At 60.2% G+C, this 54,148-nt stretch carries 64 protein-coding genes (2 of these 64 running past the window's edge); 30 read left to right on the top strand and 34 right to left on the bottom strand.

Translation table 11 applies throughout. The annotated features are described in order from the left end of the window. The 4 genes from FHT28_RS19910 to FHT28_RS19895 form a co-directional block, all read right to left on the bottom strand. Nucleotides 1-590, bottom strand: the 5' end (the start) of a protein-coding gene (locus FHT28_RS19910; protein WP_168597113.1) for a HAMP domain-containing sensor histidine kinase. The gene continues 805 nt to the left of window position 1, outside the view; 590 of the gene's 1,395 nt are visible here — the first part of the coding sequence; the start codon lies at nt 588-590; the stop codon falls past the left edge of the window. Next, nucleotides 580-1,251: a response regulator transcription factor gene (locus tag FHT28_RS19905; RefSeq protein WP_037193750.1), complete on the bottom strand. Its 672-nt coding sequence runs from the start codon at nt 1,249-1,251 to the stop codon at nt 580-582. Before FHT28_RS19905 ends, FHT28_RS19910 begins: the two co-directional genes overlap by 11 nt. Before the next feature lie 137 nt (nt 1,252-1,388). Next, the gene (locus FHT28_RS19900; protein WP_034507944.1) at nt 1,389-1,637 is read right to left on the bottom strand and encodes a hypothetical protein; all 249 of its coding nucleotides are present in this window, start codon (nt 1,635-1,637) and stop codon (nt 1,389-1,391) included. A 540-nt stretch (nt 1,638-2,177) separates the two neighbouring features. Continuing rightward, on the bottom strand, nt 2,178-2,486 hold the full coding sequence (locus FHT28_RS19895; protein ID WP_047559738.1) for a Dabb family protein: 309 nt from the start codon (nt 2,484-2,486) through the stop codon (nt 2,178-2,180). Nucleotides 2,487-2,632: 146 nt separating this feature from the next. On the opposite strand from FHT28_RS19895, the gene FHT28_RS19890 reads away from it, so the two are divergent. Beyond that, a complete protein-coding gene (locus FHT28_RS19890; protein ID WP_168597130.1) occupies nt 2,633-2,962 on the top strand; it encodes an MmcQ/YjbR family DNA-binding protein in 330 nt (109 codons plus the stop codon). Here the strand turns inward: FHT28_RS19890 and FHT28_RS19885 are convergent. After that, nucleotides 2,940-3,425 (bottom strand): YcgN family cysteine cluster protein, encoded by a 486-nt coding sequence (locus FHT28_RS19885; protein WP_037193748.1) that lies wholly within the window; start codon nt 3,423-3,425, stop codon nt 2,940-2,942. The genes FHT28_RS19890 and FHT28_RS19885 overlap by 23 nt on opposite strands. A 165-nt stretch (nt 3,426-3,590) precedes the next feature. Between FHT28_RS19885 and FHT28_RS19880 the strand changes: the two genes are divergently transcribed. The 3 genes from FHT28_RS19880 to FHT28_RS19870 all read left to right on the top strand — a co-directional run bounded on the left by FHT28_RS19880 (nt 3,591) and on the right by FHT28_RS19870 (nt 7,183). Then, nucleotides 3,591-5,786 carry a transglycosylase domain-containing protein gene (locus FHT28_RS19880; RefSeq protein WP_168597112.1) on the top strand — a complete coding sequence of 732 codons (2,196 nt, stop codon included), beginning with the start codon at nt 3,591-3,593 and terminating at the stop codon, nt 5,784-5,786. 268 nt (nt 5,787-6,054) lie between these two features. Next, nucleotides 6,055-6,642 (top strand): DUF1214 domain-containing protein, encoded by a 588-nt coding sequence (locus FHT28_RS19875; RefSeq protein ID WP_168597111.1) that lies wholly within the window; start codon nt 6,055-6,057, stop codon nt 6,640-6,642. Continuing rightward, nucleotides 6,635-7,183: a membrane protein gene (locus tag FHT28_RS19870; RefSeq protein ID WP_037193745.1), complete on the top strand. Its 549-nt coding sequence runs from the start codon at nt 6,635-6,637 to the stop codon at nt 7,181-7,183. The genes FHT28_RS19875 and FHT28_RS19870 overlap by 8 nt, the downstream gene beginning before the upstream one ends. 128 nt (nt 7,184-7,311) lie before the next feature. On the opposite strand, the gene FHT28_RS19865 is transcribed toward FHT28_RS19870, so the two are convergent. Continuing rightward, nucleotides 7,312-7,479 carry a hypothetical protein gene (locus tag FHT28_RS19865; protein WP_167669520.1) on the bottom strand — a complete coding sequence of 56 codons (168 nt, stop codon included), beginning with the start codon at nt 7,477-7,479 and terminating at the stop codon, nt 7,312-7,314. Between the two features lie 522 nt (nt 7,480-8,001). Between FHT28_RS19865 and FHT28_RS19860 the strand changes: the two genes are divergently transcribed. Beyond that, nucleotides 8,002-8,208 (top strand): hypothetical protein, encoded by a 207-nt coding sequence (locus FHT28_RS19860; protein ID WP_037193743.1) that lies wholly within the window; start codon nt 8,002-8,004, stop codon nt 8,206-8,208. Between the two features lie 450 nt (nt 8,209-8,658). Then, nucleotides 8,659-9,666: a DUF2336 domain-containing protein gene (locus FHT28_RS19855; protein WP_348645000.1), complete on the top strand. Its 1,008-nt coding sequence runs from the start codon at nt 8,659-8,661 to the stop codon at nt 9,664-9,666. A 6-nt stretch (nt 9,667-9,672) separates the two neighbouring features. Here the strand turns inward: FHT28_RS19855 and FHT28_RS19850 are convergent, their stop codons facing one another. From FHT28_RS19850 to FHT28_RS19840, 3 genes are read right to left on the bottom strand one after another with little or no spacing between them, the layout of a single operon-like run. Then, a complete protein-coding gene (locus FHT28_RS19850) occupies nt 9,673-10,032 on the bottom strand; it encodes a DUF1491 family protein (RefSeq protein ID WP_113119277.1) in 360 nt (119 codons plus the stop codon). Between the two features lie 48 nt (nt 10,033-10,080). Beyond that, complete coding sequence (locus FHT28_RS19845) at nt 10,081-11,112, bottom strand: peptidoglycan-binding protein (protein ID WP_047559725.1); 1,032 nt, start codon at nt 11,110-11,112, stop codon at nt 10,081-10,083. Further along, the gene (locus FHT28_RS19840) at nt 11,084-12,619 is read right to left on the bottom strand and encodes an ATP-binding protein (protein WP_173410555.1); all 1,536 of its coding nucleotides are present in this window, start codon (nt 12,617-12,619) and stop codon (nt 11,084-11,086) included. Before FHT28_RS19840 ends, FHT28_RS19845 begins: the two co-directional genes overlap by 29 nt. Before the next feature lie 446 nt (nt 12,620-13,065). Between FHT28_RS19840 and FHT28_RS19835 the strand changes: the two genes are divergently transcribed. Further along, a complete protein-coding gene (locus FHT28_RS19835) occupies nt 13,066-13,554 on the top strand; it encodes a DUF5330 domain-containing protein (protein ID WP_244655119.1) in 489 nt (162 codons plus the stop codon). A gap of 128 nt (nt 13,555-13,682) precedes the next feature. Next, the gene (locus FHT28_RS19830; protein WP_037194376.1) at nt 13,683-14,105 is read left to right on the top strand and encodes a SufE family protein; all 423 of its coding nucleotides are present in this window, start codon (nt 13,683-13,685) and stop codon (nt 14,103-14,105) included. 175 nt (nt 14,106-14,280) lie between these two features. On the opposite strand, the gene FHT28_RS19825 is transcribed toward FHT28_RS19830, so the two are convergent. The 8 genes from FHT28_RS19825 to FHT28_RS19790 form a co-directional block, all read right to left on the bottom strand. After that, complete coding sequence (locus tag FHT28_RS19825; protein WP_034507962.1) at nt 14,281-14,712, bottom strand: MucR family transcriptional regulator; 432 nt, start codon at nt 14,710-14,712, stop codon at nt 14,281-14,283. Between the two features lie 528 nt (nt 14,713-15,240). Further along, on the bottom strand, nt 15,241-15,603 hold the full coding sequence (mnhG, locus tag FHT28_RS19820; RefSeq protein ID WP_037193739.1) for a monovalent cation/H(+) antiporter subunit G: 363 nt from the start codon (nt 15,601-15,603) through the stop codon (nt 15,241-15,243). Further along, nucleotides 15,603-15,980, bottom strand: coding sequence for a cation:proton antiporter (locus FHT28_RS19815; RefSeq protein WP_168597110.1), 378 nt, complete (start codon nt 15,978-15,980; stop codon nt 15,603-15,605). The genes mnhG and FHT28_RS19815 overlap by 1 nt, the downstream gene beginning before the upstream one ends. Beyond that, nucleotides 15,977-16,450, bottom strand: a complete 474-nt coding sequence (locus FHT28_RS19810) for a Na+/H+ antiporter subunit E (protein WP_037193737.1) — start codon at nt 16,448-16,450, stop codon at nt 15,977-15,979. The genes FHT28_RS19815 and FHT28_RS19810 overlap by 4 nt, the downstream gene beginning before the upstream one ends. Then, nucleotides 16,447-18,012, bottom strand: coding sequence for a Na+/H+ antiporter subunit D (locus FHT28_RS19805; RefSeq protein ID WP_168597109.1), 1,566 nt, complete (start codon nt 18,010-18,012; stop codon nt 16,447-16,449). The genes FHT28_RS19810 and FHT28_RS19805 overlap by 4 nt, the downstream gene beginning before the upstream one ends. A 3-nt stretch (nt 18,013-18,015) precedes the next feature. Continuing rightward, complete coding sequence (locus FHT28_RS19800) at nt 18,016-18,393, bottom strand: Na+/H+ antiporter subunit C (protein WP_037193735.1); 378 nt, start codon at nt 18,391-18,393, stop codon at nt 18,016-18,018. Next, nucleotides 18,393-18,812, bottom strand: coding sequence for a Na+/H+ antiporter subunit B (locus FHT28_RS19795; protein ID WP_092572868.1), 420 nt, complete (start codon nt 18,810-18,812; stop codon nt 18,393-18,395). The genes FHT28_RS19800 and FHT28_RS19795 overlap by 1 nt, the downstream gene beginning before the upstream one ends. Then, entirely contained in the window at nt 18,809-21,184 is a 2,376-nt protein-coding gene (locus tag FHT28_RS19790) for a putative monovalent cation/H+ antiporter subunit A (RefSeq protein WP_168597108.1), read from the bottom strand. Before FHT28_RS19790 ends, FHT28_RS19795 begins: the two co-directional genes overlap by 4 nt. Nucleotides 21,185-21,563: 379 nt before the next feature. Between FHT28_RS19790 and FHT28_RS19785 the strand changes: the two genes are divergently transcribed. Next, a complete protein-coding gene (locus FHT28_RS19785; RefSeq protein WP_037193730.1) occupies nt 21,564-22,079 on the top strand; it encodes a hypothetical protein in 516 nt (171 codons plus the stop codon). On the opposite strand, the gene FHT28_RS19780 is transcribed toward FHT28_RS19785, so the two are convergent. Continuing rightward, entirely contained in the window at nt 22,054-22,722 is a 669-nt protein-coding gene (locus FHT28_RS19780) for a hemolysin III family protein (RefSeq protein WP_037193728.1), read from the bottom strand. The genes FHT28_RS19785 and FHT28_RS19780 overlap by 26 nt on opposite strands. 310 nt (nt 22,723-23,032) lie before the next feature. Between FHT28_RS19780 and FHT28_RS19775 the strand changes: the two genes are divergently transcribed. After that, entirely contained in the window at nt 23,033-23,899 is an 867-nt protein-coding gene (locus FHT28_RS19775; protein ID WP_168597107.1) for a VOC family protein, read from the top strand. Nucleotides 23,900-23,999: 100 nt separating this feature from the next. Beyond that, complete coding sequence (locus FHT28_RS19770) at nt 24,000-25,154, top strand: AI-2E family transporter (protein WP_168597106.1); 1,155 nt, start codon at nt 24,000-24,002, stop codon at nt 25,152-25,154. Nucleotides 25,155-25,175: 21 nt separating this feature from the next. Here the strand turns inward: FHT28_RS19770 and FHT28_RS19765 are convergent, their stop codons facing one another. After that, nucleotides 25,176-25,970 carry a polysaccharide deacetylase family protein gene (locus FHT28_RS19765; RefSeq protein ID WP_047638906.1) on the bottom strand — a complete coding sequence of 265 codons (795 nt, stop codon included), beginning with the start codon at nt 25,968-25,970 and terminating at the stop codon, nt 25,176-25,178. A 272-nt stretch (nt 25,971-26,242) separates the two neighbouring features. On the opposite strand from FHT28_RS19765, the gene FHT28_RS19760 reads away from it, so the two are divergent. Further along, the gene (locus FHT28_RS19760; RefSeq protein ID WP_168597105.1) at nt 26,243-27,154 is read left to right on the top strand and encodes a DnaJ C-terminal domain-containing protein; all 912 of its coding nucleotides are present in this window, start codon (nt 26,243-26,245) and stop codon (nt 27,152-27,154) included. 3 nt (nt 27,155-27,157) lie between these two features. Then, nucleotides 27,158-27,490 carry a chaperone modulator CbpM gene (locus FHT28_RS19755; RefSeq protein ID WP_037193718.1) on the top strand — a complete coding sequence of 111 codons (333 nt, stop codon included), beginning with the start codon at nt 27,158-27,160 and terminating at the stop codon, nt 27,488-27,490. 58 nt (nt 27,491-27,548) lie between these two features. Here FHT28_RS19755 and FHT28_RS19750 read toward each other — a convergent pair whose 3' ends face one another. Further along, nucleotides 27,549-27,938, bottom strand: coding sequence for a DUF930 domain-containing protein (locus FHT28_RS19750; protein ID WP_047638829.1), 390 nt, complete (start codon nt 27,936-27,938; stop codon nt 27,549-27,551). A gap of 287 nt (nt 27,939-28,225) precedes the next feature. On the opposite strand from FHT28_RS19750, the gene FHT28_RS19745 reads away from it, so the two are divergent. The 4 genes from FHT28_RS19745 to FHT28_RS19730 all read left to right on the top strand — a co-directional run bounded on the left by FHT28_RS19745 (nt 28,226) and on the right by FHT28_RS19730 (nt 33,031). Beyond that, on the top strand, nt 28,226-30,319 hold the full coding sequence (locus tag FHT28_RS19745; protein ID WP_047638830.1) for a S9 family peptidase: 2,094 nt from the start codon (nt 28,226-28,228) through the stop codon (nt 30,317-30,319). A gap of 20 nt (nt 30,320-30,339) precedes the next feature. Further along, nucleotides 30,340-30,861: a DUF1697 domain-containing protein gene (locus FHT28_RS19740; RefSeq protein ID WP_168597104.1), complete on the top strand. Its 522-nt coding sequence runs from the start codon at nt 30,340-30,342 to the stop codon at nt 30,859-30,861. 68 nt (nt 30,862-30,929) lie between these two features. Further along, complete coding sequence (locus FHT28_RS19735; RefSeq protein ID WP_168597103.1) at nt 30,930-32,435, top strand: protein adenylyltransferase SelO; 1,506 nt, start codon at nt 30,930-30,932, stop codon at nt 32,433-32,435. Between the two features lie 71 nt (nt 32,436-32,506). After that, nucleotides 32,507-33,031, top strand: a complete 525-nt coding sequence (locus FHT28_RS19730) for a hypothetical protein (protein ID WP_168597102.1) — start codon at nt 32,507-32,509, stop codon at nt 33,029-33,031. Nucleotides 33,032-33,115: 84 nt separating this feature from the next. Here the strand turns inward: FHT28_RS19730 and bla are convergent, their stop codons facing one another. From bla to dmeR, 3 genes are all read right to left on the bottom strand, one after another. Continuing rightward, nucleotides 33,116-34,114: a class A beta-lactamase gene (gene bla, locus FHT28_RS19725; RefSeq protein WP_168597101.1), complete on the bottom strand. Its 999-nt coding sequence runs from the start codon at nt 34,112-34,114 to the stop codon at nt 33,116-33,118. Between the two features lie 84 nt (nt 34,115-34,198). Next, nucleotides 34,199-35,143: a CDF family Co(II)/Ni(II) efflux transporter DmeF gene (dmeF, locus tag FHT28_RS19720; RefSeq protein ID WP_168597100.1), complete on the bottom strand. Its 945-nt coding sequence runs from the start codon at nt 35,141-35,143 to the stop codon at nt 34,199-34,201. 34 nt (nt 35,144-35,177) lie between these two features. Beyond that, nucleotides 35,178-35,450 (bottom strand): Ni(II)/Co(II)-sensing transcriptional repressor DmeR, encoded by a 273-nt coding sequence (gene dmeR / locus FHT28_RS19715; protein ID WP_168597099.1) that lies wholly within the window; start codon nt 35,448-35,450, stop codon nt 35,178-35,180. Nucleotides 35,451-35,580: 130 nt separating this feature from the next. On the opposite strand from dmeR, the gene FHT28_RS19710 reads away from it, so the two are divergent. Further along, a complete protein-coding gene (locus FHT28_RS19710; RefSeq protein ID WP_168597098.1) occupies nt 35,581-35,994 on the top strand; it encodes a helix-turn-helix domain-containing protein in 414 nt (137 codons plus the stop codon). 200 nt (nt 35,995-36,194) lie between these two features. Next, a complete protein-coding gene (locus tag FHT28_RS19705; RefSeq protein ID WP_037193702.1) occupies nt 36,195-36,683 on the top strand; it encodes a GNAT family N-acetyltransferase in 489 nt (162 codons plus the stop codon). A gap of 40 nt (nt 36,684-36,723) precedes the next feature. On the opposite strand, the gene FHT28_RS19700 is transcribed toward FHT28_RS19705, so the two are convergent. Beyond that, a complete protein-coding gene (locus tag FHT28_RS19700; RefSeq protein ID WP_348644999.1) occupies nt 36,724-37,350 on the bottom strand; it encodes a C39 family peptidase in 627 nt (208 codons plus the stop codon). Nucleotides 37,351-37,460: 110 nt separating this feature from the next. On the opposite strand from FHT28_RS19700, the gene FHT28_RS19695 reads away from it, so the two are divergent. After that, nucleotides 37,461-38,240 (top strand): class I SAM-dependent methyltransferase, encoded by a 780-nt coding sequence (locus tag FHT28_RS19695; protein WP_168597097.1) that lies wholly within the window; start codon nt 37,461-37,463, stop codon nt 38,238-38,240. A gap of 13 nt (nt 38,241-38,253) precedes the next feature. Here FHT28_RS19695 and FHT28_RS19690 read toward each other — a convergent pair whose 3' ends face one another. From FHT28_RS19690 to FHT28_RS19680, 3 genes are all read right to left on the bottom strand, one after another. Further along, nucleotides 38,254-39,168: a cytochrome c gene (locus FHT28_RS19690; protein ID WP_168597096.1), complete on the bottom strand. Its 915-nt coding sequence runs from the start codon at nt 39,166-39,168 to the stop codon at nt 38,254-38,256. A 102-nt stretch (nt 39,169-39,270) separates the two neighbouring features. Further along, complete coding sequence (locus FHT28_RS19685; RefSeq protein WP_037193697.1) at nt 39,271-39,714, bottom strand: cytochrome c; 444 nt, start codon at nt 39,712-39,714, stop codon at nt 39,271-39,273. Between the two features lie 166 nt (nt 39,715-39,880). Then, the gene (locus tag FHT28_RS19680; protein WP_168597095.1) at nt 39,881-40,516 is read right to left on the bottom strand and encodes a LysE family translocator; all 636 of its coding nucleotides are present in this window, start codon (nt 40,514-40,516) and stop codon (nt 39,881-39,883) included. Nucleotides 40,517-40,644: 128 nt separating this feature from the next. Between FHT28_RS19680 and FHT28_RS19675 the strand changes: the two genes are divergently transcribed. Then, nucleotides 40,645-41,346: a YafY family protein gene (locus FHT28_RS19675; protein ID WP_047559687.1), complete on the top strand. Its 702-nt coding sequence runs from the start codon at nt 40,645-40,647 to the stop codon at nt 41,344-41,346. A gap of 113 nt (nt 41,347-41,459) precedes the next feature. On the opposite strand, the gene FHT28_RS19670 is transcribed toward FHT28_RS19675, so the two are convergent. Next, nucleotides 41,460-42,242, bottom strand: a complete 783-nt coding sequence (locus FHT28_RS19670) for an SDR family oxidoreductase (protein WP_037193691.1) — start codon at nt 42,240-42,242, stop codon at nt 41,460-41,462. A gap of 164 nt (nt 42,243-42,406) precedes the next feature. On the opposite strand from FHT28_RS19670, the gene FHT28_RS19665 reads away from it, so the two are divergent. After that, a complete protein-coding gene (locus tag FHT28_RS19665; protein WP_168597094.1) occupies nt 42,407-43,303 on the top strand; it encodes an AraC family transcriptional regulator in 897 nt (298 codons plus the stop codon). Between the two features lie 3 nt (nt 43,304-43,306). Here the strand turns inward: FHT28_RS19665 and FHT28_RS19660 are convergent, their stop codons facing one another. Both FHT28_RS19660 and FHT28_RS19655 read right to left on the bottom strand, forming a co-directional pair. After that, on the bottom strand, nt 43,307-44,149 hold the full coding sequence (locus tag FHT28_RS19660) for a metallophosphoesterase (RefSeq protein ID WP_168597093.1): 843 nt from the start codon (nt 44,147-44,149) through the stop codon (nt 43,307-43,309). Between the two features lie 120 nt (nt 44,150-44,269). Then, nucleotides 44,270-44,872, bottom strand: a complete 603-nt coding sequence (locus tag FHT28_RS19655) for a superoxide dismutase (protein ID WP_034508020.1) — start codon at nt 44,870-44,872, stop codon at nt 44,270-44,272. Between the two features lie 387 nt (nt 44,873-45,259). Between FHT28_RS19655 and FHT28_RS19650 the strand changes: the two genes are divergently transcribed. The 3 genes from FHT28_RS19650 to FHT28_RS19640 all read left to right on the top strand — a co-directional run bounded on the left by FHT28_RS19650 (nt 45,260) and on the right by FHT28_RS19640 (nt 46,671). After that, entirely contained in the window at nt 45,260-45,466 is a 207-nt protein-coding gene (locus FHT28_RS19650; protein WP_037193682.1) for a cold shock domain-containing protein, read from the top strand. Between the two features lie 196 nt (nt 45,467-45,662). Then, nucleotides 45,663-45,878, top strand: a complete 216-nt coding sequence (locus FHT28_RS19645) for a hypothetical protein (RefSeq protein ID WP_113119229.1) — start codon at nt 45,663-45,665, stop codon at nt 45,876-45,878. A gap of 142 nt (nt 45,879-46,020) precedes the next feature. Beyond that, nucleotides 46,021-46,671 carry an aspartate/glutamate racemase family protein gene (locus FHT28_RS19640; protein WP_168597092.1) on the top strand — a complete coding sequence of 217 codons (651 nt, stop codon included), beginning with the start codon at nt 46,021-46,023 and terminating at the stop codon, nt 46,669-46,671. 60 nt (nt 46,672-46,731) lie between these two features. Here the strand turns inward: FHT28_RS19640 and FHT28_RS19635 are convergent, their stop codons facing one another. Continuing rightward, nucleotides 46,732-47,076 (bottom strand): nuclear transport factor 2 family protein, encoded by a 345-nt coding sequence (locus FHT28_RS19635; RefSeq protein WP_113119230.1) that lies wholly within the window; start codon nt 47,074-47,076, stop codon nt 46,732-46,734. 184 nt (nt 47,077-47,260) lie between these two features. On the opposite strand from FHT28_RS19635, the gene FHT28_RS19630 reads away from it, so the two are divergent. The 3 genes from FHT28_RS19630 to FHT28_RS19620 all read left to right on the top strand — a co-directional run bounded on the left by FHT28_RS19630 (nt 47,261) and on the right by FHT28_RS19620 (nt 50,094). Then, a complete protein-coding gene (locus FHT28_RS19630) occupies nt 47,261-48,076 on the top strand; it encodes a helix-turn-helix domain-containing protein (protein ID WP_168597127.1) in 816 nt (271 codons plus the stop codon). 108 nt (nt 48,077-48,184) lie between these two features. Beyond that, nucleotides 48,185-48,868, top strand: coding sequence for a YbhB/YbcL family Raf kinase inhibitor-like protein (locus tag FHT28_RS19625; RefSeq protein ID WP_168597091.1), 684 nt, complete (start codon nt 48,185-48,187; stop codon nt 48,866-48,868). Beyond that, nucleotides 48,865-50,094, top strand: coding sequence for an MFS transporter (locus FHT28_RS19620; protein ID WP_037193674.1), 1,230 nt, complete (start codon nt 48,865-48,867; stop codon nt 50,092-50,094). The genes FHT28_RS19625 and FHT28_RS19620 overlap by 4 nt, the downstream gene beginning before the upstream one ends. A 5-nt stretch (nt 50,095-50,099) precedes the next feature. Here the strand turns inward: FHT28_RS19620 and FHT28_RS19615 are convergent, their stop codons facing one another. The 3 genes from FHT28_RS19615 to FHT28_RS19610 all read right to left on the bottom strand — a co-directional run bounded on the left by FHT28_RS19615 (nt 50,100) and on the right by FHT28_RS19610 (nt 51,658). Beyond that, nucleotides 50,100-50,351: a DUF1488 domain-containing protein gene (locus tag FHT28_RS19615; protein WP_037193671.1), complete on the bottom strand. Its 252-nt coding sequence runs from the start codon at nt 50,349-50,351 to the stop codon at nt 50,100-50,102. A 69-nt stretch (nt 50,352-50,420) separates the two neighbouring features. Further along, nucleotides 50,421-50,543 carry a hypothetical protein gene (locus FHT28_RS36685; RefSeq protein WP_271024474.1) on the bottom strand — a complete coding sequence of 41 codons (123 nt, stop codon included), beginning with the start codon at nt 50,541-50,543 and terminating at the stop codon, nt 50,421-50,423. Between the two features lie 227 nt (nt 50,544-50,770). Then, nucleotides 50,771-51,658, bottom strand: a complete 888-nt coding sequence (locus tag FHT28_RS19610) for a branched-chain amino acid aminotransferase (RefSeq protein ID WP_037193669.1) — start codon at nt 51,656-51,658, stop codon at nt 50,771-50,773. 207 nt (nt 51,659-51,865) lie between these two features. On the opposite strand from FHT28_RS19610, the gene FHT28_RS19605 reads away from it, so the two are divergent. Together FHT28_RS19605 and FHT28_RS19600 are read left to right on the top strand one after the other, a co-directional pair. Next, a complete protein-coding gene (locus FHT28_RS19605) occupies nt 51,866-52,906 on the top strand; it encodes a zinc-dependent alcohol dehydrogenase family protein (RefSeq protein WP_168597090.1) in 1,041 nt (346 codons plus the stop codon). A 335-nt stretch (nt 52,907-53,241) separates the two neighbouring features. Beyond that, nucleotides 53,242-54,148, top strand: partial view of a TerC family protein gene (locus FHT28_RS19600; protein ID WP_168597089.1) — the 5' portion only. 653 nt of this gene lie beyond the right edge of the window; 907 of the gene's 1,560 nt are visible here — the first part of the coding sequence; its start codon is at nt 53,242-53,244; its stop codon lies beyond the right edge, outside the window.

The following is a 54,148-nucleotide window of genomic DNA, read 5'->3' as shown; positions in this document are numbered from 1 at the left end:
GGCTTCAAACCGTAGAGAATGGCGAGCGCGTTGACGATGAGGCTGCCGACGCCGAAGCCGACGAGCGCAAAATAGAGGCTGTGGGAGAAATTGCGGACATCGTCCTCGACGACAGCGACATTGCCGGTGACGCGAAACCGAGCTGCATGGTCCGTATCGAACTGGATTTCGGTTTCAGCCACCTGCACGCGGTTTCCGAAGGCATCCGTAACGATGTAATAGCGCTGGTATTGCTTGTCGAAGGGTGCCTCCAGCACCGACAGCACCGGCAGGTTCGATGCGCCGAGGGACGGCGAGACCAGCGGTGTCGCGGTATAGGTACCGAGCGGTTCGACTATCCAGTACCAACCGGTCTTCGGCTGGGCGAAGCGCAGGTCGCCAAGCTCCGGCTTGCCAGATAACTCACCCTGATCGCTGATCGTGACCGAATTGATCACACTGGAAAGCTGTGCGCGCAACAGGTCCTCAAAACCGCGCTCGGCGCTCTTACGATAGATATTGGAGATAACCAGGCCGATCACCACCAGCGCCACGGCGGACCAGAGTGTGGTCAACAGCAGGACGCGAGCGGTGAGCGACTTAATTCGCATTGGTCGGAGCTTGGATTCGGTAACCAAGGCCACGGACCGTCTCGATCAAATCGACGCCCATCTTCTTGCGCAGACGGCCGACGAAAACCTCGATCGTATTGGAATCGCGATCGAAGTCCTGATCGTACATATGCTCGACCAGCTCAGTGCGCGAGACGACTTCGCCCTTGTGATGCATGAGATAGGCGAGCAGCCGATATTCATGAGAGGTGAGCTTGAGCGGCTTGCCGTCGACCGTCGCCTTCGAGCTCTTGGTGTCGAGCCGAACCGGACCGCAGATGATTTCCGAGGAGGCATGGCCTGCGGCGCGGCGGATCAATGCGCGGATACGGGCGAGCACCTCTTCGACATGGAATGGCTTGGCGACATAATCGTCGGCGCCGGCATCGATGCCGGCCACCTTGTCGCTCCAGCGGTCGCGAGCGGTCAGGATCAGCACAGGCGTGGCCCGCCCGGCGCCGCGCCATTTCTCCAGCACGGTGATGCCATCCATCTCCGGCAAACCAATGTCGAGAATGATGGCGTCGTAGGGTTCTGTATCGCCCAGGAAATGGCCTTCCTCGCCGTCAAAGGCCGTATCGACCACGTAGCCTGCCTCTTTCAAGGCCTCGGCGAGCTGGCGATTCAGATTGATATCGTCTTCGACTATGAGAATGCGCATGTTGGACCCAATTTCCCCGGTTCGAGAAACAGTACTGTAAATCGAGCTACAGTGGAATCATGGAAACGATAAGATTTTGCGTGAGATTCAAGGCTTTAGAACGTCCGCTGTGCGTTATGACCCAAGATGCTCATGCTTCACATCGGCACCTTCATCGTCACCTTGCGCGGACGCTGCCCGTTGCCCTGTACGAGAACGGTGATGACACAGCTATCGCCGGACGGCTGCGCGGAAAGGAGCTGCCCACCCGTCTTTTCAACGACAGCGGCCGCAGCCTCGCTGCAATCGCTGTTGGCGCGGGCCACCAGGGTCGACGTCGGCGCCGGCAAAACAGCCGAGCCGGCCAAGACGACCGCCGCTGCTGCTATGCTTAAAAATGAGGCCATGCTTCAGACTTCCCACAGGGACATTAACTTGAGCAAATATGTACCCAAACACGTCTGAATGGCAAATGAATGGGCTGTAATTTTCCGCTCGCAGGACGTGCAGCAAGCTAAAAATTGAATTTAACTATTTGAATCTATTATATGCGAAGTTCCAAAGCGGCGGCGGCGGCAGTTTATCGAATGCTATCGATGCCAATCTCCTATCCATGCTCATGTATCCGGTTGGCGGCAACATGCATAAATCCAAGACTCAGGCATTTTTAATCATTCTTGATTATCATTGCCTCATAAGCGCGTCATGATCGATCGCGCATGCTTGGCCAACCCAATCGGCCCTCAAGTGTTTTCCGAACGTAAAACACCAAGTTTTCCTTGAATCTTTTGAATCGGTTGAGGGCGCTTCTTCTGTAGAAGAGTCAGGAACCTTAGACGTTGATTCAAGGACCTCTCGCAATGAATCCACTCGTCGACAATCCGATTCCGTTCGAGCGCTCAATCGCTTGAAATGACTGGCGATGGAAGCTCCCGCCAAGGCTTCGTTCAGAACGGTTCGCGGATCGCGACCGTCGTCTCGTAATCGGCGGCAATCCGCATTTCCCGCAGCGGGCGAACGCGATCGATGGAGCGCTGATAATTCGGATGCGCCTTGTAGGCGGCGAGCGCGGCCTCGTCATCGAATTCGCCATAGACGACGATATCGACTTCGGTGCCGAGCTGGTCGGTCTTTACATTCGTGCCGATCTCCAGCAGGCGCGCATGCGGGATGGCGGTCAGGATCGACAGGCCGGAGCGGACGTCCTCAAGATTGGCGCGATCGGGAACGGTGAAGAAGACGATATGACGGATCACGCGACGGCTCCCTGTGCGTGTGCGAAGGCACCGCGCGATATCATGCGCGCGGAATCAATTCAATGAATCGGCCGCTCACCCATGAAACCGTTTCGTCGCAGGCAACCATTTTCCGCATCGCAGCCCGGCATGATATTGTCGTCCTCATGAAAGACGAGGATCTCATTGCCCTTGCTCTCGGGCTGCCGGAGACGGCAGAAAGCTCACATTTCGGAATCCGTGACTTTCGGGTGCGGAGCAAGATCTTCATGACTCTCCCGGGCCCCGATTTCTGCGTGGTCAAGCTGACGCCCGATCAGCAGCAGATGGCGCTGGCCACCTTGCCGCAGCATGTCGCGGCCGTGCCGGGTGGCTGGGGGCTCAAGGGATCGACACGGCTTTTCCATCACGGCGCGGATCGTGAGGCGGTAAAGGCGCTCGTGCGTCGGGCATGGCGAAACGTGGCGCCGAAATCTATGGCTTTACCGGAGGTTTAGGCTCCATGTGGTCTTCCACGGTCAACGGCCAGTCGACGACATAGTCCTCGAAATCGTCGAGCGCGACGTCGTTCTCGCTGATCGTGCGTCCCCGCGCGGAGACGCCGGCGATATGGACCGTTTCCGGATCGCCAGATATCAACGGGTGCCACCAATAGAGGTCACGGCCTTCGTCGACGAGACGATAGGCGCAGGTGGGCGGCAGCCATGCCAGCTCCGGTACCTTTTCCGGCGTCAACTGCACGCAATCGGGCACGAAATCCCAGCGGTTCGGATAGCTGGTGCATTGACAGCTTTCGCCATCCATCAGCTTGCAGCGGACCGACGTGAAATAGACGTCGCCGCTATCCCAATCCTCCAGCTTGTTGAGACAACAGAGGCCGCAGCCGTCGCAAAGGCTTTCCCATTCCGGCGTGCTCATCTCCGCCAGCGCCTTGCTTTTCCAGAAAGGTATCTCGTCCATCCTCATCATCCTCGCCGCCCAGGCAGGAAATTCGGGCCGCGGCATGCGTGTCTCTTGTTCTTTTCTCTAAATCAACCAATTATTCAATTCGCCACTCTATGAGATAATGGGCTTTGCGTGCGCCACAAGGAGACACGCAGCAGTATTGTGGTCGGGAAGTAGCGCGTGGAAGACCCATCCAATCCAGAAGACGGGCCGAAGACAGAGCCCGGGACGCAAGAGGAGAGCGGGGCCGGAAAGCCGCCGCGCCGGAAACGCTATTTCTTTCTGCGTATCGATTCATGGATCGACTCCACCTTGTGGAATGCCGGTTTTCGCCTTGGCGAAGCCTGGGAAGATATCACGATTTTCTTCCGCCGTTTCCGCATGCGCGGCTGGAAACGCATCGTTTTCGAACTGCTCGGCGAAGGCCTGACGCTCGGCGCGGCCGGCTCCGTCGTCATGCTGATGCTCGCCATGCCGGCTTTCGAGGCGACACAGGGCGACTGGCGCAACCGCGGCAACTTTGCCGTCACTTTCCTCGACCGCTACGGCAACGTCATCGGCCATCGCGGCATCATTCACGAGAATTCCGTTCCCGTAGACCAGCTGCCGGATTATTTCATCAAGGCGGTGCTTGCGACGGAGGACCGGCGTTTCTTCGACCATTTCGGCATCGACGTGATCGGCCTGTTCCGCGCAGTGACGGTCAATGCGCAGGCCGGCGGCGTCGTGCAGGGCGGCTCGACGCTGACGCAGCAGCTTGCCAAGAACATCTTCCTCAACAACGAACGCTCCATCGATCGCAAGATCAAGGAGGCCTTTCTGGCGATCTGGCTGGAAGCCAATCTGTCCAAGAAGGAGATCCTGAGCCTCTATCTCGACCGCACCTATATGGGCGGCGGCACTTTCGGCGCGGCCGCTGCGGCGCAATTCTATTTCGGCAAGAGCATCACCGACGTCAATCTGGCGGAGGCCGCGATGCTCGCTGGCCTGTTCAAGGCACCGGCGAAATATGCGCCGCACGTCAATCTGCCGGCCGCGCGCGCCCGTGCCAACGATGTGCTTTCCAACCTTGTGCAGAGCGGATTGATGACCGAGGGCCAGGTGATCGCCGCGCGGCGCAATCCCGCCTCCGTCGTCGACCGCGCCCAGATCGACTCTCCGGACTACTTCCTCGACTGGTCCTTCGATGAAGTGCAGCGGCTCGCCACGCGTTTTCCGGAACGCTCGCTGATCGTCCGCACGACTATCGACATGGGGCTGCAGAAGGCGGCGGAGGATTCGATCCAGTCCAGCCTGATGGAATATGGCGAGCGCTACCATGCCAAGCAGGGCGCCAGCGTTCTCATCGAAAGCGGCGGCGCGGTCCGCGCCATGGTCGGCGGCAGCGACTACGGCGAAAGCCAGTTCAACCGCGCGACCAAGGCGCTGCGCCAGCCAGGCTCCTCGTTCAAGATCTACACCTACTCCGTGGCGATGGAGAACGGCATGACGCCGACATCCACCATCGTCGACGCACCGATCACCTGGGGCAACTGGAGCCCGCACAACTACGAGAACCGCTATGAAGGCAAGGTGACGCTGACGCAGGCGATCACGCAGTCGATCAACACGGTTCCGGTGCGTCTGGCCAAGGAGAAGTTCGGCATTCAGCCCATTCGCGACATGGCCAAGGCCTTGGGCGTGGAGACGCCGATCCGCAACGACAAGACCATTCCGATCGGCACATCGGAAGTGACCGTGCTCGACCAGGCCACGGCCTATGCGGTTTTCCCGGCCGATGGCATGCAGTCGCGGCGTCACGGCATCGAACAGATCACCGGCTATGACGGCAAGGTGATCTATGATTTCAGTCGCGACGAGCCGTCCGCCAAGCGCGTCCTCAGCGAAAAAGCCACCTCCTACATGAACCAGATGCTGACACAGGTTCCGGTGATCGGCACCGGCCGCAAGGCAGCGCTGGACAACGGCATCGTCATCGGCGGCAAGACCGGCACAACTCAAGCCTATCGCGACGCCTGGTTCATCGGCTTTACCGGCAACTATACCTGCGCCGTCTGGTTCGGCAACGACGACTATACCTCGACCAACAACATGACGGGCGGCACGCTGCCGGCCATGACCTTCAAGAAGATCATGGACTATGCGAACCAGGGGGTCGTGCTGAAACCAATTCCAGGCATCAGCAATCCATTCCCGGTGCAGAAGCCGCAGACGGTGGCGGCCAAGAAGCCGGCGGACACGACGGATGGCGGCCTGCCGCCGCTCGTGCGACCGCGCTCGCTGTCGGTGGATTCCACGAAGATCCTTCGCGATATCGGTGAAAGGCTGAAGACGGCTCCAGCGCTCGAAGCGCAGAAGTTGGCTGCTGCGGAGTAGCGGTCGTTCGGGGCAAGAGGAGCGAGATCCGCGATTGGCCGCCGCTCCTTTCGGCTTTCCACCGAAAAGATACAGGAAAACATCTGAACTCGACATCCCAGCTGCGGGAGCAAGCAACCCCGGCAGATGCTCGCATTCACGAGGCTCCTTCGCGCGTTTTTGCCCATCGGTGATATCGAACCAACGCCGCCCGGCGACGCCCGCCCTTCCCCCTACCTTCAGAATCAGGGATAAATCGACACTGATTTGTCACGAGGACGATCCCAGGGTGTTCCGAGTTCCCCTTCTTGTTGCGCTTTCACTGCTGATCGCCTTTGGCGGCGGGATCGTGTTCACGCTTTTTGCGCTGGATGTGACCTCCGGTTTCGGTGCGATCAAGCTGGGCGTCTGGCAGGCGTTTCCGGAAATGCAAACAGCCGAGGCAGATCCCTATGCCAAGTCGCATCGCGCCCGCGCGGGCCGACTGCTCTACGGCACGGCGGAGGGGTTGGTGTTCACCGCTTCCGACGATAGTGCCGGCGGGCGGCTCACGACAAGTTGCAGCTATCGCATCAGCGGCCAGACGCCGCCGGCGCGGCTCTGGACGCTTTTCATCGCTGGTAATGACGGCGAACCGCTGGCCGGGCCTGCGGGACGACCGTCGATGATCAATTCCTGGATCGTGCTGCGCAATCCGGATTCAAGCTTCGACATTACCATTTCGCCCGACGCCCATGCAGGCAATTGGCTCGCGCTCCCCGCCGCGGGCAATTTTCGCTTGGTATGGACGCTGCTGGATTCGCCTGCGGCCAGCAATTCCGGGCTGATCGATCTGACCATGCCGAAACTCGAGAAGATCGGATGCGGCCATGTTTAGATTCGTTTTCGCTGTTCTGACCGGCCTATTCGGCGCAGCGCTGCTGCATCTCGTCATCATTCTGTCACTGCCGCATTTCTCGGACCGCGACGCCTATACCCGCGTGTCCGACGAAGGCGACGAAAACCATTTCTACATGCTCGACGACAAGGATGACGATGCGGGGCTTTCCAATACCGACCCCTATATCCGGACCGCCGTTTGCGCATTCGACATCGAAGACAAGCCGGTACACCTGACCGCCAAAGGCAAGGTGCCCTTCTGGTCGCTCGCCGTCTACGACGCGGCATCCAACGAGGTTTTCAGCATGAGTGACCGCACATCCGTCGGCGGGACGCTCGATTTGCTGCTGGCATCTCCCATACAGCTCACCGGCATCCGCAAGGCCCTACCGCCGTCCCTCGCGCAATCGATCCTCGTCGAAGTGCCGCGCACCCAGGGCTATGCGGTTCTGCATACGATGGCGCCGCAAGCCAGCTTCGACGATGCGGCCCGTGACTTCCTGTCGGAAGCCGGCTGTGACGAATTCAATGACAACTGAGAAGGGGCCAGAACAAAGTCTGAGCCCATGGCTAGCGGGACAGGCGCTGCGATCTGAAGGCTGCGTACCGCAGCGAAGATGTGTTGTCGCGATGCCGATCCCACCGCGACAGTCCATATGATGGGCAGCTACTTGCTTTTTGCCCGCTTGCCCCCCGCCCCCGGGCGGTCGGTTACGGTGTCCAGATGCTCGTAGCGAACGCCGGTAAATAGCAATAGTTTTGCTTCCACCGGCTCCTTTTGAGCGCGTGGCGGCATTCGCGATCGCCGCTCCGAAAGAGATATGATCTTTGCCATTCTCGTCTCCATTTGCGTCTCGAGACGGATGAACTTGCGACTGATTTCACCCTGCCCGTCCTCAGAGCGGGCTAGCGCTTCTTCCAGTCCCAGCCTCACACTTTGGGCCAAGACGAAAGACATTTACGCCTTCTCACGGTATTTACTGGACACCGTGGCATGGGTACCGGTTGTGGCTCCCATGCTAACTTTATTGACGACCGCATTCTGCAAATCACTGCTTTTGTCCGAATTCAGACATAGCGCGGTTAACAGAATGCTAATCATCATCGCATTTCACCCTAGGCACGAGTCGTCATACTCTCATAACGCTGTGAAGGCGGGATTAGTTTCACCAGCCGATAAAAAATCACTGGAATCGGTTTGGTTATGAAACCCTGCAATATCATATCCTTAAGTGAATCATGGGCGCCGCTGGCGAATAGGCAACCGACCAGCGCGTTGCAAAAAAGCGTCACGCAAATATTATTTGCGCTCACAGAAAATTAACGTATTGTCAAAGCGAAAACTGAGGGCGACGCAATGCATGCGACGGGCAATTCCGTCTTCTTACCTGAGGATGTCATGGTCCTGCGCGGGGCGCTCGATACATGGTGCACAGAGAAGCGGATCGATATCACAAGTGCTGAAGCCCAGCTCGCGGCCTCTGCGGCCATTGGCCTATTTCAGTCCGGCTACAATACCTCCGAAAAGCTGCTCGCCGCGCTGCGTGAGCAGAGAGGAATCTAGGCAACTTCTTCCCAATTAGACTGTGATCGAAGCGAAACGCGCGGCTTCAGACAAGCCTGCAATGCTTTATGGCGACATGCCAAGCCAAACCCCTATAGGTTGAGCCGTCACATCAATGCCTCGCTGCGAATGCGTTTTTGCAGCAGGGTGCTCCCCCTCGGCTGCAGCTTATCCGGCATAAATCCGGCCGATATTCTCGCGCAAGCTTAACGCGCAATTTTTATTGGCATTTTAATAAAGTTTTCATCAACCATTAACCTTGCCGGCCTTAGTCTTCTGTAAAAGCCAGATAAGGACGACCGTGTCCAAACCCGTTTCGACAATCGCCGCCGAAGCCGTTCCCAACGGTAAAAGGGCGACCCGGCCCGACCGGACAGAGGCGCGGTGGGGTACAGGTCCAACAATCCGGCTCCCAGCGTTTTTGTTCTGCGTATCAGTATGGGTGTTGGCGTGCGTGACCGGTTTCGAGACCTCGAAGAACCTGCGACAGTCCGCAAGAAGGACGTGGTTCTAATGGCGACGATCACCAGCTTCGAGGGCATGAACCATCCGTCGAAATCGGAACTTCGCCAGTTTGCGGAACTCTTCACCCCGGTTTTCCAGGCATCGTCCGAAGAGGCAAAGCGGCAGGCCGTTGCCGCCCTTTCCCAATGTCCGACAGTGCCTCAAGCCGTCGCCCTGTTCATCGGTTGCCAGCCGATCGCGATCGCCGCTCCGTTCCTCACCAGCTCGCAGGCGATCGATGACGATACCCTCATCACCATTGCCCGCACGCAAGGGGCAGCGCATGCGCGGGCAATCGTCCGCCGGCCGTCCCTATCTCCCAAGGTCATCGACGCGCTTGTCGGCCTGCACCAGGCCGAGCCCGATCGCGGCATAACGACAGCGGACGCCCCGGCGAGGGAAGCAACGCCGAAGACCGACCCGCTGGAATCAGAACGGCTGTCGCGCGAAGAAGCATTGCGCCAGCAAATCAAGCAGGCCGCTCGTCACCTGGCCCGCGACGATCAGGATCGCCTCGGTTTGCGCAGCCTCAGCGAAACGCAGGAAGCCCTGCTCGTACGTTTCGCGCGAGAACGCGATGCACTGCAGTTTGCCACCACATTGGCCGATGCGCTCTCCTCCAGCCGTTGGCTCACCGAGCGCATCATGATCGATACATCAGGCCAGCAGCTGGCGGTGACGCTGGTCAGCCTGGGCATGGGCCTGGCCGACGCCGTCTATTCGCTTGAGCGCTTCTATCCGCATCTTGCGGAGCGGCATGGCAGCGTCAGCCGCGCATGGCTGGTTCTGGATGGAATCGATACAGAGGAAAGCCAGGCAAGAGTGGATGCGTGGCGCCGCGCCGACAGCTATACTTATCTGCCACGGGACAATCCGGCCCCTCGCCCCGCCGAACCTCTCTTCGGCGCCAAGTCCGGTGCGATCCGGGAGCTGCGCGTGGTAGGCCGGCGATAGCGGCCGTCAATCCAGGGGATTGGGACGTTGGTCGACGAGCGGGACGATATCGGCGATATCGTCGGTCTCCAGTTCGATGATCCATAGATCCGGATCGAATTTCAGCTCGCGATCGAGTGTCTGGCGAATCTCGGCGGCTTCCTTGCGATTAATGCGGATCTCGAACAGGCGGGTGCCGCTCTCCTCATCGTCAAAGAAGCTCTGCGGTGCCGGGGCATAGAGGGTCTCCGACCCGTCACGGAACCGTTGGCGGATGAAGATCGCTCCGGCCTGCTCCTCGCCCTTCCGCTCGACGGCGGCAAAGTCGCCCCGGGCGAACAGACGCCGGGTCAAGGCGGACACAAAAATGTCGCTGCGCAATCTCATGGCCGAGCTATAACGAGAAGCGGCCGGCGAAGCAATTGAACGCACGCGCTAAAGCGCGCCGATATCCTGCAGCTTCTTCAGGACGGCGATGTTCGGCTCGCCGGTTTCCGGCAGGCGATAATGCTTCTGGAACCGGCGGATGGCGGCCTTGGTCTGCTCGCCGGCGACGCCATCGATGCTGACGTTGCTGTAGGCGATGTTGCTCAGACCCTTCTGGATCTGCATCACCATGTTGACCTTGTCGACTGCATCGCTCGGCGTGGCCTTCGCAGCGACTGCGCCGGGCTTCATGTTTTTCTCGGCGTTCTGGATGGCGGCGGCAACCGGGTCGATGGCTTGCGCGGTAGCCGACACATTGACGGGGCGCTCCGCAGGAACGGTCGCAACATTCGTCTTGCCGGCAGGCACAGCGCCGGCATTGGCCGCCTTCAACGCGGCCAGGAGCTCGGGTGTGGGCGCGCCCGTCTGGGCCAGGCCGGACGCCTCCTGGAAAAACAGAATGGCAGCGGTCGTGCGGGATCCGGTAACGCCGTCGGCTGCGCCATCATAAAGACCATGGCGGATGAGTTCGGCCTGCACGTCGGCAACCAGCTTCGATGGCGTGGCGGCCGGCGCTTGTCCGGCGGTCGGGCTCGCCGCCTGGCCCGCCGCGGCAGAAGGCGTGGAACCGGTTGTGGAAGCCTGTCGCTCGATGCGGAATGTCGTGACATTGCCGGCATCGGCCTGCTGCGCATGCAGGAACGACTTGCGGCCGGGGATCTGATAGGGAGCGCCAGGATCGCGGGTACGCAGCAAGGGCGACGGATGCGCGCCTGGCTGATACCAAAGCGCATTGGCGGTTACAAAGCCGAAAACCCCGAGGAAGAGAGCAACACCGCCGGCGATTGCCGGATGCCTGCCGACCGCACCGCCGACCAGACCGGCAAGAGCACCCGCGCCGCGCAGCCCAAGGCCGCCCAACGCGGCGCCGCCGCGCAGGCCGAGGCTGCCCACGGCAACCGCTCCACGAGAAGCGAAGCCGGGCTGCTTGCGCTTGCCCTTACCTCTTCCCTTAGGCGATTTTCGCTTTTGCGGGGCCATTCATCTCTTCCTCGTTTCGCCTTTCATTCGTCTCCATAGTATGTTTCAGGCGCGGCGGAAAATCGACGGGGCGATTGGCATCCACAGACTGTTGTGTCGTCAAGGCGGCCGAACCGTCGAACGGAATAAGGATTGTGATCACCGTGCCCTCGCCTGGTGCGCTGGCGATCGAGAAGCTTCCGCCGTGCAACGCCACCAATCCCTTGACCAGCGACAGGCCGAGGCCGGTGCCGGCGTAGCGGCGCGTATAATCGTTCTGGATCTGCACGAAAGGCTGCCCGAGCGAGGCCAGCCGCTCGCTTGCGATGCCGATCCCGGTATCGCCGACCGAGAGCTTCAGCATCCCGTCCGCCAATGCCGCATCGACGGTGACGGCGCCGCCCGCATCGGTGAACTTGATCGCATTGCCGACGAGATTGATCAGAATCTGCTGGAGAGCACGCTGGTCGGCGACGATCTCGCCGAGGCCGCGCTGAACGCGGCTCGTCAAGGTCAGCCCCTTTTCCTTCGCCTGCAGCGCCAGCATGGCTTCGCATGCGGCAATGGAGTCCTCGATCGGGAAGGACTCAAGCATAAGCTCATAGCGCCCGGCCTCGATCTTGCTCATATCGAGCATGGTATTGACCACGGACAACAAATGCGCGCCGGACTGGCGGATCAGGCCGACATATTCCCGCTGCCGATTGTTCTCCAGCTTGCCGAAATATTCGCCGCCGAGAATATCGGAGAATCCAAGGATCGCATTGAGCGGCGTCCGCAGCTCGTGGCTGACGGCGGCAAGGAAGCTTGACTTGGCGTCATTGGCCGATTGCGCCTCGGCGGTCTTGCGCGCGGCGTCCTCGCGAAGCTGCTTATCCTGCGAGATATCCCGCAGCTGGCCGACGATCGTCGTCAATCGGCCTTCGCCGTCGCGTCGTGCCGTCAGCTCCATGCGGACATGGACGAACTGCTCATCCCCGCCCATGACGGTCGAGCGTTCCAGGCGCAGGTCTACGCCGAATGCATCGCGGCCCTGACGCAGCACATCGACCGCCTGCAGAAAAAGGATCCGGTCCGAAACATGAATCTGTTCGATGAAGCCGCGACCGGCCGGGTCCCGCATCCAGCTCAGGAATTCCGCGCGATCGCGGCCGCCAACCGTAGTCACATTGCCTTGTGGATCGAGCAGTAGGACGAGCCCGAAAGCGGCTTCGAGCATCAAGTCATGATGCTCGACGATGACCGCCTCGGTGGTTTGGGAATCAGGTCTCTGGCGCGACAGCGCGATGCTGCCGACAGCCGAAAACAGGAACGCGGCGCAAACGGTGGCGACGCCCGCGGGCAGTGCCACGGCCGGGCTTGTGACAAATGAAAGCCCGATGGGAACCGCAAAGAGAGCCACGGATGAGGCAAGCGCAAGCCGGCGCAGGATCGCCAGTTCCTGCCCACGGACTTCGCTATTCCCGTTCGTCCGGGAGAGCCAGCTTCCGCCTACCCGGTCTACGAAGGCTCCAGCCCCGACAGTCATGTTACTCAATACGCGCACACTACAACCCGTCAAAACGGTCACTTATTGGACCTCACAATAGGCTCTGGCGACTTAAGGAAAGAATAAAGGAAAGCCCCGCCGGCTGGCCGAAAAAGCTCCAAAATCCCGTTTTGGCGCAGAATGCGGGACCTTTGTTTTTTGTGGTTAACAGCGGGTAAGCAACGGATTTTATTTAGATTTCCGTCGTGCGTTAACTTTTGCGACAGGGCCTGTGGCCGCAAAGCCCTGCATATCAGGCGGATAGGGCGAGACATGCTTAACAGCAATCGCTACAATTTGATCTAAATGCGGTTCGAATTCGGAAAGCTAAAATTTGAATCAAATTAGCCGAAAATGCCGAGGAGTTTTGAAAAGTGATGTTGTCCTCTGCCGGATAGGGTTCGAGCCACATCGGACAGACAAGTCCGAATCGGCGACCGAGCCGGATGACAGAGAAAGTGGGCAAGGAAATGTGGTTTCTCATTAGAACAGGGTTCTGGTTCTCGCTGGTTCTCATGTTCCTGCCGATCTTCGCGAAGCCCGAGGGCGACCCCCGCCCGGCGGGAGAGCCAACCGTGCAGGTCTCCGACGCGCTTTCGGCCGCCACAGGCGTCGTCCAATATGTCGGCGCGATGTGCTCCGAGAAGCCGGATGTCTGTATGAAGGGCGGTGAAACGCTGACGGCCCTCGGTTATCAGGCCCGCGACGGCGCACGCGTCGCCTACGACATGCTCGGGCGCCACTTCAAGGATCAGTCTTCAAATTCTTCCGTCAACACTGCGGCAGCGCGCGTGAGCCCCGAACAGGTCGTCGCCACGACCCAACCGATGCCCGTCAAGCGCGTCATCGGCACCGAAACCGCCGACGTGTTGATCACCGGCACGGTCAAGCTGCCCTCTTCCGTGCCGCTGCCGATGCCGCGTCCGCGAACCTGACGCCTTTTCTTTGGCCCACCTTGCGCGCCGCAGCCTCGACAGGCCAGCGGCGTTCTTTTTATCCGCGGGTTCAAATCGCCCGTCGTTTCGCCTATATCCAAAGTCGATGGACAAATTGGATCGATTTGATGGCAACGCTTGACAAGATCATCGAGGACTTTTCCTTCCTGGACGACTGGGAGGATCGCTACCGCTACGTGATCGAGCTCGGCAAGGCGCTGCCCGATCTACCGGAAGATAAACGGACGCTGGAAAACAAGGTGCAGGGCTGCGCCAGTCAGGTCTGGCTCGTGACGCATGCGTCCGGCGACCCTGAAAATCCGGTCCTGACGTTCGAGGGAGATTCCGACGCACATATCGTGCGCGGGCTGGTGGCGATCGTGCTTGCCATTTATTCCGGCAAACCGGCGTCCGAAATTGCCGCGCTCGATGCGCTCGATGTCTTCGGCAAGATCGACCTCGTCGAGCATCTCTCCTCGCAGCGCGCCAATGGACTGCGCTCCATGATCAAGCGCATCCGCGAAGAAGCCCGCGTGAGAGCCGCAGCATAGGCCCGGCTGGCGTCACGATGATAGACAAAACCCGGCTCGCAAGCCGGGTTTTTCTGCAGACCAGCTAGGGCGGTTACGCGTCTCACGGAATCGCCCAACCGCCCTACGTGATTGTTATTGCGCAATTCCGGACGGAAAACCGCTACGCACTTTTCCTGAAATCGCTCCTGGGCGCTTAACGAGTGCCGCGCTTGCGACGCTGGCCGAGACCCATTTCCTTCGCAAGCCGTGAACGTGCTTCCGCGTAGGCCGGCGCCACCATCGGGTAGTCAGCCGCCAGATCCCATTTCTCGCGATATTCTTCAGGCGAGAGACCATGATGGGTCATCAGGTGACGCTTCAGCGACTTGAAGCTGCCGCCGCATTCCAAACAAGTGATTTGATCATCCTGTACAGATTTGCGAACGGATACGGCCGGCTTCTGCTTTTCAACCACGGTAACGGCAGGAGCCGGAGCCGAGGTGCTGCTCAAGGCGGAATGTACGTCGGAAATCAGATTCGGAAGGTCGCTGACCGGGACGACATGGTTGCTGACATAAGCCGCGACTATATCGGCTGTCAGCTCAACCAGTAACTCGTGCCCATTGCCAAGGGCCGTATCTGTCATTTTGTTCTCCTGTTCATCGGCTTGCCTGCTGGCCGCGCCTCCATCGAGCGCGCAAGGCACAGCATTGCTGTATAAACCGCGCGGAGCCCCGGAAATCATATCGATTCCAGGTCTCGTTGCGCCAGGCAATCCGCACTAACGCATTGCCCGCATTCGTAGCAGCCTCCAGCAAAAAGCGGTGCTTTACGCCACGTTTCTTATCGCGTGAAATCCACCCCTAGACGTCATGCGACGAAAACCGCTTCTATACCGTCTGATGTCAGAATTAGTGATTAGGGAAAATGATCCCCAATCATTAACCGGAAGAAAGCTTTGTTCAGCTTTGCTCCAAAGAAAGATCAAAGCATCGAGAACTTATACCCGGTCGAGACTAACTCAACATCAAAACTCTACTTGAATCTGAATTAGCACTCTTTACCCAAATGTCCAGTTTTTAATCCCATCATTTCTTCTCAAAAATCTCATCTATTAAAAATAGATAACTAAAGAGGCGAACATGTATTGCTTTTCCGACAATCTTTGCGTTTGTTAGCGCCTTGTTTTGGACAGGCGCTTCGGCATTTGTCCCGTCAACAGTTCGTCTCTCACCGAGGGCAAAGTCAACCGATGACCGGCCTTATGTGCCGCGCGTGCAAGAAGATGCGCCGAAATCGGCGCGGTCAGCACGAAGAAGACGAAACCTGCCAAGGCACGGGCCAATATCGATAAGTCCTGCGAATGAATACCGACTGCAAGTAGCAAAAGACCGGAACCAACAGTTCCGGCTTTCGACGCGGCATGCATGCGGCTGTAGAGATCGGGTAGACGAACGATACCGATCGCGGCGATCAGCGAGAATAGTGCGCCGGCCAACAGCAGAGCGGCAACAATGACAGCCCAGAACAATTCCACTACCGCCCTCCCTTCTGCCGACGACTATTCTTGCGGGTTTTCTTGCCCTGCTGCGCGTTGCCACTGTCCCGCGCCACGTGAGGTTGCACCGGCGCTTTGGACTGCGCGTGCGTGAGGATGAAACGGGCAAAGGCAACGGTAGCAAGAAAGCCGACAAGGCCAAGCGAAATGGCGATATCGATATAGAGCGTGAAGCCGGTTTTGATGGCGATGACGGCGATGAAGCCGATGGCAACCGCCACCAGCATGTCGAGCGCCAGAACACGATCCGGCAGTGTCGGGCCGGCGACCACGCGATAGACGGTCAGCAAAAAGGCGATGCTCAGAATGCCGAGCGCCACCATAGCGGCGGCCGAAACGATGGATGCGGTGATCATCGGAAAGCCTCCATGATCCGACGCTCGAAGCCCTCGGCAATGCTCCGCCTGATGGCGTCCGGATCGGAACAGTCGAGCGCGTGCACGTAGAGGATCTTCCGGTCATCGGAAACATCGACGGAAAGGGTGCCGGGCGTCAACGTGATGAGATTGGCAAGCAGCGTGATTTCGAAATCGCGGTCGACTGTCAGCGGGAAGGCGAAAATCCCAGGCTTTACATCCATCTTCGGGCTCATGACGGCCATGGCGACGGCCCAGGCGGATTTGGCAAGCTCGCACAGAAACAACAGCAACAGCGCGAGTATTCGGCGGACACGGCCGAGGTAAAGGACGCCGCCATAGGATGACCGCACGATCCCAAGCGCAACGGCCGCAAGAAGAAAGCCGAACACCAAATTCATGAAGGAGGCGCTGCCGGTGACGGCGACCCAGACGATGGCAAGCAGCAGATTGAAGACGAACAGGATCATTGCACGCCCCCAGCAGCAGGAAAGACAGAGTGCAGATAGGCGGATGGCTCTTCAAGGTCTGCCGCGGCGCGCTGCGTCAGATGCAAAAGGCGCTCCGGGAAAAGGCCGAAACCGACGACCAGCGCGGCAAGAGCGAGAAGCGGCAGACCGGCCTGCCATCTGATCGGCTCAACGGCCACAGCGCCTCCCTCACTCCCCGGGCGCCAGTACGCCAGCAGGAAGACCCGGCCGAAGGCGATCGTCGTGAGGAAACCGACCAGCAGGATCGCGGCGGCCAGCCACCAGGCGCCTGTTGCAAGCGCCGCCTTCACCAGGACGACCTTGGGCCAGAAGCCGGAAAAAGGCGGCAGGCCGCTGACGGCGAAGAACAGCACCAGCGAGAGGCCCGCGAACCAACCGCTCCGCCGATAAAGCCCACCGAGCGAAGTCAGCGAAAAGCCGCCGCCGAGCCGGGCGGCCTGGCCGGCCAGCAGGTAGAGCGCCGTCATCAGCACCATCGAGTGCAGCGCATAGAAGATCGTCCCGCTGAGACCATCGGCGCTACCGAGTGCCACGCCCGCCAGCATCGTGCCGATGCCTGATATGACCATGTAGCCAAGCATGCGGCGAATGTCATTTTCGCCGAGCGCGCCCAGCACGCCTGCAAGCATCGTCGCGATGGCGACGACGGTAATGACCGGGCCAAGCTCGGCGCGCTCGACGGGCAGCAACATGACGAGAACCCTGATGAGAGCATAGACGCCGACCTTGGTGAGCAGGCCGGCGAACAGGGCCGAAACGGTGATGCGCGGCGTGTGATAGGAGGCGGGAAGCCAGAAATTAACGGGGAAGGCAGCCGCTTTCATGCCGAAGGCGAGCAGGAACAGGCCTGCCAGCGTCATCAGCGGCCCGCTGCTGTCGCCAGCCCTCGCCTTCATCGCGATGTCGGCCATGTTGAGCGTGCCGAAGATGGCATAGAGATAGCCGACGGAGACCAGAAACAGCGTGGTGGCGATGAGATTGAGCACGGCATATTTCAACGCGCCGTCGATCTGTTCCCGCTCTGAACCGAGGATCAGCAGGCCGAAAGACGATATCAGCAGCACCTCGAACCAGACATAGAGATTGAAGACGTCGCCGGTCAGGAAAGCACCGCTGACGCCGGCAAGCAGCAGCAGCAGAAATGGGAAAAAACCATAGCGGCGCCCGCTGGTGACAATCTCGCCGAGCGAATAGATGCCGCCCGCGAGCGCGACGATAGCCGCCGTCAGGGCCATGATCGCGCCGAGAAGATCGACGCTGAAGGCGATGCCGAACGGCGGCAGCCATCGGCCCATCACCATCGTCACCGGCCCATCGCTGGCGACCCTGTAAAGCAAGGCGGCATCGACCAGCACCAGCAGCAGCAAGCCGGGAATGGCGATCCAGGCGTGCCATTCCGTCCGGTTACGCAACATCAGAAGTATCGCACCAAGGCTGATGCACAGGGCCACCGGCAGGATCACCAGCCAATGCCCGAGCGGCACTGGCGCAGCCACCAGCGCGGCAGAGAGATCGACAGCGGTGTCGGCTGGTCCTGCCATTCGTCAGTACCCCAAAGGCGGCAGCGGCCGCTCGTCCGGTTCGGCCACCAGCATCTCGCCGGTATTGTCCGTCTTGAGGTCCTGATAGGCCCGGTAGGTCAGGACGAGCAGAAAGGCGAGAAACGAAAATGAGATGACGATCGCCGTCAGGATCAGCGCCTGCGGTAGCGGGTTGGCAGCAGCCAGATCGAGCGTAGTCGCACCTCGCGGGATGATCGGCGGCACCTCGGGAGTTACCCGGCCGGCGGTAAAGAGCAAGAGGTTGACGGCATTGCCCAGGATCGCGATGCCGAGCATGATGCGGATCGAGAATTTCGACAGCATCAGATAGATCGCGACCGTAAAGAACAGGCCGACCAAAGCGGAAAAGACGACCTCCATCAATCCACCTCCCGCTCTTCGAGCGCGAGCGCGATCGAGGTGATGGCGCCGACGACGACCAGATAGACGCCGATATCGAAGAGCATGACGGTGGAAAGCGGCACTTCGACGCCGAACAGATGCGGATAGATCCACAGCCCGGTCATGAACGGCACGCCGGAGAAGACGGACAGGAAACCGGCGACGGTCGCCGCCAGCAGGCCGAAGCCGGCAATCGCCAGCGGATGAAACATGATCGCGCGCCGCACCGCCGTCACGCCGCAAGCAATGCCATAAATCGCCAGGGCGGAGGCCGCGATCAGCCCGCCGATGAAGCCGCCGCCAGGCTCGTTATGGCCGCGCAACAGGACAAAAACGGAAAAGAGCAGCATCAGTGCAGTGAGAAACGGCGCGGCGGTGCGGAAGATCAGCGTGTTCATGAACGCTCAGCCTCCAACTTTTCCTCAAGATCAGGATCGTTGGCCGCAAGCTTGCGCTCGCCACCCGCCCGGATGCGGATCAGCGCCAAGATCGCAAGCCCGGTAATGGCCACAACGGCGATCTCGCCGAGCGTGTCCGTGCCGCGGAAATCGACGATGATCACATTGACGACGTTGTCGCCATGGGCGATCAGCTTCGAATAGTGATTGAAGAAGGCCGTCAATGTCAGGTCGAAGGGTGCCTGCGTCGCCTTCAGCAACAGGAGGCCGAAGCCGACGCCGCAAGCAATCGCAAGCGCGGCATGGGCGACCATTTTCAACGGCGGCCGGCGATCCGAGGAAGACAGACGCAGCCGCGTCATCACCATGGCAAGGATCACGACGGAAAGAGTCTCGACCATGAATTGCGTGAAAGACAGATCCGGCGCGCCGAACAGCAGGAAGATGACGGCCACGGCAAAACCCTGAATGCCGAGCGAAACGATGGCGGTCAGCCGGTCGCGCGCAAGGACGACGGCAGCAAGCCCTATAACGGCGATGAGGAAGATCGTCGCCTCATGCCATTGCAAATTCGGCCATGAGGGGATTGCCGGCAGTTCGCCATGGATGATGAGCGGGATCAACAGCGTGGCTGCAAGGCAAACAAAGGTCACGGTGACATAGATTTCCAGGCGGCCGGGTTGCAGGACGCGCGAGACGAGGTGTGACAATCGCACCAGGCTGGAAATGAAGCCATCAAAGCCGCGGTCCGGCCCCGGGCCCAGAGCCCGCAAGACGACCGACATGAAAAAGCGGGCGCGATCAAGCTTCCAATAGACAAGGATGCCGATCAACACGGTCGCCACCGACAGCGCAAGGGGCAGACCGACATGCGGGACGAGCGACACCGATATCTGCAATCCCTTGCCGCTGACAGCACTGGCCATCGGCGACGAGACATAGGCATGCCATAGACCCGAGAGCAGAGCCGAAGCGAGACCGAGCAAGGCAAGCACTACCGGTCCGAGCCAGAGCAGTGGAGGCGCCTCATGCGGATGCTGCGGCGTCTCGGTCGTCGGCCCGACGAAGGGCCTCAGCGCCACGGCAAAGGCGATGGCAAACATCAGCGCATTGCCGGCAACGGCGACGATCGTCAAAATGATCGCGCCCGGCGAGGCCTGTGCCAGAGCCGCATAGATCTCCTCCTTGGCGAGGAACCCGAAAGCGGGCGGCAGGCCGCCCATCGAGATGGCGGCGATCAGGGCGGCAGCGAAGGTCAGCGGCATGGCGGAGCGCAGGCCGCCCAGGCGCGTGATATCTCTCGTTCCCGTCTCGTGGTCGACGATGCCGGCGATCATGAACAGAGCGCCCTTGAACAGCGAATGCGCCACCAGATAAAGGACGGCGGCTTCGACGGCGTAATCCGAGCCGAAACCGGTGAGCAACACGAGCAGGCCTAGGGAGGAGACCGTCGTATAGGCCAGCTTCAACTTCAAATCGGTCTGCCGTATGGCAAGCAAGGTTCCGACCAGCAGCGTCGCAGCGCCGAAAATCGGGAGGATCGTCTGCCAGGCCATCGTCCCACCCATGGCCGGATTGAGCCGCATCAGCAGATAGACGCCCGCCTTCACCATGGTGGCGGAGTGCAGATAGGCCGATACGGGGGTCGGCGCTTCCATGGCGTTCGGCAGCCAGAAATGAAACGGAAATTGCGCCGATTTGGTGAAGGCGCCGCCGAGCACCAGGATCAGGGCTGCGAGATAGAGCGGGCTCCCGCGCAAGGCATCGCCGGCTTTCAGCAGGTCGGACATCGAGCCAACGCCGGTAATCTGCCAGATGAGCAGCAGGCCCGCGAGCAACAGCAGCCCTCCGCCGCCGGTGACCACCAGTGCCTGCAGCGCCGCCCGGCGCGACGCCTCCCGCTGATGATCGAACCCGATCAGCAGGAAGGAGGTGATCGAGGTCAATTCCCAGAAGACGAACAAGGTGAGGAAACTGTCCGAAACGACAAGGCCGAGCATCGAGCCCATGAACAGGAAGATGAAGGAGAAGAAGCGCCCGAGATCCGCATGCCCCTTCAGATAACCGCCTGAGTAGAGAACGATCAGCGTGCCGATGCCGGTGATGAGCAAAGCAAAGGTCAGCGACAGACCATCGAGCAGCCATGAAAAGCGCAAGCCGAGGCTCGGCACCCAATCGAAACCGCCCCGGACGACCTGCCCTGAGGCAATGTCGGGGAGAAACCTCGTAAAATGGAGAAAGGCCAGCGCAGGAAGCAGCGCCAACGGCCAAGCCGCATGGTGCCCAAACCACCGAACGATGACGGACGCGATCAGCGCACCGAAAAAGGGCAGACTTAGAGCCAGGAATGTCAGGCCCGCGAAACCGGCCATGTCCTCTCCCTGCTGAACACCAATGCGGAATCCGGCATGGCCGGAGCTAGGTTGCAGGGATAGGCGAAAGGCGGGACCGTCTCAAGTCCTGCGGGAATAAAACCGGGATTAAACCACTGAAATCGGCTTTCGGCAGGAACAGCCTACAGGTTGAGGATGCGCACCATGTTTCCGACAACGATCGTTTCACAGCATCGAGGCTCAGAAGTCCGGCACAAACGGCTTCCGTGTCGAATAAGCCGCTAAACGTGCATGGCTCGCAATGAAGCTGTAACGAATTTAGGCTATTTTATTCTTATTCTTAGAATCGCTATGGAATTTCTGCTGAAAAATGCGCTATTCTTGATCGGTTTGCAGATCCAGCCTCCCGGAAACCGCAATGCTCGCGCGCCTGACCGCCCTCCTGCTTCTTTCCCCTGCGTCGGCGTTTGCCGCCGACTGGTGGTCCTATGACAATACGGGCTTCGGCTATGCGATCGAGCTGCCGTCGGAATTTCATCTCTCGGCCCCATCAGACGATGCCAACCGCCTTTCCCTGTCGCCGGCGGATCGATCTGCCATGCTGCAGGTTTTCAGCACGATCATCCCCAACGGCGACTTCTCGACGGAAGCGAATGTGCGCGTGGCGCTCGCCAAGGATCAGGGCTGGAAGATTTCCTACTCCAAATCGAACTCGCGCGGCATCAGCTTCTCCGGCACAAAGCAGGGTCGTATCGTCTATGTGCGCGGCGTAGCCCTCTGCAACGGCGGAGCGGCCTTTTTCCAGATGGATTATTCGAAGGCGGACATGCAGCGCTACGACGCCATGGTCATGCGCCTGGTGCGCAGCCTGCGCCCCACGAAGAAATGCACGCCGACGGCGCAGGTCGTCAAAAGTTTTCCGGTGACAGGCTGAAGCACGTCAACACCGCCGAATAGTGCACGGCGGCGGCGGCAATGACAAAGCCATGCCAGATGGCGTTCTGGAAGCGCAGCTTTTCCCAGACATGAAAGATGACGCCGAGCGAGTAGATCACCCCGCCGATGACGATGAGCAGCATCGACGCGAACGGGATATAGGTCGAGACCGGCTTGGCCACGATCACGCCGCTCCAGCCCATGACGAGATAAAGCAGGATCGCCAGCCGATCGTAACGCCCCGGAAAGAAGCATTTCAGCACGATGCCGAAGGCTGCAAAAGCCCAGACTGCGATCAGCATGGCAAGCAGCAGCGGATCCTCCGCGCCGCGTTCGAGAAAGGGTGTGTAGGTGGCGGCAATCAGCACATAGATGAAGGAATGATCGAAACGCCGCAGGAACCATTTGGTATGCGATACGGGCCAGGCATTGTAGGCGAAGGACATCCCCAAGGTCAGCACGAGACCGACACCGTAGATCCAGGCGGCAGCGATCCCACCGTAGGAGCTCCAGACGGTCGCGTAGAAGATCAATACGGTCGCGCCGATCAGCGCAAAGACGACGCCGACGCCGTTGACAATGCTGTCTGCGATCACTTCGTATCGATCATAAGCCCAGCGAATGCCTCTATATTCGGCCATCTGTGCGCGTTCCAATTCCGTAGCAGCCCGATTCTTGCACCTCACCGAGGTGGAAGCAACCGCACCAAACGGGCATTTCAATAAATCTTCGTGAACGCGTGGAGTATCTCGTCAACAGGGAGCGAACGCTCAATCCGCAATTTCTGGCCTTCTGTGAACAATCGAAATCCGCCATATAGGATGGCAAGTACAGCGGGCGAGAGGACATCGAAGAGGCATATCAACCGGCGAAAAATCTCCCGCCCACCGCTGACGGTTTCCTGCCGTCCACGCCGGTTGCCTTTCCAGAACATCGAGGTTGGAATAACCCATGACCGAAACCGCCCCCTCCTATGCGCTGACGCGTCCTGCCTATGTCGGCCAATCGCATCTCGTGGTCACCGACCTGCCGCTGGTGTCGCGCTTCTATCAGGACATGCTCGGCCTCAAGGTGGTCGAGAAGACGGCAAGTGGCGAAGTCCTGGGCGTCGCCGGCCAACCTCTCCTGACCCTCACAACGGATCGCGCGGCCGTGCGCGCGCCGCAAACGGCGGCTGGCCTGTTTCACACCGCCTTCCTCATGCCGAGCCGGATTGAACTCGCCCGCTGGCTTCGTCATGCAGCACATAATAACGTCGTGCTCGAAGGCGCGTCCGACCACATCGTCAGCGAAGCCATCTATCTGTCGGACCCGGAAGGCAACGGCATCGAGATCTATGCCGATCGGCCACACGAGCAGTGGACGTTCCATGGCGACGGCACCGTCGAGATGGCGACCCTCAGGCTCGACTTGCAGCAGCTCTATGAAAGCGCTCCGCAGGACCGCTGGGACGGTATAGCCGAAGGCTCGGCGATCGGCCACATCCACCTGCAGGTCGGCGACGTGGCAGAGGCGAACGCCTTCTATCGCGACGTTCTCGGCATGAAGGTCATGGCCGCGCGCTATCCCGGCGCCACCTTCCTTGCGACCGGCGGCTATCACCATCATCTCGGCGCCAACACCTGGAACAGCCGCGGCGCGGGAGTGCGCTCCGAACACATGACCGGCCTTTCTGACTACACCCTGCGCTTCAACGACAAAGCCTCGCTCGATAAGGCCGTGGCCGCCCTCGACCAGCATGAGATCAAGACCCAGAAGCGCGACGGCGGCGTTTCGCTGCGGGATCCCTGGGGCATCGGGCTGAACCTGGTCGCGTAATTTGCCCGGCTGACCAAGCATGACAAGGCCCGTTCCGGAACTGGAGCGGCCCTTTCGCGTTTTAGTGGTAAGGCGATCGTGCCTTCGGGGATTTGATGGGATGGAGATCGATAAAATCGCCGGCAGGCATGCAAGCGGAACGGCGGCGCAGGAAAGCGGATCCGGGGCGGGCGGATATGGCAACGAAGCCGACGCGGCCGAACTGGCGGATTATCCAACAAATGGCAAACTTCATGTCGCCGCCTCATGGGCGACCATAGGCATCTTCCTCATCCTGGCGCTTGCAGGCGTCTATATGATGTCGATGATCCTGATTCCGGTGACGCTTGCCGTCGTGGTCGGGATGATCCTTGGTCTTGCGGCGGAGAAACTAAGCAGACTTGGCGTGCCCCGTGTCCTCAACGCCATCCTCCTGTCGTCGGCGGTAGCACTGGCCATCGTCCTCGTCGTCAACGCGCTCGCCGGGCCGCTGGCAACGCTGGCTCAGGAGGCTCCCGATTTCTTCCAGCGAACCTCCGATAGGCTGATGCCTTATCTCAACCGGTTCAAATGGCTGCATATTTCCCCGGAGACTTTCCAGAGCGGTCCCATGTCCATCACCACGCTGCTGGAAAACAGCGGCAATGTCTTGCATCTTCTCTCCAGCAATCTCACACCGGCCATCGTTCAAATACTGATCTTCTTTGCTGCGCTCCTGTTGTTTCTCTCCGGCCGGGTTACCCTGCGTAAAACGATCATCATGACCTTTTCCAGCAGGGAGTCGAGACTGACGGCAATCCGCATCATCAATGCGGTGGAGCGGGTGCTCGGTTTTTATTTCGCCACGGCCTCGCTGATCTATGCCGGCATCGGCGTTGCCATGACTGTTATCGCTTATGTCGGCGGTATGAGCGTGCCGATACTCTGGGGCGTATTTGCCTTCCTCTCGAGTTTCATCCCGTTCCTCGGCGTGACGACGATGACGATTGCGCTCGCGATCGCCGGCATCATCACGCAATCGGACATCATCTTTGCTCTAGCGCCGGCTGCGGCCTTCTTTGCTGTGCATCTTGCGGTGGAGAACCTGGTGTTTCCCGCGGTCATGGGCCGCCAATGGGAGCTCAACCCCTTTGTCGTGTTCCTCGCCATCATCTTCTGGACATGGATGTGGGGCGCCATCGGCGCCATGCTGGCGCTGCCGCTTTCGCTGATCGTCATGACCGTCGTCGATGAACTCTTCATCGAGGAAAAAACCCAGCCGCAATTGCCAGGCTGAGACAAACCGAGGCTTACGCCATCAGTTCGTCGTGCCGTCGTCGCCCTTTTCGGGGATATCCTGCAGGCGGACGAACTGCACGCCCTTGGCCTTCAGCGCCAGGATGCTTGCCGCCACGCCCTCTCCCGCCGCATGCGTCGGTTGGTTGATGTGGGAAATGATGACATCGCCGTCCTTGGCGGAGGCATATTGCTTCTCCACCATCTTGGCCGGCAGCAGCGAGCCGCTGTCGCCGTTCACGGAATATCCGGCAACGCGATAGCCCATGCCCCGGATCTGCATAATGGCGGCGGGTGTATATTTCGCGGTCGCGCCACGGAACCAGCGCGGCTGCTGGATGCCGGCGGCAATCATGGCGTCGGCTCCGCCCTTCACTTCCTGAGCTACCGCCTGCGGCGATCCGGCAGCGGCTATGCCGTAGACCTTGGTCGGAACATCGACGGCCGGAATATGGTTCTGCCCATGATTTTCCAGCTCGAAAAGGTCGGGATGGGCGAGGAAGACGGCAAGCGAATCCGGATTGGTGCGCAGCCAGCGCGCGGTGACGAAGATCGTCGCCGGAATATGCTGATCGACCAGCGTGCTGAGAATGCGCGGATCGGTCTTGCCCATGCAGGCATCGAACGTCAGCGCGATGCGCGGCGCGCCCTTCCCTGCCCGATTGACGTGCAGATGCGGCTCGACGAGCTTGACGTTCGAGACAGGGGCCTTTGGTGGAAGCTCAGGCCAGCCGGCAGGCTGTTGCGTCGGCTGAGCGGCGAAGGCAACCGGAACGGCAGCGACAAGGAATGCGGACGTCAGCAAAAAACGGTTCATCGGGCAGCCACCGAGCGGATCGAGCAAATGAAATCTGGCGGAAGGGGCACGTGATTGCCATAGGTTTTCCGCCTCGGCGTTCGCCATCATCCGCCAACACGCCGGAAATATGGCAAGCCGACGGCAAACATGCCCATTTCGCATCACAAATGCCGTGACTCTGCAAAGCATCGAGGTCCGGGCTTCAACCTGGCCGCGTCTATGCTACGATTGATATGAGGCCGCTCTATCACTATCTGCCTATTTTTCCGTGCTCCCAAAGAGAGACATGCATGAGTCGCGATCCCTATGAAGTTCTGGGCGTAAAACGGGACGCCCCGCAAAAGGATATTCAAAACGCCTATCGCAAGCTTGCCAAAAAGCTGCATCCCGACCTCAACCCCGGCGACAAGCAAGCCGAGGACAAGTTCAAGGAGGTCTCGGCAGCCTATGGCATTGTAGGCGATGAGGAGAAGCGCGCGCGTTTCGATCGTGGCGAGATCGACAGCAGCGGCACCGAGCAGGCACCGCGCAACTACTACCGCGATTATGCCGCGAACGAAGGCCAGCGCGGTCCCTATCGGAATGCCGGAGGATTCGCCGATTTCGGCGATGCCGACGACATATTTTCCAACTTCTTCTCACGGCGCAGCCGAGGCCAATCCCAAATGCAGGGTCAAGATCGTCACTATTCGATGGAAGCCGACTTTCTTGATGCCATCAACGGCGCGAAGAAGCAGATCAGCTTGCCTGACGGGCCGGCGCTCGACGTTCAGATACCGCCGGGCACCCGCGACGGGCAGACCCTGCGCCTGAAGGGCAAGGGCGAACCCGGCATCAATGGCGGCAAGCCTGGAGATGCATTGATTGCGGTGCATGTCCGTCCGCACCGCTTCTACACCCGAGACGGCGACGATATCCGGCTGGAACTGCCGATTTCGCTAACCGAGGCGGTGCTCGGCAGCAAGATCCGGGTCCCAACACCCTCCGGTCCTGTCACCGTGACACTGCAGCCGAATTCCAATACCGGCAAGGTGCTGCGGCTGAAGGGCAAGGGCGCACCGGTGCGCGGCAAGGAAAACGGCGACGCCTACGTCACCCTGAAGGTAGTCCTTCCGGATGCGGCGGATCCCGAACTCACGCGTTTCGCCTCCGAATGGGAGGCCGGCAAGACGCAAGATCCCAGAAAGACCATGGGAGGATAGGCGATGGATGAGAGAGAGTTTCGACTGCACCTCGAAATCGAGACCACAGTTCTGGAAGTCTGGATCTCTGAGGGTTGGCTGGTGCCGGAAGTGACGGATCAGGGCCGGAATTTCCGCGAGGCGGACATCGCGCGCGGCCAGCTTATTCTCGACCTCAGCAATGCCATGGGCCTCAACCAGCCCGGCGTCGATGTCGTCATGGATCTGGTCGATCAGCTTCATAGCCTCAGGGCGACGCTGCGCGACCTGACGGATGCCGTCCGCCGGCAGCCTTCGGATGTGCAGGAACACATCCTGTCGGAACTCACGCGCGTGGACGTGCAAAAGCGGAGATAGAGCCTTCCAGCGGCTTCACAGCATCGCTGCGCAATTTTCCTGAAAATGCCTTGGGCGCTTAGTCGTAAAGATAGTGCTGCTGCCAGCTGTCGCGCGGCACCTTATCGCCGATCTGATAACTCAGGTCCCGAACATGAATGTGCTGCGGGCCGGTGACGCATACATACGAGAGATGATACCAGTCACCCTTGCTGCGGAAGACCGCGCCGGGCGCATTCATCGAATCCGGGTTCATCGCCGGGTCGCCGAACGTATAGGCAATCACCTTGTCGGGCTTGAAACCCGTCTTTTCCGTGCCAATCCGCTTCATGGCCTCCGCGTCGCATGCCTGCTCCATCCGCTCGGAAGGATCAAGCTTTTCCAACTCCTTCTTCATGGTCACATCAACAGCGAAGGCAGAGTTAGCGAAAGAAGCCAAAGGGATAAGGATGGCAAAGAGTTTCAGCATGATGACCGGTCCCTTGCATTTTTCCGAATTTGATTGCGTCCGCTCCCCTCGGGGAAGGCGGTTCAACCGCCCTTATGTCGACGCATTGTATGCCGACTTCGGTAAAGAATGTGGTCTCATCAAGGCAGCCCCCAATCGGTTCTCCCGCAAGCCGCCTGTTCGATCGAGACTAATATCGGCGACTTGCATGAAACTTGACGGGGCACTTGCCTATTGAACCTCATGCAGCCGCCCTCTATTTCTCTCTTCTCCTCGCATCCGACTTTCACACCAGAGAAAGCGCTCCCGTGTCAGTTTTCAAGAACCTTCCTACCCCGCCTGCCGCCCCGAAAAAAACCATTACGGATACGCGTCATGGCATCAGCCGCAGCGACGATTATGCATGGCTGCGCGCCGACAACTGGCAGGCAATGTTCAAGGATCCTTCGATCCTGGCCCCGGAAATCCGCACGCATCTGGAGGCCGAAAACGCCTACATGAATGCCGCGATGGCCGACACGAAGGAGCTGCAGAAGGTTCTCTTCGGCGAGATGAAGGGCCGCATCAAGGAGGACGACAGCTCGGTGCCGGTCAAGGACGGCCCCTACGCTTACGGGACGCTCTTCGTCACCGGCGGCGAGCAGCCGCATTATTTCCGCGAGGCCCGCGACGGCGGCGACCGCAAGCTTTTATTGAACGGCGACAAGGAGAATGAGGGGAAGTCCTATTTTCGCCTTTCAGGCCTCGATCACTCCACCGATCATAGCCGCGGCATCTGGGGATATGACGACAAGGGCTCTGAATATTTCACGCTGAAGGTCCGCGATCTCGAGACCGGCGAGGACCTTGCCGACGTGCTCGAAAACACCGGCGGCGGCGGCGTCTGGGCGCCCGACGGCAAGAGCTTCTTCTACACGCTGCAGGACGAGAACCATCGCCCTTCCAAGATCTTCCATCACATCGTCGGCACGCCGCAATCGCAGGACCGGCTCGTCTATGAAGAAGAAGACGCAGGCTTCTTCATGGGCGTCGGCGGCTCTCTGCTTGATGATTACATCTTTATCGATATCCACGATCACGAGACCAGCGAATACCGCATCATCCCGACCTCCGACCTCACCGCAGAGCCGAAGCTGGTGGCGGAGCGCGAGACGGGGATCGAATATGAGATGACGGAAGGCGGCGACGTCTTCTACATCCTGACCAATGACGGCGACGCCAAGGATTTCAAGATCATGGAGACGCCGGCCGACAAACCGGGCAAGGAAAACTGGCGCGAAGTGGTGGCCCACAAGCCGGGCACGCTGATCCTCAACCATATGGCCTATGCCCGACACCTCATCTGGCTGGAGCGCAAGGACGGCCTGCCGCGCATCATCATCCGCGACCGCCACAGCGGCGAGGAACATTCGATTGCCTTCGAAGAGGAAGCCTATTCGCTCGGCCTGCAGGGGGCCGCGGAATACGATACGGATGTCATCCGCTTCTCCTATTCCTCGATGACGACGCCGAGCCAGCTCTACGACTACAATATGGTGACGCGCGAGCGCACCCTGCTGAAGACGCAGGAGGTGCCCTCTGGCCACAATCCGGCCGACTACGTCACCCGCCGCGTCTTCGCGCCCGCCTGGGACGGCGAGCAGGTGCCGGTAACCCTGCTTTATCGCAAGGACACGCCGCTCGACGGTTCCGCGCCATGCCTGCTCTATGGCTATGGCGCCTATGGCATCGCCATTCCCGCCGGTTTCAACACCAATTGCCTGTCACTCGCAGATCGCGGCTTCGTCTACGCCATCGCCCATATCCGCGGCGGCAAGGACAAGGGTTTTTCGTGGTACGAAGACGGCAAGATGGAGAAGAAGACCAATACGTTCAGGGACTTCATCGCCGCGGCCGACTATTTGAATGAGCAGAAGTTCACCTCTTACGCGAAGATCATCGCCGAAGGCGGATCGGCCGGCGGCATGCTGATGGGCGCTGTCGCCAACATGGCACCGGAGAAATTCGCGGGCATCATCGCCGCCGTCCCCTTCGTCGACGTGCTCAACACCATGCTCGACGACACCCTGCCTTTGACGCCGCCGGAATGGCCGGAATGGGGCAATCCGATCGACAGCAAAGAAGAGTACGAGCAGATCGCCGCCTACAGCCCCTATGACAATGTCGGGGAAAAGCCCTATCCGCCCATCCTCGCGCTCGGCGGCCTCACCGACCCCCGCGTCACCTATTGGGAACCGGCAAAATGGGTCGCCAAGCTGCGCGACAAGACGACAGGCGACGCGCCGATCCTCTTGAAGACGAACATGGATGCCGGCCACGGTGGCGCGTCCGGACGCTTCCAGCGCCTGGAGGAAGTGGCTTTCGAATATTCCTTCGCCATCAAGGTAGCGGACAGGATGTAGGCGGAAGCCGGGAGGAGAGAATGACCGTCTTTGTCGCCCTGCTGCGTGCCGTCAATGTCGGCGGCACCGGCACATTGTCGATGGCGGAGCTGAAGGCGCTCTGTGAGGAAATCGGCTTCACGGACGTGAAGACCTATATCCAGAGCGGCAATGTGCTCTTTCGCTCCGAAGAGGATGAGGCCAAGGTGCAGGTCCGCTTGGAGGAGGCGTTGGCCCGCAAGATGGGCAAATCGCCCGGGGTGATCCTGCGCAGCCGTCAGGCTTTGGAAGCTGCGGCGGAAGGCTCGCCCTTCCCGCATGCCAAGCCGAACTATCTGCTCATCACCTTCCTTCCGGAGGCGGCGCCAAAGGATGCTCTGGACAAGCTCGTCGCGCCGGGCGGGGAAGAAGTGCAGGTTGCCGGCAAGGAAATCTATGTCCACTATCCCGACGGCTCGGGGCGCTCGAAGCTAAAGCTGCCTACGCTCAAGGCAGGTACTTCGAGAAATCTCAATACGGTTAGGAAGTTGGCGGAGATGGCCCGAGAGCTGGAAGAGGGCTAGGGACGGATATCTTCCTACCAGAAACAAGCGCCTTGCACGCCCTCCTCGTCAGCCCTACCTTTAAAGGCATGAGCTCTTCCCTTTCCGAAACACAGGCGCATCAGGCACCTAGCATTCCGTTCGACAACAGCTATGCGCGCCTGCCGCCGCAATTCCTGGCGGATCAGGCGCCGACACCTGTTGCCGCGCCGCGGCTGATCAAGTTCAATGAGGCACTGGCACGGGAACTCGGGCTAGACGTGGACGCGCTGGAACGCAACGGCGCGGCGATCTTTTCCGGAAACGAGCTCCTGCCGGGGTCGCAGCCGATCGCGATGGCCTATGCCGGCCACCAGTTCGGCAATTTCGTGCCGCAGCTTGGCGACGGTCGTGCGATCCTTCTTGGCGAAGTGAAGGATCGCAACGGCAGACGTCGCGACATTCAGCTCAAGGGTTCTGGTCCGACGCCGTTTTCGCGGCGCGGTGATGGCCGTGCCGCGCTTGGCCCTGTTCTGCGCGAATATGTCGTCAGCGAAGCCATGCATGCGCTGGGCATTCCGACGACTCGGGCGCTTGCGGCGGTGACCACCGGAGAGCCGGTCTACCGCGAGGAAGTGCTGCCCGGCGCGATCTTCACGCGTGTTGCGGCAAGCCATATCCGTGTCGGCACCTTCCAGTTCTTCGCCGCCCGCGGCGATACGGACAGCCTGCGGACACTGGCAGATCACGTCATTGCCCGGCACTATCCCGAGATCAGAGACCGAACGAACCCCTATCTCGCGCTGCTGGAGGCCGTGGCCGAGCGGCAGGCAGCGCTGATCGCGCGCTGGCTGCACGTCGGCTTCATCCATGGCGTGATGAACACCGACAACATGACCGTATCAGGCGAGACGATCGATTTCGGCCCTTGCGCCTTCATGGATGCCTATGATCCGGCGACCGTCTTTTCATCGATCGACCGCAATGGCCGCTATGCCTATGCCAACCAGCCGGCAATCGGTCAGTGGAACCTCGCTCGCCTCGGCGAAACGCTGATTCCCCTGATCGACCCATCCGTCGATACGGCGATCGACCTGGCGAACACTGTTATCAAAGCCTATGGCGAGCGCTTCCAGGCCTATTGGCTCTCCGGCATGCGTGCCAAGATCGGCCTGGCAAACGAGGAAGACGGCGATCTCGACTTGATCCAATCGCTACTGGCGACGATGCAAGAGCAGAGCGCGGATTTCACGCTCGCTTTCCGCCGCCTTGCGACCCTCGCCGCGGATGAAGATGTCACGGATTTCGCCGCCACCTTCCAGGATCCGCAATCCATCGCGCCGTGGCTTCAACGCTGGCGCGAGCGCCTTGGCCGCGATCCCCGGACGGCAGCAGCGCGCGGCCAAGCGATGCGAAAGGTCAATCCGGCCTTCATTCCGCGCAACCACCGAATCGAGCAGGCGATCCAGGCGGCAGTGGAGGACGACGATTTCTCCCTGTTCGAAGCGCTGCTGAAGGTGCTCGCTAAACCCTATGAGGACCAGCCTGCCTTTGCGCCTTATGCCGAGCCGCCATTGCCGGCGGAACGGGTGCTGCAGACCTTCTGCGGCACCTGACAAGGCCCGCCGCTTAAGCTCCGGACAGGCTTGCGGAGTCATCGTCCGTCAACCCATAGGGAGATATGACGATGAAAGTGCATCACGGCACCCAGAATTATTTCAGCACCCCGATACGCAGCCAGCAGGATGCTGACTCCGACGGCAGTTCACCCTTTACCTTGCCCGACGATAGCAGCGAGCAGGAAACGCAGGCACCGTCCATCGCATCCGGCGGCGTCCCCTCCTCCATTTCATCCGGCTTATGGCTCAGCCAGATCGGTTCGACGTCGTCCTCGGCGACCGACGGTAGCCCCGGTGGAGACAGCACCGGTACCACAAGTAACAGCAGCTCTACCTCATTGAGCGAGCAGCCCAGCCAGGACATTCTGGACGAATTTACCAAATGGGCGAACATGTCGCCGGCGGAAAAGATCCGGGCGCAATATCTGGAAGAGAACAATCTGACGGAAGATTCCTTGAAGGCCCTGCCTTCCGCTGAGCAGAAGGCCATCAACGACCAGATCGCAGCCGAGATCAAGCAGAAGCTCGGCACCGACGAGAATGACGCAGACAAGGAAACGGACAGCGCCTCCGCCGCATTATCCATCGCCTGAACATGTTGCGAAACCACATGAAGACGATGGGATCCTGATTCACGTCACGATCGTATCATATTGTTTTGTCTGCGATATTTCCTGCTATTGCCCCACCATTCCGGTGACGATCTTGCCGACGTCGGCGAAGACGGCCTCGATATCCTTCGCAGGCGCGGTCCCCTCGGCGACGAAAGTCGTCACCAGGATCGGGCCACGATCCGGCGGCCAGACGACGGCGATATCGGAAAAGGAGCCGTTGTTGCCGGTGCCGGTCTTGTCGCCGACCTTCCACTCCTTCGGCAAGCCGGCGCGCAGGCGATTATCGCCGGTGGTGTTGCCGACCAACCAGTTGATCAGTTGATCGCGCGATGTTTCGGATAGCGTATTGCCGAGTGTCAGGAGCCCGATGGAATCCAGCATCGCATCCGGTGTCGTCGTATCGCGCGGATCGTCCTTGATCGCCTGGTTGACGTCAGGCTCGTTGCGGTCAAGTCGGGTTTCCGTGTCACCGGTGCTACGCAGCCAGGATGTCAACGCCGCAGGACCGCCGAAGCTCTGGAGCAGTAGATTGCCGGCGGTGTTGTCGCTCAAGGTGATCGCGGCGCCGCAGAGTTCGGCGATGGTCATGCCATCGGTGCCGGCATGCTTTTCGGTTTCCGGCGAATAAGTCACCACGACGTCCTTGCCGTAGGTGACGCGACGGTCGAGCTTTTCGACACCCTGATCGACCCGAGTCAGCACGAAGCCGACGGCGAGCGCCTTGTAGGTGCTGCACAGGGGGAACCGCTCTTCCTCGCGATAGCCGAGGGAAATGTTGGTTTCCGTATCCAGCACAGAGACGCCGAGCCGGCCGCCGGTCTTCTTTTCCAGATCCGCCAGCTGCTTGTCGACGTCGTCAGTCAGCTGCGAATTGCCCTGCGCGCCATTATCGCTGTCCATGCCCTGCCCGCTGTCGGGCGTCGCGGAATCGCCTTGGGCGGCGGGCGCCTGTGGCGAGGTGCCGGCATCCTGCGCGAAGAGTGCATTCGCACCGAATGTCAGTGCGGGCAGGAACAGCGCCGAGCCAGCCACGAGGCGGCGGCGGGTAAGCAATATGGGCATGCGAAAGCCTCCAGCGGAATCGGCAGATTTTGGGCTATGCGAGGAATATGGCAAGCCTCCGACCGGCCCGATTGCTACCGGATTCTATGCTGCCTTGTCGACAGTCACTTCAACGGTAACGTGGGAAAGCTCATGAATATCGGCAAGCCGAGCCTTGTAGAAGGCCGGATCGCGCGACACGGGCGTTGCCACCGCGACGATCGCCGCATGATGTCCAGGCCCAACCTGCCAGACGTGAAGATCGGTGATGCGATCCTCGCCCGTTTCGATCGCTTCGCGAATCTCGTCCGGCAAGTCTTCGCCGGGCGGAATGAAATCGAGCAGAATGGCGCCGGATGCGCGCAGCAGGCTCCACGACCATTGCAGGATCACCAGGCCGCCGACGATACCCATCAGCGGATCGAGGAAGGTCCAGCCGAACCGGCTGCCGAGCGACAGGGCAATGATGGCAAAAACGGATGTCATCGCATCGGCAATCACATGGACATAGGCCGAACGCAGATTGTTGTCCTTGCCGCCATGGGCGTGACCGTGGTCGTGATGATGGTCATGGGAGTGGCCATGGTGATGATGATCGGGATCCTCGCGCAAGAGCCATGCGCTGACGATATTGACGACGAGGCCGACCGCCGCGATGGCGATCGCCTCGCGGAAATTGATGGCCACCGGATTAAAGAGCCGCAGCAGGCTCTCCCAACCCATCAGCAGCGCGATCACTGCAAGTACGATGGCGCTGGCGAACCCGGCGAGATCGCCGAGCTTGCCCGTGCCGAAGGTAAACCGGGCATTATGCACATGCCGGCGGGCGTAGAGATAGGCAAGCGCCGAAATCAGCATGGCGCTGGCATGCGTCGACATATGCCAGCCATCGGCCATCAGCGCCATGGAACCGTAGACCGAGCCGGCACCGATCTCGACCACCATCATAACAGCCGTCAGCGCGATGACGAGCCAGATGCGACGCTCATTGCGCTGATGATCCGAGCCGAGAAAGACGTGGCTGTGGCCAGCATCCGAGGAAACACTCATGACATCATTCTCCTTGAACGTCCCGAAGCCCTGATCAGCGCAGATAGGTCTTGAGCACATCGGACATTTCATCGACCGCCTGACGGCGGGCTTGCTCGTCCTCGGCATTGAGCACATGCTCATGCAGATGATCTTCCAGAATTTCGCCGGTCAGTCCCGTCAGGGCGCCGCGGATGGAGGCTAGGAGCTGCAGCAGCTCTCCGCACGGCCGCTCGGCCTCGAGCGCGCGTTCCACCGCTTCCATCTGGCCCTTGAGACGGCGGACGCGAGACAGGAGCTTGGCTTGCTGGCGAATGGTATGGGACATCCGAATCTCAATGTTTAATATAGGGGGGTATACTATTATTGATGCCGCAACGGAAGCCTTGTCCCTTGCAAATCCCCTGAACGCTCGCATATATATTGCTCTAGAGACTAGAGGTATCGGAGATCATGCCATGTTATCGATCGGCGACTTGTCCAAGCGTACCGGCGTCAAGGTGCCGACCATCCGCTACTACGAGCAGATGGGATTGGTATCGGAACCCGACCGCAGCGAGGGCAACCAGCGGCGTTACTCCAAGACCGATCTGGAGCGCCTGGCCTTCATACGCCACGGCCGGGATCTTGGCTTGACAATCGACGCGATCAAGGAGCTGATCTCGCTCAGCCAGCATCCGGACCGCCCCTGCGTTGGGGCTGACCGCATCGCTCGCGAACATCTGGACGATGTGCGCACCAAGATCGCGCAGCTGAAGAGGCTGGAGCACGAGCTCGAGCGTATCGTGTCGCATTGCGACGGCCACAGCATCGAAGACTGCTATGTGATCCGGGCACTGTCGGACCACGGACTATGCGAAGCGGAGCATTGAGGCGCCCCATTGACAAATACGCTGAACCGGATCATCTATGCGCCCATGATCAAGCACGCGCTCCATAATCGCTCGTATTTTTGGCTGTACCTGTAAGGGGCGGCCAAGACAGATCATTTTGTCAACAAGCCGCCGTCAGGCGGCTTTGTTGTATCGGCAGCGTCCTGACGGCTCATTGAAAAAACAAGGACGCAAATGCCATGCTAGACGATAGCGACATCTCACTACTCCGCCCGCCTGTTCTGACCATCCGCAATGCGCACCCGCGCGACCTGCCGGAGCTGAACGACATGATCCGGCTGCTGGCCGCCCATCACGGCGACCCTTCCGGCGCGACACCCGAGCAGCTCGAGCGCGATCTTTTCGGCCCGATGCCCTGGATCACGGCGCTGGTGGCCGAAGGCGAGAACGGGCTGATCGGCTACGCCATCCTCGTGCCGCTCTACAAGGCGCAGGAAGGACAGCGGGGCATGGACCTGCATCATCTCTTCGTGCGTGACGGCCATCGCGGCCACGGCATCGGGCAGCATCTCGTCGACCGCGCCCGCGAAGTGGCCCGCAAATCCGGCTGCAGCTTCCTTTCTGTGGGAGCCGCGACAGGCAATGTTCAGGCGCACCGCTTCTATGAAAACATGGATTTCAAGCCGCGTCCGGTCACCGGCATGCGCTATCTGCAGGCTTTGGCCTGATGCCGGCCTTTACAGGGATTGCCGTCGACTGCTCCAAGCTTTAGTGATCGATGGCGATCCCGCGGCCCGCAAAAAACTTCTCGAATACCTCCAGTGACATCTCCGCGTTCTCACGCGTCGCATCGACGTGACCGGACGGATTGTGGAAGCGGATCCTGCTTCCATCGATGGCCGTCACCAGCACCAGATGGCCGCCCTTTGCCGGCGGCTCGGTCTCGGACCAGCGGATCGAGTGATGCACTGACGCGATGAAGAACTCCGATTGCCCGAGGATATCGGCAATGTCAGCGGTGGAAATCCCGGTGACGACCCTGGCATTCAGATCGAAGCGCTCCCTGACGAAGGGAACGAAGGGCGCATAGATCAGTCCCTTGATCCTGCCGTCCGGCTCCTCGACATAGCCGCCATGCTCCTTGCATCCCATCGCCAGATCCATGAGTGGAACTGTTTTGCCGGTGCGTGCGGCAAGCACCATCTTCAGGCAGGCCATACCGCAGAGATTGCCGGCCCAGCGGGCATAATCTTCGACGCTGCTTGCGCCGGAAGACGCCCAGAGCGGGTCCCTCAGCAAAGCCACCTGCGCGCCCTCGGCCACGACAGCCAGCGTCATGTCAGGCGTTTCCCATTGGCTGAAATAGGGAACTTGATGCGCCACCCTTGCGTCCACGACTGCTCTCTCCCGTTGCCGAATCCCGCGCTATTGCCGCTATAAGCTTTATCGCAAATGCGCTAGAAAAATGGCCACCGGCTTCGATTTGCAACTAGAGGGAGTGTGCCTTGGAACAGCGGTTCACATTCGATGGTGTCGCCAAGCTCTACAACAATGCCCGCCCCCTCTATCCCGAAGAGCTTTTCGACGACGTGATCGCCTTCGCCGGCATCAGCGACACGGACAAGCTCCTTGAAATCGGCTGCGGCACGGGACAGGCGACGCAAGGATTTGCACGCCGAGGCCTTTCCATTCTCGCGCTCGATCCGGGCGAGGAATTGATCGCGGTTGCAAGGAAAGGTCTTAAGGAATTTGCCAAGGTTCGCTTTGTGCAGACCACCTTCGAGGCTTGGCCGGGCGAAGTGGGAGCGTTCAAGCTGATCGCTGCGGCACAATCCTTCCATTGGGTTTCGCCTGAGTTGCGCTTCGCCAAGACCGCTGCCCAGCTTGCACCGGATGGAACCCTGGCAGTTTTCGGCAATGTTCCAATGCCGCCCGAGCCACCATTCGCGGAAAAATTCGCCGATATCCATGCCCGCCATGCACCTCAACTCTCCGGGCCTCCGGCAGAGGCATGGTATCTGCCGGACGGTCCATTCGCGGAATTGCTGCGCCAATCCGAATATTTCGAAGCGCCGGCACAGCATTGCTATCGCTGGAGCCGGAAGCATACCGCGCAAAGCTATACCGCCCTGCTGCGTACGCTTTCCGGCTATCGGCTTTTACCGCGGAAGGAACTGGAAGCGCTTCTTTCCGCCATTGCCGATGCCATCAATGCCAATGGCGGCGCATTCGAGCTGCGATACGAAACGCATCTTTATCTCGCCCGGCGCTCAGATGCGGTCTAACAAACCCTTCGCCTCACCGCGACGGCAATGCCTTCAAATAGGCAGCGATTGCCTCGCGATCGGCGGCCGGCAGATGCGCGATATTCTGCTGCACTTCGGCCATGGAGCCGCCGGCGGAATCATACTCGGGCGTGAAGCCGGTTTCGAGATAGTTGGCGATATCGCCGGCGCTCCAGCTGCCGATCTTCTTGGAACCCGGTGTTATGTCGGGAATCTGCCCCTTGCCTTCCGGATTGGGGGCTCCGGCCAGCCATTGGCCGCTCAAGAAGCCGCCGAGAGCATCGCGCGGGGTGTGACACTCGCCGCAATGGCCCGGGCCCTCCACCAGATACTGGCCGCGTTTGACCTTCTCGTCCGCATTGGCAAGCACGACGCGCGGCTGGTCGTTGAGATAGAGGAATTTCCAGGCGCCGAGCGCCAGCCGGATGTTGAAGGGAAACGGCAGTTCATGCGGCGGGGCAACATTGCTGCTCTTCGGCAGCGTCTTCAGGAAGGCCCAGAGATCGTTGATGTCCTTGTCGCTCATGCGGGTATAGGAGCCGTACGGGAAGGACGGGTAGAGATGCTCGCCGTTTTTGCCGACACCCCGCTTCATGGCATTGCCGAAATCGGCCAGCGTCCAGCTGCCGAGCCCGGCCTTTTCATCCGGCGAGATGTTCGGCACATGGAAGGTGCCGAAAGGACTGGTGAGCGCCAGGCCGCCTGACAGCACCAGCTTCGCGTCCCCTTGAGCACCGGACGCGGCATGACAGCTCGTGCAGCCACCGGCCCAGAACACCATCTCGCCGTTCTTGACATCGGGATCGCCGAGGTTGGCCCAATGGCTCGCCGGCAAGGGCGACGGCGCGGTCACGACATAGAACGCGCCACAGCCAAGAACGATCACGCCGACAAGGCAAAGCAGCCACCGGACAAACCGCGCCATCACATCTACCCCTTTATCTCGGCTTTAAAACCATAAGGCATCCGCATCGGCGGCGAGGCCGATGCGGATGCCGAAACCAATTTTCAGACGAGGCCGACCTACCGCTTAGTCTTTCTTGATGCGGTAGGCCTGATGACAGGCGCCGCAGCTGCCGCCCAAGGTCTTCAGCGTTCCGCCGACGCCGGCCTGGTCAGCCGGGAGCTGGGCGAGCGCGGTCTCTGCATCGGTGGAGAGCTTTGCGGCCTTCGCCTTGAAGTCATCGAGATTGTCCCAGATCTTCGGATTGACCTCGGCATCGGTCTTATCGCTCTGCGGATTGAACTGATCCGGAAACGCCTTCGCGGTTTCGGCGATCGTCGACAGCGAGGCCTTGACGATGTCGGCATCATAGGGCTTGTCGCCCTTGGCAATCGCTCCGAGAGCGCCCGTCGCACCGCCGATCTTCTTCATCATCCCGATGCGGGAATCATGCGTGCCGTCGGCTGCGACGACCGAACCCAGGGCGATGCCGGCCAAAGCCGTTGCCGCCACAATCGCTTTCCACTTCATTTTGTTCTCCTACCTCTCACTAGCCACAAAGACCGCGTGCGCGGCCGGCGCATGGTCACGGGTGACATGTTTGCCGGTTTCCGCTCCGGCAATGAAGTCACAAAGTGGTGAGAACCTAGCAAAATCAGTGTCATGTTCCCGACACACGGGCTGCGCCATCCCCAAGTCAGGCCATCCTGAGCCCTTCCCAGACGGTGAACGCCGAGACCGCGACAAGCAGCAACCCGGCGGCGCGGCCGGCAAAGGCAGTCGCGCGGGGATTGGCGACCAGCAGATTACGGCTACGCCCGGCGGTGACGGCAAGCCCGCCATAGATGGCAAATTGCGTTACTATGGTCATGGCTCCCATGATGACGGCCTGTATCCACATCGGCCCGTAATCCGGTTTCAGAAACTGCGGATACACGGCAAAGATGAAGAGATAGGCCTTCGGATTGATCAGGCAGGTCACCGCTCCCTGGCGGAAAGCCTTCCAGGCGGAGCGACTGCCGGCCGGCCCTTCCTGCCCGACGGTGATGGAACTGCGCATGAGCGTGACCCCGATGAAAGCCATATAGGCGCCACCGGCAATGAGCAGTGGGTTGAAAAGAATGGGCACGAAATGCATCAGCAGACCGATACCGAGAGCGCCGTTCAGCGAATGCACCACGCCGCCGAGCATGATGCCGCCGGTGGCGGCCAATCCGCGATTGCTGCCGCCGTTCAATGAATTGGCAAGGACGAACAGCATATCCATGCCCGGTACGATGATGATACCGACGAGAAGAAGAAAGAAGAGCCAGAGATTTTCCGCGTAACCCATGTCAGTTGCCTATCCTCCCCTGCACGAATCCAGCAGAGGAAATTGTTGATTTTCAATTCGATAGACAGCCTTATAGATCGGACCAACTGACGGGGTGTTGTCAGTAGTCTTCAGGTTGAGAGGATGAAATGCGCAAGGCATCGCGCCTGTTCGAGATCATTCAGATCCTGCGGCTGGCCAAAAGGACGGTGACGGCCGCCGATATTGCGGAGCGGCTGGAGGTGACCGTTCGCTCGGTCTATCGCGATATCGCCGCGCTGCAGGCGATGCGGGTGCCGATCGAGGGCGAGCGCGGCATCGGCTATATCCTGCGTCCCGGCTTCGACCTGCCGCCGCTGATGTTTTCGATCGAGGAAATGGAGGCGATCGTCTTGTCGCTGGCGCTGCTGGAACGCACCGGCGACGATGAGTTGAAGCAGGCGGCCAAGCGGGTGAGCGCCAAGATTGCCGGCGCCGTGCCGCCGCCCCTGCGCCAGACCATCGACGCCAACGCGCTGCATGCCTGGGGTTTTGCCGCGCCATCGGCCTCGGCCACCGATCTGGCGCTGGTACGCCGCGCCATTCGTGACGAGGAGAAGCTGGATCTCGCCTATCGCGACGAACTGGGCCGCGCGACCGAGCGCATCATCCGCCCGATTGCGCTGATCTATTATGCCGAAACCGCCAACATCGTCGCATGGTGCGAGCTGCGCCAGGCGATCCGCAACTTCCGCAGCGATAGAATCGAGAGCTGCGAGGCGACCGGACGATCGTTCAAGGGCGAAGGAGACGCGTTGCGGCAGATGTGGGTGAATGGCTGGCAGGTGAATGCACAAGCTGCCGCGCCCTGAGCGACTGCGGAGGCTCAGGACCATGCCCGAATGGCGTGGCCCCGAAAACTCGTCTCATCGAAGATTGGTCCTAAATACGACGCCAAAAAGGACAGCAAGTCCGTATATCTAATTCAAACCACCATGCCGCCGGAGACCTCTATGCGCTGGCCATTGACCCAACGATTGTCCTCCGACAGCAGCGAGGCGATCATCGGGCCGATGTCGTCGGGCAGGCCGGCCCGGCCGAGTGCCGTCATCGACGCAACCATCTTGTTGACTTCGGGATTGTCGCGAACGATGCCGCCGCTGAAATCTGTTTGGATCGCACCCGGCGCCACCGTATTGACGGCGATGCCACGAGAACCAAGCTCCTTGGCGAGATATCGCGTGAGAACTTCAACCGCGCCCTTCATCGCTGCATAGGCCGACGAGCCCGGGTTGCTGAAGCGGGCAAGGCCGGAGGAAATGTTGACGATGCGGCCGCCATCCTGAATGAGCGGCAGCAGCTTCTGGGTCAGAAAATAGACGCCCTTGAAATGAACGTTGTAGAGCTTGTCGAACTCGGCTTCCGTCGTTTCCGCAAAGGATGCGTGATAGGACGTGCCGGCATTGTTGACGAGAAAATCGAAACGGTCCCGCCCCCAGGTCTGGCGCAGCGCATGGCCGATGGCCGCGATGAAATCATCGAACGTGGCGACGCTTCCAGCATCGAGCCGCAGCGCCACGGCCTTCTGTCCAAGTGCCTCGATCTCGGCCACGGCGCTGTCGGCTTCCGCCTTCTTTGAGTTGTAGGTCAGGATGACATCGACGCCACGGCGGGCGAGATGAATGGCCGTGTTTCGGCCGAGACCACGGCTGCCGCCTGTGATGATTGCGATCTTTGCCTTTGATTTATCGATATTTTCAGTCGTCATTTGCCATACTCCAGAGAATGCTTGATGACGGAAGTCTACGCCCGTCGAGCCATTTCCTTGAATGCCGGAACTCTCGAATTTCTTGCCTATTCCTCCAACTACCTTGTCGACCGATGTCACACTGCTATGATGACGACATCGGCACCCTGCCCTGGAGACCATCGATGTCATCCGCTCTCAAAGACGCACTCACACAATTCATCGAAGCCAGCCCCGACGGCGACAACGGGATATTTCCGACCGGCATCGATGGCCTGCACATCATGCGCTCGACGGAGCTGAAGATGCCGCATGCGATGATCTACAGGCCGGCGCTCTGTGTGATCGTCCAGGGTGCCAAGCAATTGATGTTGCATGACAGGGTGATCGACTATGCCGAGATGCAGGCGCTGATCATCAGCATCGAGCTGCCCGCATCCGGCCGGGTGATCGAGGCAAGCCCGGAGAAGCCCTATATCGCCATCTCCCTCGAATTCGATGTCGGCATGATGCGCGAGGTGATGGAGCAGCTCGACACGCCGCCGAAGCCGGCCGGCAGTGCCCGTCTCGGCATCTTCGTCGAGGATCTCAGCCAGCCGCTTGCCGATTGCCTGGCGCGATTGACCAGGCTGCTCGCGACCCCAAAGGCCATTCCGGTGCTCTATCCGGCGATTATGCGAGAAATCTGCTTCTGGCTGCTCACCGGACCCAACGGCGGCGAGGTCTGCAAGCTGGTGCTGCCCGACGGCCAGACCCGCCGCATTGCCGACGCCATCCGCCTGCTGCGCGACAATTTCGCCGAGCCGGTGCGCATCGAGCAACTTGCCGCCGCCGCGCGCATGAGCCCCTCCTCGTTCCATCAGCATTTCAAGACGCTGACCTCGATGACGCCGCTGCAGTATCAGAAACAGATGCGGCTGCTCGAAGCCCGACGGCTGATGGTCGCCGGCCACGCCAATGTGGAGAGCGCCGCCTACCGGGTCGGCTACGAAAGCGCCTCGCAATTCAGCCGCGAATATACCCGCATGTTCGGCACACCGCCGAAGCGGGATGTGGCAGAGATGCGGATGGCGGCGGAGTGAGCGTCAGCTCAACGCCAACCTTCTGCTTGTCTCCCGACCGAACCCGACAACATCAAGCCGGTCCTCATAGACCGAGACGATCGCATAGGCGTTGCTGTCTTCGGTATCGACCATGCCTTTGAAATTGACGAAGTAAGTACCGCCGACGACGCCGAAATTGCCGGCGTGATTGTGGCCGTTGAGATAGGCGACGACATGATCGTGTTCTGCAAGCAGCGCCAGCATACGGTCGCTGTCGAGCGCGTTATGCGAATCGTCCGGGAAAATCGGGTAGTGGTTCATGACGATGACTTTCTCGCCCGCCGTCTTCGCTGCCCGCAGTTTGGCCGCTAGCCAGGCATATTGGGTACTGCCGATGGCGGCATTCCAGCGTTGGCCGTTCGACGCCCCCGAAGTCTCCAGCGCCTTCATCAGCGCCTTCGCCTCATCCCGGCGCGGATCGCCCTCCGGCGGCGCAAAGACACTGATCTCGTTGCCGTCGAGCGCGATGAAGCGATAGCCCGCATGGCCGAAATCGTAATAGGCCGACGGCATGCCGACGCGCTGGTGAACGGCTTGCAGATGCTCGGGCGCTACAGCGAAATCGTGATTGCCGAGCAGGAAATGCTTTGGGTGGCGCAAGGTCTCATAGACAGGCAGAATGGCCTCGAAGCTCTTCCATTCGCGGTCGATGATGTCGCCGAGGGTCACGACAAAGGCGAGTTCGTGCCGATTGAATTCTTCTATCGCCTCGCGAAGTTTGACAAGGCTGTTCGCGGGATAGCGATTGAGGGTCAGGTTGGGCTCCAGATCGGCATATTGCGGATCTGCGACGACACCGAAGCGGAAGAGCGGTGTGGACGACATGCAGCCTCCTTGGGCCGGCAAAGCGGTACGCGGACAACATCATTATTGACGATCGGCGGATAAGAAAACACCCGGCGCCAAGGTGACGCCGGGTGTGAAAGCCAGCCGATACGGCGAAGCTTATTTCGTTGCGGCTTCGTAGCGCTCCAGGACGTAGTCCCAGTTGATCAGGCTGTCGATGAAGGCTTCGAGATACTTCGGGCGCAGGTTGCGGTAGTCGATGTAGTAGGAGTGTTCCCATACGTCGACGCCGAGGATCGGGTTGGCGCCATGAACGAGCGGGTTTTCGCCGTTCGGGGTCTTGGAGATTTCGAGCTTGCCGTTCTTGACGGAAACCCATGCCCAGCCCGAACCGAACTGCGTGGCGCCGGCAGCAGCGAAATCGGCCTTGAACTTGTCGTAGCCGCCGAGATCGGAAGCGAAGGCTGCTTCGAGCTTGCCCGGCAGCTTGTTGCCGCCGCCGCCCTTCTTCATCCACTTCCAGAAATGGATATGGTTGTAGTGCTGGGCAGCATTGTTGAAGAGGCCGGCATTGGTGCCGAACGACTTCTTCACGATCTCTTCGAGCGAGAGATCGGAAAGGCCTGCTTCAGCGGCGAGCTTGTTGCCGTTGTCGACATAGGCCTTGTGGTGCTTGTCGTGGTGATACTCGAGGGTCTCGCGCGACATAAACGGCGAAAGCGCTTCGTAATCATAGGGAAGTTCAGGCAATTCGAAAGCCATGGTCATATCTCCTCTTGGCAAAAAATTGCGTCGGCAGGTGATCGGGAACATAGGAGGGGATGCTTGGAAGGGCAACCGGCGACATGCCAAAAAAGTCGCGGGCCGGAGGAAAATTTACCCGCCATCAGTCGGATACCATTTGCGCCGATCAAGCCAGCATGGACGTGGTATCGCCATCTAAATGCAGCAAAGACGGTCTATTCGCGCTTTCAGCCAAGACTGGTCTTATTTAAGCCTTAATCATCTTGTAGTTGCAAAGGATCGTTTTGGGTGGCTTGGCTCTTCGCGGCGTCAGAGTTCTCGACCCGCCGATCTCCTCAACCGTATGGTCTGGATATGGACGGCACAGCTGCCGTCATTTGACCATGCCAGGCCCGGGGAGACAGCATGTTCAATGGTATCGTCAAGAATTTCGACCTGGAAAAGGGCTACGGCTTCATTCAGCCGACCGACGGAAGCGTCGCTATTTTCGTTAACGCGAAAACAGTGGTGAAATCCGGGCTGGAAACACTCAAAAAAGGTCAGAAGCTGATCTTCGAAATCGAGCAGGACGGCATGGGCCGCAGCTCTGTTTCCAAGCTCAGATTGGCATGATTTGAACGGAATGCGGCGCTGACCACGGATGTACTGGCAGCCCGCGATCACTCCGTCGACAATCAGGCCACGATGTTCGGCAAGCGGCATCTCCGCCGTCTTGCCGGACATGCATTTCCCGATAGACGACATTCGCGCCAGAGCGCCATGATAACAAGGCCATGCAACAGAGGTGGCCGGAAAGAAGAAGTGTACCGTGCCCATCCACCGTTTCCCCATCGGCCAGATCGTTCGACTCAAGAGCCGGAAAGGTCTTTCCCCGAAAGCGGCGGACATTTACCGGATCACGGCTTTTCTTCCGGCGAGGGACAATTCCCCGCAATACCGGATGCGCAATGACGACGTCGCCCAGGAACGTGTGACGCAGGAAGTCGATATCGAACCGATCACGCCCGTTGCGGACGCCGAATAGCGCACGCTGCGACGTCAGGCTGCTCTCAGGTTGAAGCAGCGCGGCCACGATCTGCGACATGACACGCGTCGACAACGAGATCGCCAGAGGCTAGCCTCGGCGAATCCCGACAGTGTCGAGTGGCCTCAGCGAGACAAATTCCGTGAAAATAGCCTGCCTGCACACAGCCGACAGCAATATCCCGATCTATGAGGATGCAGCAAGGCAGCTTGGCCTTCCGGCTGGCGCCCTTCATCATCATGTCCGCGCCGACCTCCTCTTGACTGCCGAACGGCTGGGAGGACTGACGAGCGATATCGTGATGGAGACGGCTGATGTCCTGCAGTGCCTTGCGCGGGATGCGGATGCTGTCGTCCTCAATTGCTCCACTCTCGGCCCGGCGGCATCGGAAGCCGCCGCAAACGCAGCGGTTCCGATCGTCAGAGCCGATGGCGTGCTTGCGGAAGAGGCCGTCAAAGCGGGTGGCAAGGTGATCGCGCTCTGCACCGTCGAAACGACCATCGGCCCGACCACCCGACTGTTCGAGGCGGCGGCCGAAGCGACAGGTGCTGCGATCGAGGTTCGATTGATCCCCGGCGCATGGGCATTGTTTCGGGCGGGCGATCAGCCGGCCTATCTGGCATCCATCGCCAAGGCGGTGGAGGCGGCCCATGGCGACGGCCCCGTCACGGTGGTTTTCGCGCAGGCCTCCATGACCGACGCCGCGCAATTGCTCCCTGAAAATTGCGCCCACCCCATGAGTGGTCCGACGACCGCTCTGGCGGCAGCCTTGTCGAAGATCACTGCCGTCTGAAGCGGCTATTTTTACGCAATTCCGGATGGAAATCCGCTTCGCACCTTTCCTGGAATTGCGTCAGACGTCCCGCCCGAAATAGACATTCACCTCGGCGATCCTGTCGCCGGCGAAACGGATCAGTTCGACATTGCGAAAACTGTTGCCGTCCATCTTCTCGGCACGATAGCTGACGATCACGTCGTCGCCATCGGGCACCAGATGCTCGATGTGAATGTCACGAAACACCTTCTCTTTCGGCCAGCAATGCTCGAAATACCGTTGCCGGTCGATGTGATCGTCGCGCGGGCTGGAAAAGGTGAAATCAGGGGCCAGCATCGGAGCGACGGTATCGGGATGCTGCGCCACATAGGCGGTAAACAGGCGCCGCACCGTATCGCAGCGGACAGTTTCAAGAGAACTCATGATGCGTCTCCTCTCCAAGGCAGGCGACCAACCCCAAATTTGTTGAGTTAGCCGCAAACTGATTGCAAAACGCAATCGGTTATAACATATGCCAACCGAACCGACAAGGCACTTTGCGGCCTTGGCATCGTCACCCGTGTGGTCCAAACTTGACGACGCCCCTCATCTGCAGAAAGCCATCGTCGTGTCCGAGGCCCACAATTACATACTGGAAAAGTTGCGCCGCCTGGCGGCCAAGGACAATCGTCCCGCCGCGATGCCGGTCGGCGCAAACAGCTACTCCACACTCTTCACCTTCGTCACGCGCGAACGCGAGCGCATTGCCGGCTCGGCCTTTTCCCAGCTCTCGATTGTTGCCATCCTCGAAGGCTCCAAGGAAATTCTGAGCATGGGACGGCATCGGCGCTTTGCCGCCGGCACGGTGATCGTGCTGCCCGCGGGCTGGAGCGGCGATGTCGTCAACGATCCCGATCCGCAGAGCGGCATCTATCGGGCGATCTTCATCACCTTTCCCGACCAACTCGCGCGCCGCGCCACCAAAGCCTTCCCGCCCGCCCGCGTCGCCTCGCAGATCGATCTGCCGCTGGATTCGCTGCTGGCCGCCGCCGTCCATCACGCCGGCGAAGGTATCGCCGCCGGCGGCCTGCCGACCGCCCTGATCGAGCATCGCCTCCTGGAAGTGCTCATGGTACTCGGCATGCGCGGCGCGCTGCCGGGCTCGCCGGAAACGACCGCAGATGCCGTACGCGCTCTGGTGCGCTGGCAGCCGGATCGTCCCTGGACCGCCGATCTTATCGCCACCGAACTCGGCACGAGCAATGCAACACTGCGCCGCCGCCTGTCGCGGGAGGGTGCGTCGCTGCGCGACGTGCTGGCGAGCGAGCGTATTGCCTTGGCCACGACGCTGCTTGTCGAAGACGGACTGTCGCTGCGCGAGGCGGCCCTCGCAACAGGCTATCGTTCCCCTCGCCGCTTCGCGGGCCGCCTGCGCAGCGCGTGAGCGTTTTTGGCCGCATATTGAGCGTTTGCGTGCGCCAGTGCTCAGGGTGGATTTGCTAGACCCTGCCCTCGAAAGCTCGCATGGAACGAAACGCGAAAGGGCAACATCATGAAAAGCAGTCTCACCCTCATCACCGCCATTGTCGTCGCGGCGGCCGTCACGCCGGCCCTATCGGCCGATCTCAAGGTGACGATCGAAAAGAGCAACGGCCGGATGCTGTCGCCGGAGAATGCCTCCTGCATTTCGACACCGAACGACAAATCGGCGCCCGGTCCGAACAAGAGCCTTCCCCTGTCATGGGCGAAGGGGCCGAAAGGCACGCGCTCCTATGCCGTGACCATGGTCGATCCGGATGTGCCGACCGACTTCTCTCTGTTCAACAAGGACGACAAGGCCATCCCGAAAGACTTCAAGCGGATGGAGTTCGTCCATTGGGTCCTTGCCGATATTCCCGCCTCCCGCACGACGCTTGCCGAAGGCGCCGATGGCGGTGGCCCCTCGGCGAGCGGCCTGCCGCTCGAGCGCACGGACCACGGGCGGCGCGGCCAGAACGGCGCCGGCGGCGGCAACTTGAAGGATGGGCCGCATGGGGGGTATATGGGCGCATGCCCGCCCTGGAACGACGAGCGCGTGCACAGCTATCATGTCACCGTCTACGCGCTGGATGTCGACCGACTGAACCTTCCCGACCTGTTCACCCGCGCCGACCTGCTCGCCGCCGCGAAGGGTCATATCCTTGCGTCAGGCAGTCGGGAATTGTTTTACACATTGAATGCGAAGGCCAGGAAATGACCGAGACGAGATGGGAAGCAGCGGCACCTGCTGAGCCGGAAACCGCTCATTGGATGCGGAACCTGATCATCTGCCTCGTAGGCTCCTTCACGACCATCGTGGCGATGACGCTACTGCTTCCCTTCCTGCCGATCTATGTCGAGGAGCTCGGCGTTACCGACAAGGCGGCGATCGTGCAATGGTCTGGGATCGCCTATGGCGCCACGTTCTTCGCCGCCGCCTTCGTCGCGCCGCTCTGGGGGCGGCTCGGCGACATCTACGGCCGCAAGCTGATGCTGGTGCGCGCCAGCCTCGGCATGACGGTCGCGATCTCGCTGATGGGCATGGCGGGCAATGTCTGGCAGTTGGTAGCATTGCGCCTGTTCACCGGCCTTGCCGGCGGCTACGCCTCCGGCTCCATGGTGCTGGTGGCGACGCAGACGCCGAAGCATCGCTCGGCCTGGGCGCTGGGCACGCTGTCCGCCGGCATCATGGCAGGCAACCTCGTGGGACCGTTGATCGGCGGCGCGTTGCCGCCGCTGATCGGCATCCGCGGTACGTTCCTGCTCGCCGGCGGCATCATCTTCTTCACCTTCCTGGCGACGACCTTCCTCATAAAGGAGGAGAAATCGGCGGCGCGGAAGAAGGCGGCGAAAGCCAGCGGCGGCTGGGCCTCCATCCCCGACAAACGCCCCGTCATCGCCATGCTGTCGATCGGCCTGCTGCTGATGCTGGCCAACATGTCGATCGAGCCGATCATAACAATCTATGTCGCGCAGTTCGTGGCCGATACGAATGTGACAATGGTATCCGGCGTTGTCATGGCCGCGGCGGCCCTGGGCAGCATCCTGTCAGCCTCATGGCTCGGCAAGCTCGCTGACCGCATCGGCCATTGGACCGTGATCATGGCAGCCCTGGCGGTCGCAGCATTGCTGCTGATCCCGCAGGCTTTCGTGACCTCGGCCTGGCAATTGATCGCGCTGCGTTTCCTGATGGGCGTGGCACTTGGTGGGCTCCTGCCCTGCATCACCGCCGTTATCCGCCACAATGTGCCGGATGCAGCCACCGGCAGCATCCTCGGCCTCTCCATCTCCTCACAATACGTCGGTCAGGTGGTAGGTCCCGTCATGGGCGGTTTCGTCGGCGGCCATATCGGCATGCGCGCCGTGTTCCTCGGAACCTGCGTGCTGCTGGCGATCGGGGCAATTTACTGCTGGTGGGTCAGCCCTAGGAAAGAGACCGAGTAATCCCGTCAGCGAAAATCATTCGCCGTCAGGATATAGAGGCGCCGCCGGGCATAGCCATAGGCTTTCGTTGCGACCTTCTGGATCGCGTCGCGACCGGCATCGAAGGCGGCTAGATAGCCGGCCTCGGTGCTGGCACCCGGGAAGACATCCGCCTCGACGAGAAACGGAACCTCGAACATGCCGTCATGGCCCGTGAAACGGATGCGCCGTGCCGAGGCATCGTAACTGCGGCTGCGGTTGGGAAAGCTCAGGCTCATCGTCGACTACCTCTTAATAATATGGACCCGTCCGCCTTCATGGGCCGACGGCTTCGATCGCTTCCGATATCACCAGGTCAATCCGAACAGCGTCGAATAGATGATGAATGCAATCGCCAACACGACACAGAGCTGAAGAAAAACCCTGTAATAGTCGAAGAGATAGACAGACGCAGGAAGAGAAATTTTCATGGCGGCCTCCTTAGTGGTTATGCCGACCAAGTTCACTTTACCACAATAGCAATCGCCGCGGGATTAATTCTCAATATTTCTTATGTCGTAATTTATTCTTTTGCGCCTTGGCGCCTATGTTTGTTCCGATCCGAAAGCGCATCGACTATTGCTGACGAATGATCCGGCGGAAAGCGGCCTCCGCCGAACTCTGCGCTTCACCGAGGCTTAGTGCTTCGCCGTCGCCCTCATTCTTCGCTGGTGCGGCGTCCGTGTGCCCAATGCATGTAGAGCTCCAGAGCCTTGCGGGCGACTGGCCCCTGCTGGAATTCGCGGTCGTCCAGGCGATTGACGGAAACGACCTTGGAATAGTTGCCCGTCGTGAAGATCTCATCGGCGTCCGTGAACTGTTCGACAGACAGGGTCTCCTCGCGCACGTCGAAACCCTCCTGGCGCAGCAGGCCGATGACGCGGGCGCGGGTGATGCCGGCAAGGAAGGTGCGGTTGGCGACCGGTGTATAGATAACGCCGTGCTTGACCATGAACACGTTGGATGAGGCGGTCTCGGCGACATTGCCGTTCATGTCGCGGACGAGCGCGTTGTCGAAGCCGCGCTTCCTCGCTTCCAGGATCATGCGGCCGCTGTTCGGATAGAGCGAGCCCGCCTTGGCGTCGGTCATCGCCGTTTCCGGCGACGGACGACGGAAGGGCGAGACGGTCAGCGTGATACCACCAGTGCCGCCGAGCGGCGCCTCGAACAGGCAGAGTGCGAAACGGGTCGATTCCGCATCGACGGCGACGACGCTGCCTGCAGAGCCATGCTCGCCCCAATACATCGGCTTGATGTAGAGCGGCGTCTTGCCATCGAATTTCTTGATGCCTTCCCAGGCAAGCGCCTCGATTTCCTCTGATGTCTTGATCGGCTTCAGCCCCATGGCCACAGCCGAGCGGTTGATGCGCTGGCAGTGAAGATCGAGATCGGGGGCGATGCCGTCGAACCAGCGTGCGCCATCGAACACGGTCGAGGCAAGCCACATGGCATGCGAGGTCGGCCCGATCAGCGGCGGATTGCCGGTAAGCCATTCTCCTTCGACATGGGTCCATGTGGTGGTGCGGGGCGATGTATCGACGGCCATGGTGGTTTCCTCTCTAACGTGGCGAAAAGCAAATAACCGCACAATCCCAGGGTCAAGCAGAAACTGCGCGACAAAATCCATTTGCAACAAAGCGCCTGATACCGCATTCATAGCGCAATTTTCATGCGCCGAAACAACAGCTTGACGAATAGGTTCATCAGGAAAAATGATGGCCTGCAACGACCGTTAGGAAAAGCGAGAATTCCGATGAAAGCGATGTATTACGAGGCCTTCGAGGTGATGCCCGAGATCCGCACCCTGGCCGACCCGACGCCGGGCGAGGATGGCGTTGTCATCGCGGTCGGCGCGAGCGGGCTTTGCCGCAGCGACTGGCATGGCTGGATGGGCCATGACCCAGATATCAGGCTCCCTCACGTGCCCGGGCATGAGCTTGCGGGAAAGGTCGTGGCGACCGGTCGCGGCGTCGTCCGTTTCAAGGTCGGCGATCGCGTCACCGTTCCCTTCGTATCAGGCTGCGGCCATTGCGCCGAATGCCATTCCGGCAACCAGCAGGTCTGCCCCAACCAGTTCCAGCCCGGCTTCACTCATTGGGGTTCCTTTGCCGAATATGTCGCGATCGACTATGCCGACACGAACCTCGTTCACCTGCCCGAGACGATAGATGATGCGACGGCGGCGAGCCTCGGCTGCCGTTTCGCCACCTCGTTCCGCGCCGTCGCCGATCAGGCGAAAACCCGCCCCGGCGAGTGGATCGCCGTACATGGCTGCGGCGGCGTCGGTCTCTCCGCGATCATGATCGCCAGCGCGCTCGGAGCGAATGCCGTCGCCATCGACATTTCGGACGAGAAGCTGGCTTTCGCCCGTGAGTGCGGTGCTGTCGCGACGATCAATGCGGCAAGCGTCGCCGATGTCGCGGAAGCGGTGCGCGAGATCACCAAGGGCGGAGCGCATGTGTCGATCGATGCGCTTGGCCACCCCGCAACCTGCTTCAACTCCATCAAGAACCTGCGCCGGCGCGGCCGGCATGTTCAGGTCGGCCTGATGCTCGGCGAGCATGCAACGCCGCAGATCCCCATGGCGCAAGTCATCGGCCATGAGCTGGAAATCTACGGCAGCCACGGCATGCAGGCCTGGCGCTACGATGCCATGCTCGACATGCTGGCGGCCGGCAAGATTGCGCCGCAAAAGCTGATCGGCCGCAGGATCAGTCTGGAGGAGGCCGTTCCGGCGTTGACGATGCTGGACAAGGCCGAGGGCACGGGGATCAGCGTCATCACGCGATTTTGAATCTCACTCCGAGCGCAAGACGGCCCGCCGTCGACCTTTCAGAGTGGTCGAAACCATGGGCAAAAAAGCATTTTTGAAAAAATGTCATGCAACTCAGGTAGATTGATCTGCCCCGCGCCCTTGCGCAAATGCGATTTCGTGTCCAGATAGCAGGCCATGCCCGATAGCGAGCCTTATAGTTCTTGTCCCAGGAAAGCCGACCCGCTTGGTCTATGCGATCCGGATAGCGACGGCTGTACCAGCCGCGCTTTGGGATTGGCGCGCGGCATATCATCCGAAAAACTGAAGGAAAGAATTGGCAGGCCTATCATGGCCGGCGCCAAGCTTAGGAATTAATGATCTTCGACTGGCTATCCGACCCATCCGCCTGGATCGGGCTTGCTACCCTGATCGTTCTCGAGATTGTTCTCGGCATCGACAATCTCGTTTTCATCGCCATCCTTGCCGACAAGCTGCCGCCGCACCAACGCGATGCCGCGCGCATGATCGGACTGGCGCTGGCTCTCATCATACGCTTGGCGCTGCTCGCCTCCATCGCCTGGGTGGTGACGCTGACGGCACCTCTGATCTCCGTCTGGGGCTTCGGCCTGTCCGGTCGCGACATCATCCTGATCGTCGGCGGCCTGTTCCTGCTGTTCAAGGGCACGATGGAACTGCACGAGCGGCTGGAAGGGCAAGAGGCCCAGGGGGAAAAGAAGATCGTTCATGCCGTCTTCTGGCAGGTGATCGTCCAGATCGTCGTACTCGATGCCATCTTCTCGCTCGACAGTGTCATCACCGCAGTTGGTATGGTGCAAGAGCTCTCGGTGATGATGGTTGCGGTGATCATTGCCGTCGGGGTCATGCTGTTCCTGTCGAAGCCGCTGATGGCCTTCGTCTCGAAACATCCGACCGTCGTCATCCTCTGCCTTGGCTTCCTGATGATGATCGGCTTTTCGCTTGTTGTCGAAGGCTTCGGCTTCCATGTGCCGAAGGGATATCTTTATGCGGCAATCGGCTTCTCGATCGTCATCGAGGCCCTGAACCAGCTCGCCCGGCGCAACAAGGAACGGCTGATCACGCCGACCAACATTCGCAACCGCACCGCCGACGCCGTTCTTGGCCTGCTCGGCGCACAACGGCCGCAGGGCGCTCTCGGCGAAACGAGCGAGCGGACAGCCGAAAAGCTGGTGACCGAGGAAGTGTTCTCGACGGAGGAAAAGGACATGATCCACGGCGTGCTGACGCTCGCGGATCGCTCGG

Source organism: Rhizobium sp. SG570 (genome assembly GCF_012275345.1).
GTDB classification, from domain to species: domain Bacteria; phylum Pseudomonadota; class Alphaproteobacteria; order Rhizobiales; family Rhizobiaceae; genus Rhizobium; species Rhizobium lusitanum.
Note: the sequence above shows the minus strand (reverse complement) of the source record. Positions and strands in the feature narration are given on the sequence as shown.

Bases quoted from the DNA above. Each gene is read 5' to 3' on its own strand.
- FHT28_RS19905 (WP_037193750.1), bottom strand. From the start codon at position 1,251: ATGCGCATTCTCATAGTCGAAGACGATATCAATCTGAATCGCCAGCTC.
- FHT28_RS19900 (WP_034507944.1), bottom strand. From the start codon at position 1,637: ATGGCCTCATTTTTAAGCATAGCAGCAGCGGCGGTCGTCTTGGCCGGC.
- FHT28_RS19890 (WP_168597130.1), top strand. From the start codon at position 2,633: ATGAAAGACGAGGATCTCATTGCCCTTGCTCTCGGGCTGCCGGAGACG.
- FHT28_RS19885 (WP_037193748.1), bottom strand. From the start codon at position 3,425: ATGGACGAGATACCTTTCTGGAAAAGCAAGGCGCTGGCGGAGATGAGC.
- FHT28_RS19870 (WP_037193745.1), top strand. From the start codon at position 6,635: ATGTTTAGATTCGTTTTCGCTGTTCTGACCGGCCTATTCGGCGCAGCG.
- FHT28_RS19865 (WP_167669520.1), bottom strand. From the start codon at position 7,479: ATGGCAAAGATCATATCTCTTTCGGAGCGGCGATCGCGAATGCCGCCA.
- FHT28_RS19860 (WP_037193743.1), top strand. From the start codon at position 8,002: ATGCATGCGACGGGCAATTCCGTCTTCTTACCTGAGGATGTCATGGTC.
- FHT28_RS19850 (WP_113119277.1), bottom strand. From the start codon at position 10,032: ATGAGATTGCGCAGCGACATTTTTGTGTCCGCCTTGACCCGGCGTCTG.
- FHT28_RS19845 (WP_047559725.1), bottom strand. From the start codon at position 11,112: ATGGCCCCGCAAAAGCGAAAATCGCCTAAGGGAAGAGGTAAGGGCAAG.
- FHT28_RS19840 (WP_173410555.1), bottom strand. From the start codon at position 12,619: ATGACTGTCGGGGCTGGAGCCTTCGTAGACCGGGTAGGCGGAAGCTGG.
- FHT28_RS19835 (WP_244655119.1), top strand. From the start codon at position 13,066: ATGACAGAGAAAGTGGGCAAGGAAATGTGGTTTCTCATTAGAACAGGG.
- FHT28_RS19830 (WP_037194376.1), top strand. From the start codon at position 13,683: ATGGCAACGCTTGACAAGATCATCGAGGACTTTTCCTTCCTGGACGAC.
- FHT28_RS19825 (WP_034507962.1), bottom strand. From the start codon at position 14,712: ATGACAGATACGGCCCTTGGCAATGGGCACGAGTTACTGGTTGAGCTG.
- FHT28_RS19815 (WP_168597110.1), bottom strand. From the start codon at position 15,980: ATGATCACCGCATCCATCGTTTCGGCCGCCGCTATGGTGGCGCTCGGC.
- FHT28_RS19810 (WP_037193737.1), bottom strand. From the start codon at position 16,450: ATGATCCTGTTCGTCTTCAATCTGCTGCTTGCCATCGTCTGGGTCGCC.
- FHT28_RS19805 (WP_168597109.1), bottom strand. From the start codon at position 18,012: ATGGCAGGACCAGCCGACACCGCTGTCGATCTCTCTGCCGCGCTGGTG.
- FHT28_RS19800 (WP_037193735.1), bottom strand. From the start codon at position 18,393: ATGGAGGTCGTCTTTTCCGCTTTGGTCGGCCTGTTCTTTACGGTCGCG.
- FHT28_RS19795 (WP_092572868.1), bottom strand. From the start codon at position 18,812: ATGAACACGCTGATCTTCCGCACCGCCGCGCCGTTTCTCACTGCACTG.
- FHT28_RS19790 (WP_168597108.1), bottom strand. From the start codon at position 21,184: ATGGCCGGTTTCGCGGGCCTGACATTCCTGGCTCTAAGTCTGCCCTTT.
- FHT28_RS19785 (WP_037193730.1), top strand. From the start codon at position 21,564: ATGCTCGCGCGCCTGACCGCCCTCCTGCTTCTTTCCCCTGCGTCGGCG.
- FHT28_RS19780 (WP_037193728.1), bottom strand. From the start codon at position 22,722: ATGGCCGAATATAGAGGCATTCGCTGGGCTTATGATCGATACGAAGTG.
- FHT28_RS19775 (WP_168597107.1), top strand. From the start codon at position 23,033: ATGACCGAAACCGCCCCCTCCTATGCGCTGACGCGTCCTGCCTATGTC.
- FHT28_RS19770 (WP_168597106.1), top strand. From the start codon at position 24,000: ATGGAGATCGATAAAATCGCCGGCAGGCATGCAAGCGGAACGGCGGCG.
- FHT28_RS19765 (WP_047638906.1), bottom strand. From the start codon at position 25,970: ATGAACCGTTTTTTGCTGACGTCCGCATTCCTTGTCGCTGCCGTTCCG.
- FHT28_RS19760 (WP_168597105.1), top strand. From the start codon at position 26,243: ATGAGTCGCGATCCCTATGAAGTTCTGGGCGTAAAACGGGACGCCCCG.
- FHT28_RS19755 (WP_037193718.1), top strand. From the start codon at position 27,158: ATGGATGAGAGAGAGTTTCGACTGCACCTCGAAATCGAGACCACAGTT.
- FHT28_RS19750 (WP_047638829.1), bottom strand. From the start codon at position 27,938: ATGCTGAAACTCTTTGCCATCCTTATCCCTTTGGCTTCTTTCGCTAAC.
- FHT28_RS19740 (WP_168597104.1), top strand. From the start codon at position 30,340: ATGACCGTCTTTGTCGCCCTGCTGCGTGCCGTCAATGTCGGCGGCACC.
- FHT28_RS19735 (WP_168597103.1), top strand. From the start codon at position 30,930: ATGAGCTCTTCCCTTTCCGAAACACAGGCGCATCAGGCACCTAGCATT.
- FHT28_RS19730 (WP_168597102.1), top strand. From the start codon at position 32,507: ATGAAAGTGCATCACGGCACCCAGAATTATTTCAGCACCCCGATACGC.
- bla (WP_168597101.1), bottom strand. From the start codon at position 34,114: ATGCCCATATTGCTTACCCGCCGCCGCCTCGTGGCTGGCTCGGCGCTG.
- dmeF (WP_168597100.1), bottom strand. From the start codon at position 35,143: ATGAGTGTTTCCTCGGATGCTGGCCACAGCCACGTCTTTCTCGGCTCG.
- dmeR (WP_168597099.1), bottom strand. From the start codon at position 35,450: ATGTCCCATACCATTCGCCAGCAAGCCAAGCTCCTGTCTCGCGTCCGC.
- FHT28_RS19710 (WP_168597098.1), top strand. From the start codon at position 35,581: ATGTTATCGATCGGCGACTTGTCCAAGCGTACCGGCGTCAAGGTGCCG.
- FHT28_RS19705 (WP_037193702.1), top strand. From the start codon at position 36,195: ATGCTAGACGATAGCGACATCTCACTACTCCGCCCGCCTGTTCTGACC.
- FHT28_RS19685 (WP_037193697.1), bottom strand. From the start codon at position 39,714: ATGAAGTGGAAAGCGATTGTGGCGGCAACGGCTTTGGCCGGCATCGCC.
- FHT28_RS19680 (WP_168597095.1), bottom strand. From the start codon at position 40,516: ATGGGTTACGCGGAAAATCTCTGGCTCTTCTTTCTTCTTCTCGTCGGT.
- FHT28_RS19675 (WP_047559687.1), top strand. From the start codon at position 40,645: ATGCGCAAGGCATCGCGCCTGTTCGAGATCATTCAGATCCTGCGGCTG.
- FHT28_RS19670 (WP_037193691.1), bottom strand. From the start codon at position 42,242: ATGACGACTGAAAATATCGATAAATCAAAGGCAAAGATCGCAATCATC.
- FHT28_RS19665 (WP_168597094.1), top strand. From the start codon at position 42,407: ATGTCATCCGCTCTCAAAGACGCACTCACACAATTCATCGAAGCCAGC.
- FHT28_RS19660 (WP_168597093.1), bottom strand. From the start codon at position 44,149: ATGTCGTCCACACCGCTCTTCCGCTTCGGTGTCGTCGCAGATCCGCAA.
- FHT28_RS19655 (WP_034508020.1), bottom strand. From the start codon at position 44,872: ATGGCTTTCGAATTGCCTGAACTTCCCTATGATTACGAAGCGCTTTCG.
- FHT28_RS19650 (WP_037193682.1), top strand. From the start codon at position 45,260: ATGTTCAATGGTATCGTCAAGAATTTCGACCTGGAAAAGGGCTACGGC.
- FHT28_RS19635 (WP_113119230.1), bottom strand. From the start codon at position 47,076: ATGAGTTCTCTTGAAACTGTCCGCTGCGATACGGTGCGGCGCCTGTTT.
- FHT28_RS19625 (WP_168597091.1), top strand. From the start codon at position 48,185: ATGAAAAGCAGTCTCACCCTCATCACCGCCATTGTCGTCGCGGCGGCC.
- FHT28_RS19620 (WP_037193674.1), top strand. From the start codon at position 48,865: ATGACCGAGACGAGATGGGAAGCAGCGGCACCTGCTGAGCCGGAAACC.
- FHT28_RS19615 (WP_037193671.1), bottom strand. From the start codon at position 50,351: ATGAGCCTGAGCTTTCCCAACCGCAGCCGCAGTTACGATGCCTCGGCA.
- FHT28_RS36685 (WP_271024474.1), bottom strand. From the start codon at position 50,543: ATGAAAATTTCTCTTCCTGCGTCTGTCTATCTCTTCGACTATTACAGG.
- FHT28_RS19610 (WP_037193669.1), bottom strand. From the start codon at position 51,658: ATGGCCGTCGATACATCGCCCCGCACCACCACATGGACCCATGTCGAA.
- FHT28_RS19605 (WP_168597090.1), top strand. From the start codon at position 51,866: ATGAAAGCGATGTATTACGAGGCCTTCGAGGTGATGCCCGAGATCCGC.